The organism is Actinoallomurus spadix (assembly GCF_024055725.1).
GTDB lineage: Bacteria > Actinomycetota > Actinomycetes > Streptosporangiales > Streptosporangiaceae > Actinoallomurus > Actinoallomurus spadix.
Map to the genome: position 1 here is coordinate 57,672 of NZ_JAMXMX010000022.1, position 57,671 is coordinate 115,342.

Genomic DNA, 57,671 nt, shown 5'->3' on the forward strand with positions numbered 1-57,671 from the left:
CTCGGAGGTCTCCGGCTGGCCGGTGACCGTGGCGGACCCGCCGAAGCCGGCGTCCGGGCTGACCGCGATCGACGACGCCAAGCTCGACGCCACCCCCGCCGTCGCCGACCTCGACGGCGACCACCGGCCGGAGATCGTGGTGCGCTCCCAGCACTCCGAGAGCCACGGCGCGGGCATCCAGGCGCTCGGCGCGAACTACGTGTACGCGTACCACGCCGACGGCTCGCCGGTGCAGGGCTGGCCGGTGCGGGTGCCGTCGATCGTCACGTACTACGGCAGCGCGCAGGAGTTCATCACCGAGGCTGCGAACAGCCCGGCGGTCGCCGACGTGGACGGTGACGGCAAGGACGAGGTCGCCACCGGGCCGTCGTTCTCCGCGACGTTCCTCATCAACGGCAACGGGTCGACCCGGGGCGCGTACGGGCCGCTCAACAATCCGGCGTCCGCGCTGCTGAGCCACGACGCGGCGGCCGTACGGGCGCTGCTGACCGGTTCGTCGCCGGCCCCGGCGGTGGACCTGCCCGCGTCGTTCACGACGAGCGGGGCGTTCGGGCGGTTCGGCGACGCCGGGCGGCTCGGGTACGCCGAGTCCGGGTCGGGCGCGGTGTCGCTGATCGCCGCGCTGCTGTACCCCGGCAGCGGCACCGCCATCGCCAACTACGAGCGCGGTTACGACGCCGCGACCACGCTGCCGGTCGCGGGGTACCCGCACGCGCGCGCGGGTCTGGACTTCCTCGGCGCGCCGCTGATCACGGACGTCACCGGGGACGGCAGGGCGGAGGTCGTCGACGGCGGGGACACCTCGACGGTGCACGCGTTCACGCCGTCCGGCCAGGCCGCCGGCTTCCCGAAGTTCACCGGCGGGTGGACGTTGTTCTCCCCGTCCGCCGGCGACCTGGACGGCGACGGCCGCACGGACCTGGTGACGACCACGCGCGAGGGCTATCTGTTCGCCTGGAGGACCGAGGGGAGGCCGGACGCCGAGTCGTGGACCTACCACCACGACCAGTGGCGCACCGGGAGGTACGGGACGGACACCCGCCCGCCCGGCGCACCACGCGACCTGCGGCGTGACGGCACGACGGTGAGCTTCGCCGCGCCGGGCGACGATGGGTACGCCGGCCGCGCCGCGACCTACCGCGTCGACGCCGACGGCAGGGTCTCGGCCGTCACGGCGACCGCGGACGCGGGCGGCCGGCAGAGTCTCACCGTCCCGGCGGGCGCGCGGACGGTCGCGGTGCGAGCCGTCGACGACGCCGGGAACCTCGGCCCGTCGGCGACCCTCTGAGGGACGACTCGCGGGAGGTGGCCCTCGAGAAGCGCCGGCGGTCCCGACCGGGCCGCCGGCGCGGGGTCACTCCTCCGGCCTGGCGTCCGGGTGGGCGGCGACGAACTTCTCATAGACCTCGTCGGCGATCTTCCCGCGCTCGCTCACCTCGATGCCCTCGGCGACGGCCCACTCGCGCACGTCGCTGTTGGAGTAGCCGCGCAGGCGCGGCGCCGTGTCCGACGCGCTCTTGCGGGCCCGGCCCGCCTGGCGGACCTTGGCCGCCTTCTCGATATACGGCGCGAGCTCTCCGAGGAGCTCTTCGAGACGCTTGAAGTTCTCATCGCCGAGATCGATGGTGTACGTTACGCCAGAAACCTCGAAATCCCGCTTGGCGACGTCTTCACCGTCATGCCCATCCAAATCATCCACCATTACGACTTTCGTCGCCACGAGGTGTTCCTCTCTCAGCTTACTTTGTCGGGGGTTAGGATAATACGAGCGTACGACAGTCGGTGACGCGCGCCCGCAGAGCCGACCGTAGGACGGTCATCCTCCCAGGTCGGCAGGCCTTCCCGGCGGCGAGCCGGAAAGCGGCCCCGGATCCCATTCGGTTCGCGCATTGTTCAGCGCCCGACATTCACCGATTTTCCCCCTTTGAGACGTTATCCGATAATAACGCAGGCGACATCCGTACGCGACGTCACCGGCACGGCGTGGCGACATTTCCAGCACCGCGGCCGCCATGCCGGAAAGTGCCGGAGCCGACCGCTCGGCGGCGCTATTCTCCCTGCGAATGCAACTCGATCGGCTGGGGGTGCGCCATAAGCGAGACACCGCGTTCGAGACCCGGCCCGCTGCTGCGGAGTCTGCCGTTCGGCATGCTCGCGCTCGTCGCCGTGATCGACTTCTTGGCCAGCCCGGACATCATAATCCGGCCCATGCTCGTCCTCGGCCCCGCCTTCGCGAGTCTGTGGTGCGGCATCCGGCGCACCGCGCTGGTGGGCCTCACCGCCCTGGCGCTGTCCGCCGCCCTCAGCTACCACCACCACACGCTCGGCCGCAGGCACAACACCCTCACACTCCTGGCCATGGCCGGCGTCGCGGCGGCGAGCGTCGCGGCCAGCGCCGACCGGAAGAAGCGCGAGCGCATCCTCGCCGACGTCCGGTCCGTGGCCGAGGTGGCGCAGCGCGTGCTGCTCCGCCCGGTCCCCCGCCTCGTCGGCCCCATGCACATCGCCGTCGGCTACACCTCCGCCACCGCGGAGGCCAGCATCGGCGGCGACCTGTACGAGGTCACGCTCACCCCGTACGGCGTCCGGGTCATCGTCGGGGACGTCCAGGGCAAGGGCCTGGAGGCGGTCGAGACGGCGGCGGACGTCCTCGGCGCCTTCCGCGAGGCCGCCTACGACGAGCCCGACCTGACCGGGGTCGCGGCGCGCATCGAGACCGCGCTGCGCCGGCGGCTGGACGCCGAGCCCGACGGGCGAACGCCCCAGGAAGGCCACGGCCGTTCGCCCGCGACGGGTCCCGGGCGAACGGCCGAGAGCACCGGCGAGAAGTTCGTCACGGCCGTCCTGGCCGAGTTCGGCGAAGGTGAGATCGTCACGCTGCTCAACTACGGTCACCCGCCGCCGTTCGTGCTGCGCGGCGGCGAAGGCGGGTTCGCCGAACCCGACGACGTCGCCCCGCCGTTCGGCCTGTCCGACCTCGGCGCCGCCGCCCCGCGCCCGCACACCGTCAAGTTCGCGCCGGCCGACCAGATGCTGCTGTACACCGACGGGGTCGTCGAGGCCCGCGACGGCGAGGGCCGCTTCTACCCGCTGGCCGAACGCGCGCACCTGCTCGCGGCCGGAGATCCCGAACAGGCGCTGAGCGACCTGCGCGCCGACGTCCTGCGGCACGTCGGCGGCCGCATCGCCGACGACGCGGCCATGCTCCTCATCCGGCGCAGGTGAGCCGGTGCGCGGCCGCGGCCGCACCCATGGCAGGGTGGTCCGCCATGACGGCGACCGGGTCCCGAGCGGCCCTTCCCCCCAGCACCGTCCGGCCCGCGGCCCGGCTGGCCGACGTACGGATGCGGGGCGTGGAGATCACCATGGCCTACGTTCCCGACGAGGCGGAGCGGCGACGGCGGGCGGCCGCCGGTCTGGCCGGCGTGACCCGCGTCGATCTCCTGGACGTCCTGCTGGGGCTCCCGGCCGGGGCGGTCGTCCCCTGGACGACGCTGTCGGCCAGGGAGCGGCGGGCCGTCCGCGAGCTCCCGCCCGGCTGCGCCGACCTCACGCCGGCGGGCGTCGTACGGCTGCTGCGGCGGCCCCTGCGTCCGGAACTCGCCATCGTACGGGCGTCGTCCTGGCGGACCGGCCTCGACCGGGCCGGGCGGTTCGGCGCGTACTGCGCGCGCCTGGTCGTCCTGCCGGGCCCGCCCGCGGACCTCGGCGAGGCGCGGGCGGAGGCCGCCTACTGGGGGGTCGGACTCGCCGCCGGCAGCGCGGTCATCGTGCCCCCCGAGTCGTTCGGGAACCGCGCGCACACCCCCGCCGGATGGGCGTTCGCCGAGGAGCTCCACCTGCGCACGCTCAACACCACCCCGTCGTGCGGCGGGGGCCATCGTCCAGGACCGCGCCCTCGTAACGGCCCCGCCGTCCTCCGGCGCCGCGCCGCCTGAGGCCCATCCGTCGCTTAAGGCCGTGCCGGCGTGACGACCCCCGCCGTCGCCGTGGCGGTGTCCTCGCCGGCCCAGACCCACAGCGACTCCGGCGGCACGAACACCGGTTCCCGCGCCCGTACGGAGGTGTTGTAGCGGGCGTGCGCGGCGATCGCGTCCCGGCAGAGCCGCCGCCAGTAGCGCCGGCGGCCCTCCGGCGAGTCGGGGTACAGGAGGTTGCGCGCCCACTCGGTCCAGACCGCGACACCGTGCAGGCGCGCGTCCTTCCAGTCCTCCTGCCGGAGGAAGCCCGCGATGCTCCGGCCGCCGCAGCGGGCGCAGCGGCACGGCGGCGCCGCCCGGTCGCCGAACCGGTCCGCGAGCACGCTGCCCCGCACGTACGTGAGGAGGTCGGGAACCAGGACGCCGGGCGACCGGTCGCCCCCGTCCGCCGATCCGTACCCCGCCGTTTCGCCCGGCGGCACGAGCCGCCGCAACGCGTCGCTGGTGCCGATCGAGGCGGCCAGGCAGCCCTGTGCCACCGCGTCGAGCCCCGTCAGGTCCGTACGGAACAGGGCGACGTCCGGCACCTCGGTGACGAGGCGGCGCAGGCCGAGCACGCCGTCCAGCATCCGCCGCGGCGCGGCGGCCCGGCCACCCGGCATCACCGCCTTCGCGACGGGCGCCCGGGCGAGCACGCCGATCAGCTTGTCGATCAGGCCGGGCGCCAGCCATCCGGCGTCCAGGGGGAGCGACAGGATGACGTCGTCGCGGGCCAGACCGACCGCGCCCTCGACCGCCGCGTCGAGGGCGCCGAAGTCCGCCGCCCGCAGGTACCCGGTGGGAGTGAGGGCCGCGTCCGCGCCCGCGTCGATCTGCCCTTGGACGCGTTGTTCCAGGGTGATCTCCAGCAGGCCGTCGCCGCCCTCGTCGAAGGGCCGTTCGCGGGTCGCGACCCTCGCCTCCGCCGCCGCGGAGTCGAACAGGATCGGGCCCTCGAACGCCTGCTCCTCCCGGCACCGCCGGGCCGCCCGTACCGGATTGGCGCCGGTCAGCACGAGGCCCCCGCCCGCACCGACGATCGCCGCGACGTGGGAGGCGTCCGACGGGCGGGCATGCGCGAACACCCGGTCGGCCAGCACCGCGACGGCGCCACCGCAGGCTCTCTCTCCCGCCCTCGTCGCCTCGCCGGACGCTCGGGCTCGCCGGACCGGCGGGACCGGACGACGCATCGTGCGGATTCACCTCGGGAAGTGACGGCTCAACTCCACTTCCGACGGTGCGCGCAGACAACCGCACAGTCAATGCCCAGGTCGGCCCGGCTTCGGTAAAGCGACGGCCGGGAACCCTCGGGCCGGACCGGCGCGGTCCGGTCTCCGGGCCGTGGCGTGGGCGCGGGAGCCCGCGTCGGCGGTCCGAGCGACGAGAGCGGCCCCTACTCCGCGTCCCGGCTCTCCTCCCGGTGCGTGAACAGGGCGAGCAGACCCTCGATACGGTGATCGGCCTCGGCCGGATGCCGGAAGCGACGGCTCGGATCGATCGTGTAGTGGTTCCGCCGGCCGACGCGGGTCCGGGTGAGGTAACCCGCGGCCTCCAGGTCGGTCACGATCGTCTGGGCGGCCCGCTCGGTGATGCCCGCGACGGCGGCCATGTCCCGCAGCCTCGCCTGGGGGTTCCGGGCGATCTCTAGGAGGACGCGCGCGTGGTTCGTCAGAAAGGTCCAGTGCCGGACGGGTTCACCATCCGCGGGCGTGCCCATGGGGCTCCTCATCCGATCTGCGTTCGGGCCGGTCACCGCGCTGCTCGGGCGCATATATCATGAAGTCGATTTCTGGTATCGGTTGACGTGGTTCTCTCCTCCAGGCATGCTCGGGACATGCGGATTGATAGGCGGCCCGTACGAGCGCACCCTCGTGATGTTAGTGGCCGCCATGGCAGAACGTAACGGACACACGGCGCAAGCGATCTTGCCGGACGCGGGCCTGGTCCTCTACGAGGACCGCCAGCTCAGGATCATCCAGGCGACCCCACCCGACAAGGTGCTGCTCCGGGGCGACGTCGACATCACCAACAGCCCCGCCCTCGCCGACGCGCTCGCCGGCGTCACGGCCGAATGGGGCCGGGTCACGGTCGACACCGAGGGTCTCCGCTTCATCGACGTCTCCGGCTGGCGCATCCTCGTCGGCCCCCATCCCCGCCGCGGGCCCCGGCCCCGGCTGCTGAACATCGCCCCCTGCGTGCACCGCCTGAACCAGCGCATGCACGCCCTCTGACCGGGCACGATCGAGCCCGCGTTCCGCGTCGCCCGCCCGATACGGCGGCCGGCGACCCGCACGGGGGTCACGCCGATGACGGCGGCACCGTACGAAACGCCCTGAGGCGGAGTCCGCCGGGCGAGCGGGAGAGCCACGAGATCCGCGAACGGCCGCAGGAGCGCCCGTAAGACGGGCGCGATCGGAACCCCGCGGCCCTCCCGAGACCCGATCAAACGATCAACGTCGTGCCCCGACGAACTGCAGCGAGGGACGGCGGGTGCCGGTCTCGGTGATGCCGAACCCGGCCTGCGTGACCAGCCCGGTCAGTTCGTCGGCGGGGGTGTGCTCGTGCGCGTGGTTCGCGGCGGCGCCGACCAGCCGGGCGGCGGCCAGGTGGCGCGGCCGGCGGCGGTAGTCGGCGAGCAGCAGCCGCCCACCGGGGCGCAGGACCCGGTGGAATTCCGCCAGGGCGGCGGGCCGGTCGGCGGCGGGGATGTGATGGACGGCCAGACTGGAGATGACCACGTCGAAGGAGCCGTCGGGATACGGGATGGCCTGGGCCGCAGCGGTCTGGAATGTGCAGCCGGCCGGGGCGCGGCGAGTCGCGTAGGCGATGACCTGGGCGGAGGGGTCGATCCCGGTGGCGTGTCCGCCGGGGAGGACGGCGCGGGCGGCGCGGCGGGTGAGGTAGCCGGTGCCGCAGCCGACGTCCAGGATCCGATCTCCGGGGCGGGCGCCACTGAGGGTGACCAGGTCGTCGTAGACGCGGCGTCGGCGGCCGAGGAACCCGACCACCGCGCCGAGCTCGTACAGGCGCGCGCCGCGGATGAGCGCGCCGGGCTCGTCGGCGTTCTGGTGTCGGTGCGGCTGGTGACTCATGGAGACCCCTTCGCTTCGGTGCCGATTTTTCGATACATCATGTCTCCAACACGGTCAGTTTGTCGACATCTCGTCGGATCGTATGATCGGCTGTGTGCCGAAGCTGTGGGACGAGACGATCGAGGCGCACCGCCGCACGGTGCACGACGCGGTGCTGGACGCCGCCGCGACACTGGTCGCCGAGCGCGGGCCGCTGGCGGTGACGATGTCGCAGATCGCCGCCGCGGCCGGCATCGGGCGGGCGACGCTGTACAAGTACTTCCCCGACGTCCAGGCGGTCCTGGTGGCCTGGCACGACCGTGAGGTCGCCGGCCATCTCCACCGGCTCGCCGCCGCACGCGACGAGGCCGAAGACCCCGGACAGCGCCTGGAGGCCGTCCTGTACGCCTATGGCCTGATCCACCATGACCGGGCGCGGCGCCACCGGCACGTCCCCGCCGAACCGGGCATCTTGGTGCCCGGGGACGAGCACGTCGCCCGTACGCAGCGTCACATCGGCGACCTGCTTCGCGACCTGCTGACCGACGCGTCCCAGGCGGGACAGGTCCGAGACGACATCGCCCCGGGCGAACTCGCCGACTACTGCCGGTACTCCCTGCAGGCCGCCGCCGACCTGCCGTCCGAGGACGCCGTCCGGCGGCTCGTCACCCTCATCCTGGCCGGGCTGCGCCCCGAGCCCCGCGCCTGACCCCCGGCCCGGCGCGACGGCAGCCATCGACTCGCGCCGTCGCCGTTGCCACCTCGCCGCCGCCGTTGCCACAGCACCGTCGCCGTTGACACATCGCCGCCGCCGTTGCCGGCCGAATAACCTGAATGGCCGGATTCACCGGGTCAAGAACAGCGGCAAGGCGCTGTCAGGCTCGGTGGACACGCTCGACCGCGACCGCTGCGAAGGACCGCCTTTTCCGGCCGGACACCCTACAATCACGGCAAGCAGAGGAACGGCGGCGGCAATGACCGAAGATATCCGGATATGCATGCCCGCGTGCGCGGCAGCTCCCGGCTTCGCGCGCACGTTGCTGGTCCGGCGCCTCAGAAAGTGGGGCTATTCCCATATTTCAGATGACGCTACTCTCATAGCCTCCGAATTAGTGACAAATGCCGTGAAGGCGACTCCCGGCCAGATCATCCGTTTCGTATGCCGCTGGGAGGACGGCGGGATATACCTCGCCGTGTGGGATCGCAGTCCAGGCCGTCCCGCGCCGTTCCCCGCGGCCGGGCCGGCTTCGGCCGACCCGGCCGGTCTGGCCGACCTCGACGTCGACGCGAACGGGCATCGAGGGCTGCGGGTCGTCGACGCACTCGCCCTGGAGTGGGGCTACCGCCCCGATCCCGTCGGCCCGGGCACCGGCCCCTCCTGCCGCGGCAAATGGGTCTGGGCGCGCGCCGTCGCCGATCCCTCATCGGAGGGCCTGTAGCCCTACCGCGGCCTCAGGAATGGGGAGCCCTACCCCCGGCCCTCGGGAATGGCCGCAGCCCTCCCCCGTGCCCTCACGAATGGCTGCAGCCCTACTCCGGGTCTTCAGGAATGGGCGGTCACGGCGATGTACTTCTCCTCGAGGAACTCGAGGATGCCGTCGGAGCCGCCCTCCCGGCCGAGGCCGCTCTGCTTGACGCCGCCGAAGGGAGCCGCCGGATCGCTCACGACCCCGCGGTTGACCGCGACCATCCCGGCCTCCAGCCGGCCGGCGACCGCCATCGCCTCGCGTTCCTCGCCGAACACGTACGCCATCAGACCGTAGATGGTGTCGTTGGCCATCCGTACCGCCTCATCGACGTCGTCGTACCGCACGACCGTCAGGACGGGACCGAAGATCTCGGTCGAGGTGATGGGCGATCCGTGCCGCACGCCGGTCAGCAGGGTCGTGTCGTAGAAGGCGCCCTGCTCGGAGGACTTGCCGCCGTGGACGAGCGTGGCGCCTTCGGAGACGGCGTCCTCCACGAGCGCGGCGACCTTGTCGCGCTCGGCGGTCGAGACGAGCGCTCCGACCTGGTTGGAGCGGTCGAGGCCGGGGCCGACGGACAGCGCGGCCAGCTCCGCGGTCATCCTCTCGACGAACTCGTCGTGCCGTGAGGCGTGGACGTAGACGCGGTTGGCGGCCGTGCAGGCGGCTCCACCGTTGCGCATCTTCGCCAGCAGCGTGCCCTCGACGGTGACGTCCATGTCCGCGCCGGGGAGCACGATGAGCGGGGCGTTCCCGCCGAGCTCCATCGACGCGCTCACCACGCTGTCGGCGCAGACGTGCAGCAGGTCGCGCCCGACCTCGGTGGATCCGGTGAACGACAGCTTCCGCACCTCCGGCCTGTTGATCATCTTGGCCACGAGGGGGCCCGTCGGCATCGGCGTCACCAGGTTCACGACGCCGGCGGGCACTCCGACGCGCCGCAGCACCTCGACCATGTACGCCGCGGTCAGCGGGGTCTCCCGGGCCGGTTTGAGGATCGTCGTGCAGCCGGCCGCCAGCGCGGGGGCGAGCTTTCGCGTCGCCATGGCCGCGGGGAAGTTCCACGGGGTGATCAGCAACGCGACCCCGATGGGCTGCCGGTCGACGATGATGCGCTTGTCCCCCGCGGGCGAGAGCCGGTAGTCGCCGGGAACGCGCACGGCCTCCTCGGCGAACCAGCGGAAGAACTCCTTGGCGTAGTTCGCCTCCCCGATCGCGTCGGACCAGGACTTGCCGTTCTCGCGCACGATGATCTCGGCGAACCGCTCGACCTCCGCGGTGAGGACCTCGTACGCGGCTCGCAACAGTTCGCCGCGTTCACGCGGCGCGGTGGCCGCCCAGCCCTCCTGCGCGTTCGCGGCCGCGTCGACGGCGGCCATGCAGTCACCCTCGGTGGCGGTGGCGAAGCGCGCGATGACGGACAGGTCGGAAGGGTCGATCACGTCGAAGCGCTCGCCGGCGCCGCCCGGGCGCCACACGCCGTCGATGAAGAGATCGGCGAGGTAGGTCATGAGTCGCTTCCTTCCGTGAGACGGCCGGTGTGGGCGTGCTGGAGAATGTCGAGCAGCACGGCCGGGGGTGCGGGGATCGGCGCGATCGCGATGAGTCGTACCGAGTTCGATGCCAGCTCGGCGAGCTGCGGCAGTTGCTCGCGGGTGATCCCGATCTCCTGAAGGGACGCCGGCACTCCGATCGCGCGGCCGAGCGCGGCGATCGAGGAGATGGCGTCGCGGGCCCTGGCGTCGGCGGTGGCCGCGGCGGACCCCAGTGCGCGCCCGACCGCGGCGATCCGTTCGACGACCTCGGTGTCGGCGAGGCACGCCTGCAGCACGTACGGCAGGAGGAGCCCGGTGCCCAGCCCGTGCGGCGTCTTGGTGGCCGCGCCGATCGGGTACTGGAGGGCGTGTGAGAGATGGGTGCCGGTGGCGCCGAAGGAGACGCCGGCGAGGAGGCTGCCGAAGGCGACCTCCTCTCGCGCGCGGCGGTTCCCCGGGTCGTCGACCGCCGTCGGCAGCCAGGTGCCCAGGTGCTCCACCGCGCGCAGCGCGATGGCCTCGGAGAAGGCGTTCCTGCCCGTGAACACGGGAAGCTCGGCGTCCCACGGCCCTTCGAGCCGGGCGGCGGTGAACGACTCCACCGCGTGGACCAGGGCGTCGATGCCGGCGAAGGCGGTGACGCTCCGGGGAGCGCCCAGGGTGAACTCCGGGTCGACGACCGCGGCGGTGGGGATGAGGTACGGGCTGGAGATCCCCACCTTCATCTCGCGCTCCGGGTCGGAGACCACGGCGACCGGGGTCACCTCCGACCCGGTTCCGGCGGTCGTGGGGACGGCGACGAGGGGCAGCGATGGTCCGGGGACGAGGTTCTCCCCGTAGTACCGGCTCAGCGGTCCGCCGTGCGTGACGAGCAGCCCGATCAGCTTCGCGGCGTCCAGCGCGCTTCCGCCGCCGACGGCGAGGATGACATCGGGCTCGTAGTCCCGCGCGAACGCCGCCGCGGCGTCCAGCGACGCGATCGGCAGCTCCGGCCGGACGTCGCTGTAGACCGCGACGTCCAGCCCGCCGGCCCGTAGTCCGGCGACCGTCTCGCCGAAGATCGGCGACTCGGTCAGGAACGGGTCGATGATCGCGAGCACCCGGCGGCCGCCGAGGTGCAGCAGCCGGCCCAGTTGCGCGCGTGACCCATAGCCGAAATGGACGCGTGCCGGGAGCCGGAGCGTCCCGGCCGTGAGGTACTCCATGGTTCTCCTGCGAACGTGTGGGGGGATGCCGAGCCCGGTGCGGCGGGGCTCGGGCGCCGCTCACTTGAAGGCGAGCGCGTTCGGCGGCGAGCCGACTCCGCCGATGAGGTGCAGCGGCTTACAGGTCAGGAAGAACTCGTAGACGCCGTCGGCGGCGCAGTCGGCGGCGAGGTCGTCGAGCTTCCACAGCTCCCCCATCGCCATGCCGAGCAGCGCGATGAGCGGGCGGTGCAGCATGCCGCTGTGGTCCACGCCCTGCTCCGGAGGCCGGTCGGCGGTCAGCCGGAAGTCGGAGTCGAGCACCGGGTCGGCCTCGACCGCCGGGTTGTCGCCCGCGACGAGCGCGATCTCGTGGTCCCAGAGCCAGCGCAGGACCGACTCCCGCTGGGCCAGCCCGGGAGACTTGTTGCGCTTGTTGAACTCGATGCGTTCCTCGGTCGACTTGGCGACGTAGTTCTCGGCCCACCCGGTGCGCAGCAGCAGCAGGTCGCCTCCCTGCCAGGTGACCCCCTGGGACTCCGCGATGGCGTCGAGCGTCACGTCGTCGAGGGGGATCGTCTGCTCGCAGTCGTACGGCCGGCCCTCCCGCGCGAAGAAGCGGGGGACGTCGAGCAGGACGCCGCGGCCGGCGATGCCCGGCCGCGCCCAGTTGTGGATGCCGAGCGACGTCGATTCGTCGTTGTTGTACTCGGCCGGGAGTCCTCCGTAGAAGCCGTGCTCGGGGTGCCCGATGTGGCGGAGGGAGTCGAGTTGCGAGGTGGACTGCAGGTAGAACGAGTCGAGCCAGTCGTCGCGATGGAACTCGTTGGTCGCGAAGATGTGGTGCTCGGCCGGGTGCCTGGTCCCGGTGGGGTACGGCTCGAAGGCGTTGATCGGGTAGTCGAGGCCGAACCGGCGCCCGGTGCGGATGAGGCGGGCCGCCGCGGCCACACGCTCGGGGGTGAGGAGGTTGATGGTGCCGAGTTGATCGCCGCGTCCGAAGACGTCCCAGCTCGAACCGGCGATCTCGGCGTTGGCGAGCTCGTCATAGGTCGCCAATGCGTTTCCTTTCTTCGCTGCCGCCCAGTTCGTCACTGAGCCTGGCGGCGGTGTCGACGAGTCCGGTGAGGGCCGGCGATCCGATGGAGAGGTCGGCCATCTGGTCGGATCCGAGCAGCGCGACGGTGGCGCAGATCCCGTATTCGTCGAAGACGGGTGCGGCCGCGGCGAAGAGGCCGTCCGGGTGGCTGACGATGCTGTAGCCGTTTCGCCGGGCCATGTAGATTCCCCCTTCGAGTTCCGCCCGCTTGGCGTCCGAGACGCCTTCGGTGGCGCGTTCGAAGGCCTGCTCGTCCTTGAAGGCGAGGAAGACCCGGAGTTGTGCCGAGTCCAGGTCGAGGAGGGTGCCGGGGTGGACGGTGATGACGAGTGCGCGGCTGAGGTCCTCGTTGACGTGCGCCACGACGGGTCCGCGGGCGCCCCAGAGGGCGAGCACGGTCGTCGTGCGGACGGCGGAGCTGAGCTTCGCCAGGTACGGCGGCGCGATCTCGACGACGCGCCGCCGTCCCAGGGCGTGGATTCCGAGCTGCACCATGAGGCCGCCCAGGAGGAAGGTGCCGCGGCGGTGCCCACGCTCGAGGATGCCGGCGGTGACGAGGGAGGCGCAGTAGCGGTACGCCGTCGTCCGGTTCAGCCCCAGACGCTCCGCCACGTCGGCGGCCGTCAGCTCGGTGGTCTGCGGACCGAAGAGCGCGCAGATCTGCCCCACCCGCTGGACTGCCTGGATGTCGGAACCGGAAGCCTCGTTACCCGAATCAATGTTCGCCATGGCTGAACTGTAGTTCACATTGAGAACGGAGGAAGGCCGTCGCTCGAGCGTGAGAGCCAAATCTCAGCCCACCAGCCAGTTGTTGAGTTTGGTGGTGACCTCGTCCCAGTGCGCGGCGTACCAGTCGACGTCCTGCACCACCGGTTTCGCGGCGGCGCCCTGCCCTTCGACGCTCACGAGTTTGGCGTTTCCGGCCAATTGCGGCTTGGCGTTGTGGTTGACCGGCTGGACGCCCATGATCTCGGCGACCTTGGCCGCCTGCTCGGGCTGCGCCAGGAACTGCAGGAAGTCCTGCGCGGTCGCCTTGTGCTTCGTTCCCTTCGGCACCGCGAGCGCGTTGATCGACACCACCGTCTGGCCCCAGACGATCTTGATGTTCTTCTTGTCGTTGAGCAGCGGGTACAGGCGCGAGTCCGGAAGGAGGAACATGTCGACCTGGCCGGATCCGACCGCCTGCTCCAGCGCGCCCACGTTCGGCGCGAAGAGGGTGTCCTTCCGGATCGTGGCCCACTTGCGCAGGGAATGGTCGACGTCGAGCGGGTAGAGCTTGTCCGGCGTCACCCCGTCGGCGAGGAGCGGGTACTCCAGGATGCCGTTCTGCAGGTTCGTGATGACGCCCCGCTTGCCGGGGAACTTGGTCGTGTCGAAGAAGTCCTGGATCGTCTTCGGCGCCTTGGAAGGGTCCGGATACTTGTCGGCGTTGTACGCGAAGGGGGTCGCGTTCGCGAAGTTCCCGACGTAGCACTCGCCGACTCCCTTGGACGCGAAGTCCTGGGGGTTGAGCTTGGGCAGGCTCAGCTTCTCGAAGAGCCGCCCGCAGTGCTGCTTCGCCGCGGCCGGCGCCACCGCGACGACGTCCCACTGGACGTTCCAGGACAGCACCTGGGCCTTGACCTGGGCGATGTCCGCGGGCGAGGTGTTGTTGAAGGTCACGTTGGAATGGGCGGCGGTGTAGGGCTTCTGGAACGCGTTGGCCTGCGCGTCCTGGCCGGAACCTCCGTAGGCGACGTAGGTGAGCTTCTCCGGGCCGCCGGACGGATTCGCGCTCGCGCCGCCATCGGAGCCGCAGCCGGCGAGGGCGATCGCCGAGGCGAAGCCGACTCCCGCGAGGGTGGTTCGTGACAGAGAGACCATCGTCCTACCTCTCGTTAAGGGTCCGCCAGGCCGGATGGAGGTTTGTTCACTATGCGACCTTCGAACCCCGTGATGTGAACACGGTACCGAAATAGCACGAGAACGTACAGGTCCGGCCTTACATCGTTTCGAGTTTGTTTCCAACTGTGCACATGACGCGCGATACGTTCGCGATGTGTGTAAGGGCGGCAGGGTCGCGCCCATGGCGCGGCGACGGATGTCCCGCACGAAAGGCGGGTGTCCTGCAGGAAGGGCGGGTGTCCTGCACGAAAGGCGCCCGGAGGCAGGCCACCGGGCGCCATCGGCACCCCGTGGCCACCTCCGGGCGGTAGGGGAAGTGGATCGGCGCCGGATCAGGCCGCGACGATCCGCTGCGCTCGCGGCCGCCACCAGGCCACGAGGTCGTCGCCGACGGCGTGGTCGCCGTGGAGCGCGCTGACGCGGGCACGGCCGGGAAGCCGGCGTTCGCCCATGGTGAGCAGCAGCGTGCGGTACGCGCCCATGTACTCGACATCGCGGACGGTCGCCCGTACGGCGTTGGCGCCCGCGGGCACCTCGTCGAGCCGGTTGACCACCTCGACGTCCTCCGGCCGTACGACGATCGCGCTGCGCGTGCGCACGCCGGGATGCGCGGCGACGGTGCCGGGATCGATGCCCCAGGTCTCGCCGTCCCAGGTGAGGTTCTCATCCAGGGCGGCCTGTCCGAGCTCGAAGACGTTCGAGTCGCCGAGGAACCTGGCCGTGAAGAGGGTCTCGGGCTCGGCGTACAGCTGCTGCGGCGTGCCGACCTGCTCGATGTGCCCGCTGTTGAACAGCGCGATGCGGTCGGAGAGGTTCAGGGCCTCCTCCTGGTCGTGCGTCACGAAGACGAACGTGGAGCCCACCTCGCGGTGGATCCGCCGGATCTCCACCTGCAGGGCCGACCGCAGGTTACGGTCGAGCGCGCCCAGCGGCTCGTCCAGCAGGAGCGCCCTGGGCTCGAAGACGATCGCGCGGGCCAGCGCGACGCGTTGCTGCTGCCCTCCGGACAGCTGCGCGGGATGGTGATCGTCGCGGCCGGTGAGCTGAACGAGCTCGAGCACCTCGGCGACCTTCCGGGCGATCTCCCGCTTGTCGGCCCTGCGCTCGCGCAGCGGATACGCGACGTTCTGCGCGACCGTCATGTGCGGGAAGAGCGCGTAGTGCTGGAACAGCATGCCGAGGTTGCGGCGGTGCGGCGGCACGTTGCTCACGTCGGCCCCGTTGAGCACGATGGTGCCCGCGGTGAGCGTCTCGAAGCCGGCGATGAGGTTCAGGGTGGTCGTCTTGCCCGAGCCGCTCGGCCCGAGCAAGGTCATGAACTCCCCGGGTTCGATCGTGAGCGAGATGTCGTCGACGGCGGGAGCCTCGAGCCCGTAGTCCTTGGTCACGTGGTCCAGGCGGATCTCGGTGCCGCTCCTGGTCCCGGGCGACGATCCGGTGGCCTTCACCGTGGTGTCATGTGTCATCGTCATTGGCTCTCTTATCGGCGGCGGGCCCTGCCGCGAAGCAGCTGGGGCACGAGGAAGATGATGGTCACGGCGACGACCATGAGGCTCGACGCGGCGGAGATCGTCGGGTCGATCTCCACGGTGACGCTGTTGTACATCTGCACCGGCATGGTCTGGAACTGCGGCGATCGCAGGAACAGCGCGATGACGACCTCGTCGAACGAGACGATGAACGCGAAGATCGCGCCTGTCAGGATGCCCCGGCTGATCAGCGGCATCGTCACGCGGACGAACGAACGCCAGGGCGAGGCTCCGAGCGACGCCGAGGCCTTCAGCAGCCGCTGGTCGAAGCCGCCGAGCGCGCCGGTGACGGAGACGAGGACGTACGGGACGGCGATCGCGGTGTGGGCGAGCACGTACCCGGGCACCGTGCCGGTGAGGCGCCAGCCGAGGAAGGAGATGTAGACCGCGACCGCCACGACGATGGCGGGGGCCACGATCGGCACCATCAGCAGGGTGCGCACGAACCGGGCGAGCCGTCCGTGCAGCCGGGACAGCGCCACGGCCGCCGCGGTGCCGACCGTCGTGGCCAGCAGCGCCGTGAGCAGCGCGACCAGCAGCGAGTTGCGCAGGGAGTCCAGCCAGACGGGGCTGGTGAAGAAGTTGTGGTACAGCCGCCACGAGAATCCCCGAGGCGGCCACTGGAACGTCGGCGCGCCGCTGAAGCTCATCGGGATGACGAACAGCGTCGGCAGGATGAGGAAGACGGCGACGAGCCCGCCGGTGACCTTGAGCCACCAGGGGACGGGGTCGACCTTCGTGTACCGCCGGCGGGTGCGGGACGGGTGGTCCCAGGGCCGGAGCCGGTGGCCGCCGGTCCGGAACGGGTGGTCGCTGGGCTGGTCATCAGCGGTCCTTCGTTCGACTGGTCGCGACCACGCCGATCGCGGACATGGTGCCGCCCATCCGGTTCGCCCAGGCGACGAGGACGAGCGTGACGATCAGCACGACCATGCCGAGCGCCCCCGCGGCGGCGAAGTCGAGCAGCTGGGTGGTCCGCTGGGCGAGCAGCTGGGCGACGAGCGACTGCTGCGGTGATCCGAGCAGCGCCGGAGTCACGTAGAACCCGAGGCTGAGCGTGAACACCAGGATGACGCCGGCCACCACCCCGCCGCGGGACAGCGGGAAGAAGACCTTCCAGAACGCCGCGGTCGGGGACGAGCCGAGCCCGCGCGCGGCGAGCAGCAGTCTCCGGTCGATCGATCCGAGGGTGCTGAACAGCGGCAGCACCATGAAGGGGAGCATCACCTGGGTCATGGCGATCGTCACGCCGGCGGAGGTGCCGTAGAGGACGACGTGATCGGCCCCGAGGAGCGCGAACACCTTCTGCACCGGCCCGCCGTTCTGCAGGATGATGATCCACGCGAAGTTGCGCGCCATCACGGACGTCCAGAAGGGGATCAGCACGATCACCAGGAGGATGCCGCGCGCGCGTGGGCTCACGCGGGTCATCAGGTACGCGTACGGGTACCCGATCAGCAGGGCGGCGGCGGTCACCGCCGCGGCGATCATCACGGTCCGGCCGAGCACCGTCAGGGTGACGCCGTCGGTGAAGATGTTCTCGTAGTTCTTCAGCGTCCAGGTCGGCTCGGAGACGCTGTCGAGGAGGGTCCTGCCGAGCGGTACCAGCAGGATGCCGGCCAGCAGGGCCAGCGCGGGTAGCAGCAGAGGCCAGCCCGACAGTCTCATCTTGTTCGAGGACATACTCGTCCCCTTCCAGCTTGTTCGGCTCAACCGGTCAGGAGTACCGGATCGTGACGGTGGCGGAAGCGCTGCTCAGGCGCGCCCGCCACCTGCCGAGACGTCGGCGGCGTCTCGGAACGGAGGCCTGGGGGTCGCCAGTATTCCAAGCCAATGTTCGTATAGCAATAGTCATGTGCGTATCGTGAACGTCGGCCCGCATCCGCCGGTCCCACACCGGCCGGTCGCGCGTCAGGCGCTGTAACCGCCGTCGACGGGCAGGACGACGCCGCTGATCTGGCTCGCACGATCGCTCAGCAGCCACGCCGCGGCGTCGGCCACCTCGGTCGTCGTGCCGGCCTTCCGCAACGGGACCGCGGAGATCCGGCGCTCCACCGCTGCCGGATCGTCGTGCCGCCACTTGACGAACATCGGGGTCTCGGTGGGGCCGGGGGCGACGGCGTTGACGCGGATGCCGAGCGGCCCGTTGTCATGCGCCGCCGTACGGGTGAAGCCGATGACCGCGTGTTTCGTCGCCTGGTAGGCGCCGAGGCCCGTGTTGCCGCGGAAGCCGCCGACGCTGCTCGTATTGACGATCGACCCGCCCGACTCCCGCATCGCGCGGATCTCCTCGCGCAGGCACAGCCACATGCCCTTGACGTTCACCGCCATGATCCGGTCGAAGTCTTCCTCCGGCACCTCGTCGAGGCGGCCGTACTGGTTGATCCCCGCGTTGTTGAACGCGCCGTCGAGCCGGCCGAACCGGGTGATCGTGTCGTCGACGAACCGCGCGACGTCCGCTCCGACGCTCACGTCCCCCACGGTGCAGGCGACGTCGTGACCGGCCGCGGTGAGCTCCTCGGTGAGCTCCTCGAGCGTGTCCCGCGACCGCGCGGTGACCATGACGGAGGCGCCCTCCTCGGCGAAGAGCCGCACGGAGTCGGCCCCGATGCCGGTGCTCCCGCCGACCACCAGAACGACCTTCTCGGCGAGCAGCCCGGTCCCGGACGCCGTCCGGTTTCCTGCGTTTTCCGACAAGATGTCTCCTTCTCTAGTCCTCGGAACCTACTGCACGGCCCAGCCGTACGGCAGCGGCGGCGGCGGATCCCAGCAGGCCGGCGTCGTTGCCGAGCAGCGTGAAGGCGTACCCCGCGTCGACGGCGGCCCGCACCGACCGCTCCGTCGCCGCCCCGGCGTTGCCGATCGGCCTCCCGGCGGCGATGCAGGCCGCGATGGCGGAGGTGATCAGCTCGACCACCCGCGGGTCGTCCTCCGTCGTGCCCTCGGAGGTGGACAGGTCCGCGGCCCCGACCAGCAGCGCGTCCACTCCCTCCACCGCGGCGATCTCCCCCGCCGACCGGGCCGCCCCGGCGCTCTCGATCTGCGCGATGAACACCACCTCCTCCTGCCCGAAGCGCAGGTACTCGGCGCGATCGATCGCGCCCCAGGCACCGGCGCGGCTCGTCGCGCCGACGCCCCTGGTGCCCCGAGGCGGGAAGCGGACGGCGCGGGCGCCGGCCTCCGCCTGCTCGACCGTGTCGACGTGCGGCAGCATGATCCCCTCGGCGCCGGCGTCCAGGACGCGCTGGGCGATGCCGCCGTCCAGCGTGGGGACCCGGACGATCGGCGCCATGCCCAGCTGGTCCGCGGCGCCGATCAGCCGGTACGTCGTCTCGAGGTTCAGCGCGGAGTGCTCGAGGTCGATGACCACGAAGTCGAAGCCGGCCAGGGCGAGCAGTTCGACACTCTCCGTCGCCGGCAGCTTCACCCACGTGCCGAGCGCCGGCCCGCCGGGCCGGGCCAGCGCGGCCCGGAAACGGCTCTTACGCGGCGCGCTCATGGGGCTGGGTACTCGTCTGCGTTGAGAACCCAGCCGGGACGGGCGGAGAAGTCCCGGCGCGGCGGGGAGAACAGGTCGATCAGCTGCTGGTGCGGCCCGACGCCCTGGGTCGTGTGGACGGTCGGCGGGGGGATCACGGTCATCGACGGCGACCCGACGCGGGTGTGCTCCGCGGACCGCCACCGGGTCGAGTCGGGCCCCCAGGGGTACTGGATGTGGTGGACGAACTCGCCCTTGACCGCCAGCGAGAGCTGTTCGAAGTCGTCGTGGGAGTGCGGGGAGAGCTTGAGCGGGTCGCGCGGGGTCGGCTCCTCGGCGAGGAAGTTCACCATCAGGTTGGTGGTGCGGAAGATCCGGCCGAACCGTCCCTCGGTGATCGGCGTGTCCGCGAGCCGGTGGACGCGCAGCCGGAAGCCGCCCACCGGGTCCGGCCACGGCACGAGCGGGGCGCAGCGGGGGTCCGGCTCGGCGTACGCGCCGGCGTTCAGCGCCGCGTCCCGCAGGTCCCCGGCGACGGAGGAGAACACCCGGATGACGGGCCCGTCGGTCAGCGCCTCGACGACGCTGTCCCCCGGCGGCACGATGACGAAGGCCTCCTCGTCCACCTCCTGCTCCTCGTCCCCGGCGGTGACCCGGACCGCGGCGCTGCCGGAGTAGAGCAGCACGCAGTACTCATCGGGCTGCCCGTCGCGGGTGAAGCGGTCGCCGGCGACGGCCTCGGTCCAGGCCAGCACGGCGTTCTGGCCGCGCACGAACCACGTACGGCTGCCGGCCGGGCCGACCGCGGCGGGCGGGAGCTTCGAGAACTCCAGATACTGGGCCGCGGAGACGGGGGTGGACGGATCGACCGGGGCCGACGCGGACGGGACGCTCGCCAGCTGCGAGCGCAGGTCGTCCTTGGCGTACATCGACATGTCTCGGTGCCTCTTCCTAAAGCGTGATGTTCTGCGCGCCCTTGAGGGCCAGCATCGTGCGGACGTCGGCGGGCGTCGCGATCGGCCGGTCCAGGTCGGTGAGGACCTCCCGGACCTTGTTCACCTGCTGCGCGTTGCCGGTCGCCTGCTCGCCCTTGCCGATGTAGAGGTTGTCCTCCAGGCCGACGCGCACGTGCCCGCCGAGCCACGCGCTGTGGGTGCAGAACCGCATCTGGTTACGCCCGGCGGCGAAGGCGGAGAAGTGGTAGTCGTCGCCGAAGAGCCTGTCGGCGATGGCGACCATGTGGGTGAGGTTGGCGTGGTCGGCCCCGATGCCGCCGAGGATCCCGAAGACCCCCTGGATGAGGAACGGCGGCTTCGCCAGCCCGCGGTCGGCGAAGTGGGCGAGGGTGTACAGGTGCCCGATGTCGTAGCACTCGTACTCGAACCGGGTCCCCCCCGCTCCCCCAGCTCCCGCAGCGCGTACTCGATCTGCTCGAACGAGTTGACGAACGGGTGCCGGTAGGTGTTCTCCACGTAGGGCTTCTCCCACGCGTGCTTCCAGTGGGTCACCCGGTCGGCGATGCCGGAGTAGACGAAGTTCATCGACCCCATGTTCAGCGAGGCGAGTTCGGGGCTGAACCGGGTCGCCGCGGCGAGCCGCTCCTCGATCGTCATCGAGGACGCCCCGCCGGTCGAGATGTTGATGACCGCGTCGCACCGCTCGGCGATCGGCGGGATGATCTGCTCGAAGACGCTGGGCTCGAAGGCCGGCCGGCCGTCCCGGTGCCTGGCGTGCAGGTGGATGACGGCCGCCCCGGCCTCCGCCGCGGCGAGGGACTCGGCGACGATCTCCTCCGGCGTGATCGGGAGATGGTCGCTCTGCGACGGCACGTGGACCGAGCCCGTCACCGCGGCACTGATGATCACACGATCCGCGGCGATCACGACGCCGTGTCCTCCAGCCCCAGCAGGAACGCGGGGTTCACGGCGATCATCGTGCGGATGTCCTTCTCGGCCACACCGTGCTCGAGCAGCGCCCCGACGAGGTGGATGTAGCCGTCGACCGGCAGCGGGTTGCCCTTCTGGCCCAGGTCCGACGAGATGACCGTCCGCTCCGGGCCGACCCGCTCGATCCAGTCCACGAGCTTCTGGACAGGCCAGCGGGGACCGGCCGCCTCGGGGTGGTACATCGCGATCTCGTGCTCGATGTAGGCGCCGGAGCGCAGCAGGTCCTCGACGTCGGCCTCCGACGCGCCGACGACGAAGTCGGGGTGCTGGACGAGCAGCCGACGCACGCCCTTGCGTGCGGCGCCCTCGAACAGGATCTTCATCGACTCGGTGTCCAGGTGCCCGCCGGCGAGCAGCGCGTCGGTCTCGGCGACGAGGTCGAGGATCTGCTCCGTGTCCGCCGACAGGTCTCCCGACTCGTCGAGGATCGACACCTCCTTCTCGAGCAGGTCGATGGCGGCGCTGGGGAAGCCGCCGGCGGCGGCATGACTGTGATGGTCCCGGTGCTGCCGGGCGCAGGTCGTCGGCGCCCAGACGCAGCGCCCGCCCATCCGCAGGCTCATCGCCACGGCCGACGACGGGTTGACGCCGCCGACCTCGGTGTTGAGGGCGACCCCTCCGTACACCGGCGTGGGAGCGTCCGCGAGCCAGGGGCCCATGGCGAGCAGATCCATCACCGTGTTGTGGTGATGGGACTTCACGAGGATGGCCCGCATGCCGATGCGCGCCCCATCGTGGGCGGCCTCGACGTGGTTCAACCGTCGCGGGAACGGGCTGGGGCCGGAGTGGCAGTGCAGATCCACGGCACCGGACAGAACCTTCAGGACGGCCGGCGAGACGGGCTGGGAATCCTCCACCGAAAGCATGCAGTGCTCCAAAGTGCGGAATGTGAACTGGATGTTCATACTATGGAACACGGCAATCCCTGTCTACGGCGATCGCGGAACCGAACCGGCCCATCCACCGGACCCCCGGCGATCCACGCAGGTCAGCGCGCTCCAGGCGGCCTACGCGAGCACGGCGCGGCACGCCGCTCACACCGGATCCCGACCGGGACGACCCCCGATCCCGGTCACGCCTCAGGCGCCTGACACCCACAGGAGGCGACAGCTGTTTCAGGATGCGAAGCGAGAGAATGCGATGCGAACTCGACGCCCGGACGCCCCGGATCCCGGAGCGACGCCTCGTCCCAGGCGAGGGCTCAAAGGTCCGGCCGCTGCGCGTTCGGTGGGCCGAGGCGAGGCCGGCCGCCGGGAAGCCGGACGGCTCGCCGGTCCGCTCCACGTAGGGAAGGCCGTAGGCGGGCGTACCCGGCCCGAACAGCCTGCCCTGCGCGAGCGGTCCCGCGTCGACGGCGTCGTACCCGAGGAGGTCCAGGAGCTCGGTCGCGTACCGCTTCGCCGCCGCGTCGTCTCCGGCGATGGGGAGCGCGGTACAGTCCTCGGCCCCGGTCGGCCGGTTCAGTACGGCGAGGATCGAACACGGAGGGGTTCGCGCCGGTTCCGCCCGTACTCCAGGACGTGACCGGCACGAATCTGCGGTGACTGCCCTCCCATGGCTGAGGGCGCGGCCCGGCCCCCGCCCTTACCCGCAGGTCAGGCTCTGGGAGGTGGCCCCGGCATGCCGTCCCTTCGCCCGGGAACGGAGGAGACGTCAGCGGACCCAGACGTAGGAGTACACGTGGTACGCCACCGGCTTGCGGTGCGGGTCACGGCCGATCACGAGGTAGCCGAGTTCACCCTCGGCGGTCTTGACGCAGGCGATGATGGTGTCCGCTGCCAGGTCGTTTCCGGTGAAGCGCTGCCGCCACTGGTCGGCCGGTGTCCGGAGGCACTCGTTCTCCCCGGGCACCTTGTCGCCCAGGCTGATTCCCGTGCTGAACCAGTGCTTCTTCTCCCGGTACCGCGTGAGGCGGGCGAAGCGGGCGCCGTTGGCGGGCTGGAGGTCACCCGTGACGTGATCGTAGGACAGGTCGTCGGTGTTGCCACCCTGGTCACGGTCCAGGTCGACGTTGGTCGCCTGGCCGGTCTCGTTGAAGTCGAATTCCGCGATGGCGATGCGAGCGGGACCACGCGCACCGACCGGCGCGGGAGGGCCGCTGTCGGAGACGGTGATCCTGGACCCCGGCTCGGCGCGGATGACGATGCGCTTGCGTTCGACATCGGCCGTGAAGTGACCGTCCATCTCGATGTGCAGTCGGCGTCCCGTACCGATCTGGTAGCCCTGACACTGGCCGGCCGAGCCGCTCCGGCAGATGATGAGCTGCGTGACGTCGCCCGGCTGAGCGGGGAGTGGCTTGTTGTTCTGATCCGTGAGATCGCCCTCCGCGCCGAGGTGGAACGTGCCCAGGGGCGTTACCAGTCGCCCGGAGGTCTCGACGCTGATGTGAAATCCATCGTCGATCGACAACATGATCGGCAAGAACGGCAGATCGTACCCGACGTATCCCTTGACGCCCTTCGAGCGGGGTCGGGCGCCTTTCTTGGCGTGGGCAGGGAGCCCTCGCTTACCTGCCCTGGGCGGGACGTACGTGCCGGAATCGGGTCTGCCGTTGCCGGCGCACGCCGCGAGAAGGGACGTGCAGCAAAGGAGCGCGGCCAGGGCACCGATGAGGCGGATTCGCACATGCACTCCTCTCAGACGACTCGAGTGTCGGCACAGTTCCGATGAGAGTCCAGTCGATCAAGTCGCCTAAATGATCAAACGGTCCTTATCTACGGTCAGCAAGATATGCCATGGGCTCGACATCCACCGACCCACCGCTCTCGTTATACGTGCCTTACGCCACATATCGGGGAAAAATGAGCTGGTCAGGTCATGCGCCATGGCCCGCACCGAGGGGCGGCCATAGCCCTACGGGACCATCACGCGTCTGCGCCCTCGACGACCGGATCTCCGCACCCGTCCACGTCGGCCATCACGGAAGCCGATCGGCGCGATCCACTCCATAAGTGGAAAGGCTCGCCATCGGTCGCCGTACGATCGGCCGATCCCCGCAGCGACATATCGCCACGAGGCCGTCCGCCGGGCCGGTCAGGTCATGGCCCTACAGTGAAGCGGCCCGCGAGGCGCTGGCCGCCTATGTCGAACGACGCGCGGAAGATGAGAACGCGACCCTGACCGGCGCGCATCTCGACTTCCGCGGCGCGGATCTGCGTGGCATGGACCTCTCCCGCGCGGACTTCACCGAAGCGACCCTCGACGGAGTATCCTTCGCCGGCTGTACGCTCAATCGCGCCGATTTCACGGACTCCTCCATCGTCGGAGCCACGTTCGTCAACGTCGAGATGATAGGCGCCGATCTCTTCCAGGTTTCAGGGAGAGGTGCGTGTTTCGCCGACGCGTGGCTCTCGGGCACCGAGGCTGAATTCGCCGATCTGCGGGCCGGGGATTTCCGCAACGCCTTCCTCGGCGGGGTGAGTTTCGTGAAGTCCGACCTGACCGGCGCCGACCTGCGGCACGCGAAGGCCGAGCGCACCTTGTTCATCGGCTGCAGAGTCGCCGATATGCGGTTGACCGGGTTCTCGGGATCCATCGTCGGTCCGAGCGTGGCCGGGAACGACACCGAGCTCCATGACGGCCTGCTCCAGGGGTGGTTCCAGGAGCGGGATGCGGATGTCACCGTGGTGTCGGTCTAGAAGCGGGCGGCCAAGGCGGTGTGGTTCCCCTCGAGGAACGCGCCGCACACGTGTCAGTGAGGCGACGTCGTACCTCCGGCGCCCTCCGTTGTCTCCGCTCCTCAGTCCCGCGTGATGCGGCGGATCGTCGCGTGGAGTTCGCGTACGGCGGGCGCGGCCGGACCGTGCCGGCGCTCGAGGTCCGCGGCCAGTTCCCCGAGCACCTTCACGGCTTCATCGTTTCGGCCGATCCCGTGCAGGAGCAGACCGATCTGCTCGCGCAGGGCCGTGACCCGGTCGTCGTCCCTGCCGCGCACGCGCATCTGGTCGGTGAGCAGTCCCCGGAGCCGGTCCAGGGCGAGGTCGCTCTCGCCGAGCGCGGCGTGGCAGGTGGCCTCTTGCCGCCGGAATTCGAAGACCAGGTCGGTGTCGGGGCCGTCGCGGCGCGCCAGGTCCTCGGCGAGGCGATGGAAGGCGGCCGCCGCCCTGGCGTAGTTCCCGCCGGTCAGCAGAATGTTCGCGAGGTCGATCCGGACCCCGATGACGTCCGAGTGTCCGTCGCCGAGGTGGGTTCCGGCCTCCTCGGCGACGCGGGTGAGCATTCCGGCGGCCTCGCCGTACCGGGATTCGCGGGCGAGGCGTTCGGCCTGCCGCCGGGCGCGCACGAGGTCGCCGGCGCTGATCTCCTCCCGCGCTCCGGCGCCGATCCCGTCGTGTCCTCCGGCGCCGTCCGCGCCGGTGCGGGAGGCGGGCGGCGCGTCATCGCGTGGGACGTCCGGCGGCACGGCCGGGATCCGGCCGACGACCTGGGCGTACATGTGCCAGGGGGTGGGACCCTGGTCGATCGCCCCCGGCAGCTCGGGCAGTGCGGTGACGTAGGGTTCGAGCAGCCGGTAGGCTTCCGCCGCCGAGGCCGGCCGGTCCTGCGGCTGCTTGGCGAGCAGTCTTAAGGCGACGGCTTCGAGCCCCGCGGGCACGTCCGGGCGCAGGTCGCGGATCGGGGCCGGCTTCTCGTACAGCTGGCCGTGCATCACGGACGCCTCGGTCGGGCCGTCGAACGGCAGTTCCCCGGTCAGCATGCGGTAGAGCACGCAGCCGAGCGCGTACAGGTCGCTGCGGGCCTCGACCTCGCCGCGGAACTGTTCCGGGGCCATGTAGGCGAGCGTCCCCACGGTCTGGTTCGTCCGGGTGATCCGCGACCGTTCGCTCGCGTCGAGCGCGACGGCGAGGCCGAAGTCCAGGACCTTTACGCCGCCGTCCCGGGCGAGCATGAGGTTGCTGGGCTTGAGATCGCGGTGGATCAGCTTGCGGCCGTGGGCGTAGGCCAGGACGGCGCAGGTCTGCGCGGCGATCGCGGCGGCCCAGCCGATCGGCAGTGGATCGTGTTCGGCCACCAGGTCGTCCACGCTGATGCCGTCGATCAGCTGCATCACGAGGTACAGCCGCCCTTGGAAGGGCCCGTCGCCGACCTGGGCGGCGTCATGGATTACCGGCACACCGGGGTGGTCCATCCGTGCGGTGAGCTGGGACTCGCGGACGAACCTGCGGACGAGATCCGGGTCGGGCTCGTCGTCGGGGAAGCGGATGAACTTCACGGCGACGCGGCGGCGCAGCCGGCGATCCGTGGCGCCCCAGACCTCCCCCATCCCGCCCTTGCCGATGTGGACGGGGTCGAGGGTATAGCGATCGGCGATGACGATGGCCAACGTTCAGCTCCCCGGTTTCATCGCTCCGGCGGCGAGCCCCTCGAACCCGAGCGTGATGAGGGACTCTCCCACGTCGCCCAGGTTCCGCAGCGCCGCGGAGAGTGCCTGCAACCGCTGGAACGCCGCGCCGTACGGTCGCTGCCGTTCGAGCGGGAGCCGGGGAATGGGGACCCGCCGGGCGTCGGTACGGGACGCGGTCGTGCCGGCGCGGGAAAGGCCGGCGGCGCGGAGGAAGCAGGCGAGGAAGTACGGGTCGCAGCGTTCGGGGTCGGTCCGGAACACCTGGAGGTGCGGGCCGGCCGCGGCGCCGTCCGCCTGGACGACCGCGACCTCGATCCGCCCGGTGGCCGGCGGCACGACGACGTCTCCGCGGCGCAGGATCACCACGCCGGGGCCGTCCGTCGTACGGCCCGACGGCGGACGGTCGACGAGCACGTCCTTGACCGTCAGCATCGGCAGGTCGCCGGCGTCGGTCGCCATCTTGACGGGTGACTGCCGGACCGAGACGGCGCCGCTCTGGATGAGCTCGCTGACGGTCGTCATGGGCACCTCTTCCGGCTCGGTCAGGAGGGGGATCAGCGCGGAGGCGGCGTCGTTCGCCGCCGTGAGGGACGCTTGAAGGCGTTCCCTGGCGTTCGCGTAATCGGCCTCGCCCGCGGCGGGAGGTGTCAGGTGCCGGGTCGAGGTGAGATCGACCACGTCGTCGAGCAGGTCGACGACGGGCACCGCCTGGCTGAGCTCGGACATCTGGGGGTCGTCCGGTCGTTCCAGGAACGCCCGCCAGCGGGTCACGACCGCCGGGCGGACCTCGCGGGGGTCCAGGGAGGCGGCGTTCATCTTGAGGATGTGACCGGGCAGTGGATCGTCCGGGGCGGGACGTCGCAACAGCCACAGGTGCGGGGGCGCCGCCGACGCCGAGGCGAATCCGGCCGGGAGCTCGATGACGGCGCGCAGGACCCCGGCGCGCAGGAGCTGCGCACGGATCCGGCGGCCGGACCGGCGGTCCGCGGCGGCCGACGGCATGAGGACGACCGCGCGCCCGCCGGGGTTGAGCTGCCAGAGCGCGTGCTCGACCCAGGCCAGCTCGGACTCTCCCCGTGGCGGCAGGCCGTAGGTCCAGCGCGGGTCGCTGGTCAGCTCGTCGTATCCCCACGCGCGGTCGCCGAACGGCGGGTCGCAGAGGACGACGTCGACCCGTTCCCCGGGGAAGCCGTTCGCCCGCAGGGCGTCCCCGACGGCGAGGGCTGCGGGGGTTCCCCGCATCGCCAGCCGGATCCTTGTGATCACCGCGGTGGCCTCGTCCCGGTCCTGGGCGAGGATCCGGGCGGGCCGGTGCTCCAGGGCGGCCAGGAGGAGCGTCCCGATGCCGCAGGCGGGGTCGAGGACCGATCCGCCGTCGATTTCCGCGAGCTCGGCCATGAGCGCGGCCGTCTCGGCCGGGGTGTTCAGCACCCGGCGGGAGTGCGCTTCGACGTAGCGGTCGACCAGGAACTCGAAGGTGTCCGCGGGTCCGAGGCGCTCCGCCACCGCCGCGGTCTCCTCACGCAGGGCCGCGAGCGCCTTGTCGTGGGCGCGGGCCTCGCCGGTCAGGCCGGTCCCCAGGTCGGCGATGACCGCCGCGAGCTGAAGGTCGTCGGCGACGGTCCGGATCAGCTGCCAGAGATGCTCCTCGGGCGAGACCTCCATGGCCTTCCCCTGGGCGGCCAGCCATTTCTCGACCTCGGCCAAGGCGAACAGCGGGCTGTTGGCCGTCCCGCCGACCGGCTGCGGGAAGTCATCGTGGCGGCGCCGCCAGTTGCTGACGGCCGCGCGGCCGTATCCGGTCAGCCGCGCGATGTCGGCCGCCGTGACCGTGATCGGCTCACGCATCGATGTTCGTCCTATCTCTGGGTTCTACAGCCGTTCCAGCATGCCCGCGGAGCGCAGTGCCGCGATGTGCTCGGCGGCGCGCCGGGGCGCCGAGCCGCCTCGGATCACCAGGCCCGCCTCGATGTTGTGGTCGACGCCCGACTGGGTCAGGTTGGCGCTGGACACCAACAGCTCCCGCCGGTCGGCTACGGCGATCTTGGCATGCATCTTGGCACCTCGCTCGGTTCGGCGGCCGGCGGGCCAGTGCCACAGGTGAACGCCGAGCCCGTGGAACGCCGCGGCGGGCTCATCCCCGGACATGGCGCTGCCCGCGCCCTGCAGGGTCTCCACGATCGCGGTGACCTCGACGCCGCGCCGGATCGCGGCGGCCAGGGCCTGGCGCAGCGGCTCGTACGGCTTGGCGGAGTAGGTCATCAGTAGCAGTTCGGCGGTCGCCCTCTGCACCAGGTGTACCAGGACCTGGGCGGTCGAGCGTACCGGGATGCCGTGGACGCGCGGGCCGCTCCACACGGACTCGATGGTGACGGCCGCCGCGTGGCGGGCGTGACCGTCCGCGACGCCGTACAGGTAGGCGGCCGTCTCCGCGTCGCGTACGCCGTCGATCTCCTGGGCGGCCAGGACGGCCGCCGCCGCGTCGGAGAAGCCGGGAACGGGGACGGCCTCGGTGATCGCCGCGCGCGGCCGGCCCTCGGCGAGGCGGTCGGCGAGGGCGCGCAGGTGCACGGGGCCGACGGCGTCGACGGCCGCGGCGGCGGCCGCCTGCAGCGCCGGGCGCCAGGTCATGGCCACCCCCGTCACGGCGATTCGGGGAACAGCGCCAGGTCGGTGTCGTCGATCGGCACGACGAACCGGCGGTCGAGGAACTTGTTGCCCCGCTCGCAGGTCGTCTCCGACACGAACAGGCAGACGTGGCACGCCGCGCCGTGCAGGAAGTCGGCCGGGTTCTGCGGGAGGCGTTCGGCGCACAGCGGGTCGGAGGAGCAGTGCCGCGCGTCGGCGAGGGCCCGGCGGGTGATGCGGACGAGCCGGTCGGGCTCGGCGAGGGAGACGAGGCCGCCGAGCGTTCCCTCGGCGTCCGGGACCGCCGTGTAGATGAGGATGCCGGCGCGGTGCGGGTCGTCCTCGGTTCCGGAGTAGATCCGCTCGGACAGGCTCGCGGAGTTGTAGCCGCACTCCAGCGCGATCGTCCGGATCAGCAGATGCGAGAGCGTGTGCAGCGCGATGAAGCGCGCCCCCGGCCACAGCGCCATCGCGTCGAAGTCGGCGGCGTTCTTGATGCGGTCGGAGTAGCGATTCTTCCGGTGCCGGGCGTAGGCGTCCTTGTGCGCGCGGAGGGCGGCCGAGTCGGCGACGCGTTTCTCCCAGTCCTGCAGCAGGTCCTCGGGCAGGCGAAGGAAGATGCCCTCGCCGCGGACCTCGCTGGCCGGGACCCAGCTCGGCCGGGACCGGGCGAGACGGACCCGCGTCACCAGACCGGGGTCCTCGGGGTCCGGGGCGTCCAGCCGGGTGAAGCCGATCAGGGCGCGGACCTCGCGGAGGCGTTCGGCCTGGATGACGTCGGCGTAGACGCCTTTCAGCGCCTCCGGCACTCCGTCGACGTCCCGGTAGAGAGCGAAGTCCAGGTTGGGCTCCGGGAGCCGGTCGGCGGCGAACACCTCCCACTCGGCCGTGCGCAGGTCCGGGTACCTGTCACCGGCGTCCTGGGACTCCGTCGCACCGGAGACCTTGGCCCGGTGGCGTTCGACCGCCTCGGCGATCTCCTCGTCGCTCCACTGGGACATGTCGCGCAGCGCGGGCAGGCCGCTGGCGCGCATGCTCGGGTACAGCGCCGGGGGCAGCTGTTCGAGTGCCCCCCAGTACTGCTCGACCTTGGCGTCCAGGGCGCTCGCCCCCGACTGGGGCACGGCGAGCGCCGGCAGTGTCTCGGCGAACCACTGGTTCGACGCGCCGACGACCAGGACCTTCGGTGGTTCCTTGCAGCCCTGCGGGTCGAACGTCGCCAGGTGCGGGTGCCGGCCGCGGCAGCGCGGGAGGTTCTCCTCGCCGCGCTTGCCCATCGCGTCGCGGATGTTCCGGCGTTCGCGGCAGTTGACGCAGCGGATTTCGACGTTCGCGCTGATGTTCCCGCCACGGTCCTCCATCTGCAGCCGGGGGTGGGTGGCGTTGGGGCACTCCCCTCCGCGGTGCACGAAGTGCGCGTACGGGAACTCGTCCAGGTGCCCGGCGGTGCAGCTGAGGATGAACCGGGCGGCGACCGCCAGCGGTTTCTTCTTCTTGCACTTCGCGTGGAAGAAGTGTGCCTCGTGTGGCTTGCGCGGCTTGGAATTCTCGAAGCCGAAGATCCCGGAGTCGAGCGCGCCGAGTTCGTTGCAGGCCGTGCACCTCAGCCAGCTCGGGAACGGCACGACCGGGACGCCGACTCGGGAGGCGGGGCCGTTCGGGTCGCGGTCCAGGCCCTCGTGCCACGGCGCCGGTTTGAGTTCGACGACGCCCTTGCCGAGGACCTTTTGCACGGCCTTCAGCAGACGGGGTTCGACGATCGGGGCCTGCTGCGACCCGGAGTCGTTCCAGTCGTCCAGGCCTTTGATCAGCACGGAGAACTTCGGCAGGTCGACGAGCGCGCCGACGCCGCTGGTGAACATCAGGTGGCTGGGGCGGACGCTGCCGACCCGGCGCTTGAAGGGGGTCGTCTCGCTCATCGGCCATTCTTTCCGGTCAGTTCGGAGTCGCCGAGCTCGTCGCCGTCGGGCAGGTCGCCGTCCTCACCGGATGATTCGAAACTCCAGGCGGGCTCGCCGTAGGTCGGGGTGAAAATGGCGTCTCCGCCGGGGAACAGGAGGTTGATCTCGTTCTCGGTCTCGCGCATCGACATCCCGGCGGTCATCGTCTGCCAGCGCCCGTTGCCCGCGGGTTGCAGCAGCCCGCGCAGTTGCTGCTTGTTCCAGGTGCCGTCCTGGTAGCCGAGCCGTACGCTGCCGGCGTCGCGCTCCCGCGCCCAGGTGTCCTTGATCACCTTGATGGAGTCGGCGAGGTGGTCCCGGCCGCGTTCGGCGGCGACGGCCTCGGCCCGGTCCAGGAGCCGCTCGGTCAGCTCGGTGACGAGCGGGCCGTCCAGGTCGACGTCGTACGCGTCGTGGTTGTGCGAGGCGTCCTCGGCGATCTGCCGGACCGCCGCGACGAACGTGGCGGCGGCTCCCCGGTCGATCGCCCGGCGGGTGTACGGGGTGACCGACAGCGCCTCGACCTGCCGGTAGAAGGTGGCGTGGTAGTACGCGAAGTCCTCGTAGTGCGCGAGGTCGCGCGGACGGGACCAGTTGTAGAGGGTGACGACCAGGCCGGGCCGCTCGGCGTCGCGGCCGACGCGCGAGGACGCCTGGATGTACTCCGCGGTGTTCTTCGGCTGGCCGACCAGCACCATCAGCCCGAACCGTGAGACGTCGACGCCCACCTGCAGCATCGAGGTGGCGAGCACTGCGTCCACGGGTTCCAGTTCGTCGCGCCGCCGGTCGCCGTACCGCTGCGCGACCGGATGCGGTGGCCGCACCTTCTCGTTGGAGCGGGCGGTCCGCCGGTCCCGGCTCACCCGCGCCAGCTCGGCCTGGCAGGCGTAGCGCCGCCGCGCGGTGTCCAGCTCGGGGTCGAAGCCGTGCTCCAGGCGCTTGAGGACGTCGCTGATGTCGCCAGAGGAGATCCGGGACGTCAGCTCCTGAACGGTCAGCATGCCGGAGCGGGTGACGATCCGGTCCGACAGGCCCTTGGCGCGGCCGTGCCGGCGGACGCGGGTGGTGACGTCGTCGTCGAGATAACGGCGCATGCCCGCCAGCTCGCGGGTGGCGTTGAAATAGCCGACCATCGTCATGTACGGGTCGGCGGCCGCGCCGTACCGGTCGAAGAGCGTCTGGCCGGCCAGCAGCAGGATCTCCGCCAGCCGGATCTCCGCGGACTTGAGGCGGACGCCGTGTGCGCAGACGCCGAGGTACCGGCGGCCCGGGGTTTCCGGGGTGACGGTCACCTGCCGGGAGAAGAACGTGTCGGCGACGTCGCTGACCTGCGGCGGGAAGATCGCCAGGTCGCGTCCGAAGACCCCGAGCACCTGTTGACGCGCGCGCTTGGTCGTCGCCGTGGACGCGACGATCTTCGGGCCGGTGCGCCCCGGGCCGTACGGCCAGGACGTCAGCTCCGCGACGGCCGACTCGAACAGGCCGACCGTCGTGCCGAGCGCGCCGGAGATCAGGTGCAGCTCGTCCTGGATGATCAGGTCCGGCGGCCGGAGCCGTACGACCGGCTGGGTGGTGACGGCGGGCAGGCCGTCCTTCGCCTGGTGCCTGCTCGCGCAGCCGGTCTTGTCGTCCATGTCGTCGTGCCGGTAGCCGTGCCGCGGGCAGCGCCGGCTCACGCGGCCGAAGAGCATGCCGGCGTATCCCTTCCAAGGGAGCTGGGCGAGCTTGTCCACGGTCGCGATGACGAGACTCGGGGCGTACCGGTAAATCTCCTCGTCGACCGTGAGGATGGGCAGCCCCTCCCGCGGCGACATCCGGCGCGAGAACGGGCAGGCGTCGATGCCCTCGCCGCGCGGGCAGTACAGCAGGATGCGGCGCCGTGGCTCGTCGATGTCGAGGTCGCGTTCGGCGCGCAGCTCCTCGCCGCACCAGGGGCAGGACAAGGTCTGCAGGACGTTCGCGCGGTTGCCCTGCCCGGCGTCGCGCGCGTCGATGACCTGGTCCTTTCCTTCGTCGAACCAGTTCGGCGACACGCCGGCGCCGACCCAAAGGCCGATGCGGAAGGGTTCGTCACCCCAGGTGGCGGGGTCGTCGCGGCGCAGCACCTCGGCCGCGCAGATGAGCGCCGCGGCGCGCTGGAACTGCTGCGCGGTGAGCAGCCGCAGGGTGTACCGCATGAGGACGGCGACGCCCGCCTCACCGCTGCGGGCGTCCTCCCCCGCGCCGAGGATCCCCTGGAGCCGCCGGATCGCGAAGGTGTAGGCGGTGAGCCCGAGGTACGCCTCGGTCTTGCCGCCGCCGGTCGGGAAGAACAGCAGGTCGACCAGGGCGGTGTGGTCGGCGGCGCGCTCGGGGTGGCCGGGGTCGGTGAGGGAGGGCAGGTTCAGCAGGATGAACGCGAGCTGGAACGGCCGCCAGCTCGCCGCCGACGCGCCCCGCGCCTCGATCCTCGTCCGGGCCTGCTCATAGGTGAGCCCCTCGTCGTCGCGCAGTTTGGCGAGCGCGGTGTGGCGCCGCTGCCGCGCCATGGTCTCGTTGGCGAAGTGGAAGGCCGTCAGCGCGTCGCCGTGGTACGGGTCGGCGGGGTCGGTCAGCAGCGTCACCCCGGCTTCGATCCGCCGCGCCGCCTGCCGCGCGTCGTACACCGCTCGCGTCGCCGCCGGACGCAGCGGCTCGGGCAGGCTGGGGATCTCGGCCTCCCGCGCGTCGAGCCAGGCGGTGTAGCCGTCGATCAGCGGTCGCAGACCCGCCTCCAGCGCGTCCGGGCCCGCCGTGGCGAGGGCGTCCATGGACAGCTCGACGTGCTCCAGCGGTGTCCCCGGACCGTTCGGCGCGATCGTCGCGGGCACGTCGTACGTCGGCAGCCACGTCGTCGTCAGCCGGCGCGCGACGCGCTCGCCGTCGCCGGCGTCCGCGTAGACGGCGACGTTACGGCCCGCCGCGTACCGGCGCTGGTTGCGGTAGAGCAGCCGCAGGTGCAGCTCCTCGGCGTCGTCGCCGACGGTGTCCAGGTCGTCGGCGGGGTCGTCGATCGGCAGGAAGACCGGGGCCGCGCCGTCCAGCGCGGTCACCGTGAGCCGCGGCTGGAACAGCCAGGCGGTGTCGCCGGCGCGGCCGGTGAGCTCCCGCTGCCCGTTGATCAGTGAGATCTCCACGACCTGCCGCTCGTCACGGGACCGTACGGTGACCGCGAGCAGCACGCCGGGGGCGTCCTCGCGCTGGGCCGTCAGCGGAATCCGGTACGACGGCTCGGCGTCGAGGCGCACCTCTCTCTCGTACGCGACGGGCTCGCGGGACCACGCCCGGACCTTCTTGCCCTCCTCGGTCTCCTCCTCGGTCTCGGCGTACCGGCCCCACTCGGCCGTGACGCTCAGCACATCGACGTCGGCGGGCACGCAGAACGACAGCCCCATCGAGGACGCCCAGATGCGCCCGAGTGCCTGCGGGCTGGTGACCTCCGGCAGCTCGGCCTCCGACCCGTCCCCGGCCACGCCGGTCTCGGTGTCGGGAACCTCGTCGGCCTGGTCCCGTGTCGAGACGGCCTCGTGTTTAGGCCCGAGCATGCCGACGAGGTAGCGTTCGCGCGGTCCCATCGCCTTGGGCGAGAACCGCTCCAGCGGCCCGTTCCACGGCCCGAGCAGGTCCCGTTCGATCAGCGCCTGCAGTTCGTCGCGGACCTCGAAGGAGCTCGCCTCCTCGAACCGCTGCGGCAGGTCGAGCGGCTCGGCGGGCGCGGGATCCTCGCCGCTCAGGTCGAGGCGCTGCTGCTTCGGCAACCCGCTGTCGAACAGCTCGTTCTGCTCCATGGCATCCTCGGGCTCGGGGGAAGGCACTGGCGGGGGGACCGCCCTAGAGCGATCCATCACTAGGCACCGTAGTACACATGATCTCTATGCACCAGAGATTCACCCGTGCACTGAATACACAAGGCTACTTCTATCCGCGATTTCCCTTGAGGTGCTCTCGGCAGCAGTCGACGGCGTCCGCGTGAAGTTGCACCCAGGACCGGTTGGTCCCGACCGGGGTGGTGTGACATCCCAGCTCAACGGCCTTAACCAGCACGTCGGGTGCGTCCGACTCTCGGTAGCGGCGAGAGCCCGATCCGACCTCCCGCATCAGGATGCGCTTCGGGTCGGACAGTTTGCCGGTATCTCGGTGCAGGTACTTCTTCGGCACCGACCAAGAGGACACCAGACCGGCCAACGCCTCCGGGAAGAGCAGCAGCCAGGCCTCGATCTCCGCGACGGCCAGTACGTAGTGAGCAGTACCGAGCTCCGCTTCTAAGGCCTTCTGAACTCGCTTTCGGGTCTGCAGGTACTCGTCGCCATCGGCCGCGTCCAGATCTTCGTGGACGAAGACGCAGGCGAGGTCGGCGTTCTCCCGTGCCGCCCGAGCGCGCGCCAGCCTCGCCAGCCTGCCGACCCGGTCGCTCAGGTTGGCACCCGATGCCTGCCGCAGTGGCATCGGATCGTTGATCTCAACGATCCGGCCCCGCATGTCAGGGCAGGCCGCCTCAAGGAGGACACGAAGGCTTCTTCTGTCATTGCGGTCCTCCCCTGCCAGCACGACGACCGGCTTCTTGCGCGCCCTGAGCCGAGTGCCGCCTCGTGGACTCACAGGTCGCCGCCCAGCGCACCGGAGAACCAGAGATCACCGAGAGGGAGCCCTTCGCTCGCCTCGACGATCCGATTGACCTCATCGGTGGACACTGCTGGGATCGCCGACGATCCATCGTCGCGTCGCTCGCACACGATCAGCTCCTCGGGTTTGAGCCGATCCGCGAACGCCGGTGAATGCGTAGCGATGAGGAACTGCGTCCGCTCACTCGCCTCGCGGAGCCTTTCGATGAGCAGCGCCAGTGCCTGGGGATGCAAGCCGTGATCGATCTCTTCGACACAGGTCAAGGCCGGCGGCCGCGGATCGTAGAGGAGCGCGAGTAGGCCGAGGAGCCTGATCGTCCCGTACGAGGCGTCGGCAAGCGGCGTGGGCTGCCGCAGTCCTCTCTCCTGGAGAGTAACGATGACCTCATGGTCGGAGCCGGACAGGGCGGCGAAGTCGATGCCCTCCAGCTGCGGGAGCACCTCAATCGCGTCTTGTTGCAGTCGCAGCCAGGCCTGCACATCGTTCCTTCTCAGTTCTAGGAGGAACACCGCAAGGTTGCCGGCCTGTTCGTCAAGCGTCGGGAGCGCAGCCAGCTTGGCCGGTCGCCGTGCGGCCGTCACGTCGACATCGAAGACCCGGAATGACTGCAACCTATCCGCGATGGTCGCGACCTCGGCGACTCCCTCCTCGTCGGACAAACGCGGAAGGGTCGACAGACCACTGCTCAGCCGCCGAATCCCGATGGAACGCTCGGGAGACTCGCCGTCGTCCTTACCGATGCCGATGACGTTGACCTTCTGGCCGGAGACCGTAATCCTTCGTCCACGTCCTCTTGTGCGCTTGAACTGGAACGATTCTCTACGAGAGAGAGACGTCTCACCTGACTTCAACGCGCGTCGTTCGATCCGTAGGTCATATTCGTCCGGAGCGCCGCGGCTGCTATGAGTGGTCCACGTGGCCTTCAGGCTGATCTCCATCGAGGCGGCCGGCCTCCTCCCACCCCAGAAGACCACCTGCTCGAACCCCCCTCGCAAATCGAGAGCGGGCACCAGGTCGGTGCGGATGACGTCCGCGAGGAAACGGAACACCTCCAAGACGTTGGTCTTACCCGCTCCGTTCGGTCCGACGAGAACGTTCAGCGGTCTCAACGGCAAGGTGACGTTACGCAAGCTCCGGAAGTTCTCCACATGCAACTCGATCAGTCGCTTGTCCATCGCCTCACCCTTGAGCCACCTCCACAGTTCCAACCTTCCGCTTGAAGATCAGCGTCAGCAGCACCGTATTACAGGAACCAGGAACGTTATCGTTCCTGGAGCACTTGGTGTACGTACACCGCGCGGAATCAGCCGATGCCTCCCGTTAAGAGAAATGTGACGCTGAGTGGTACACAGCATCAGGCGCCGTAACCGATGAACGGAGACTCCCGCGCCGACCCGTAGTCACGCGACGAGGCGTGCGACCGGTGACGCTCAGCGCTTTCGCACCAAGGTCCCCCAGGACGACTGGTCCGCCCTGGGAGATGGCCGTACCGGAGTGACGGCCCTTCATCCGGAATCTCGTGCTTGTCGACGCTTCGCCGCCGTCGTGCACTGGTTGCCGTCGCCGCCACCTTGTCGCCATCGTGGCCGCCTAAACGCCCGAAGAGTCCGATTTGACGCGTCAACCGCGACGGCGAGGACAGACACCGGTGACCCAGCTCGTTGAACCGGCCGACGCGCGGTAGGCGTCAGCTCTGCGCTTTCTCCAGCAGCGCTCGTATCTCGGCGGCCGGAGCGGGACGCGCCGGGCGGGAGGCGAAATCGGCCGACGCGGGCCCGGCCGCCGGGTATCCGGACGATTCGCCGGCCCGCTCGGCGTACGGAAGGCCATAGGCGGGCGTCCCCGGCCCGAACAGCCTGCCCTGCGCGAGCGGTCCCGCGTCGACGGCGTCGTACCCGAGAAGGTCCAGAAGCTCGGTCGCGTACCGCTTCGCCGCCGCGTCGTCCCCGGCGATGGGGAGGGCGGTACGGTCCTGGGCGCCGGTCGGCCGGTTCAGCAGGGCGAGGTGCTTGAAGTAGATGTTGTTGAACGCCTTGACGACCTGCGCCGACTCACCGAGGTAGTTCTGGAACAGCTCGGTGTTCGTCGTCGAGCCGTTCTCCAGGGCCTCGATCGTGCCGTCGCGCTGCGGGTAGTAGTTGCCGGTGTCGATGACCGTCTTGCCGGCGAATGCCTCGCGCGGCAGGGACTCGTACGCCTTGACGGGCACGGACACGAGCACCCAGTCCCCCGCCGCCGCGGCCTCCGCCGGGGTCGCCGCCCTGGCCCGCGGGCCGAGGTCCGCGACCAGGTCGGCCAGCGTCTCCGGGCCACGAGAGTTGCTGAGCACGACGTCGAGACCGCCGTTCACGGCCAGGCGCGCGACGGTGCCACCGATCGACCCACTGCCGATGATCCCCAAAGTAGCCATGCCCGACCGAACACCGAGGGGCCCGCGCCGATTCCGGTCCCTACGTCATTCCGCCACATCGACCGTCGGCGCCAGCGCGGGGAACGATTTCCTCGCCAGACGCCCGACGATCCGCGTGAACGTTGCGTCGACCGCGCCCCCGATGACGCCGCCGACACCCGGCACGAGCTTCGACAGTGTGACGACCGATCGTTTCGTCCCGTACTTCGCGACCAGCATGAATCCGACGCGCTTGTTGATCTCGCGGATGATGGTGACCGGCAGCTTCTTGATCGCGGCCTCGGCGCTCTTCCGCGCGACCGCCACGCCGAACTCGGCGAGCACGGCGTTGGGCGTGCCGCCCGCAATGGTGATCAGGACGCTGTTGCGGACGATCTCATCCTCCAGGTCCCAGCCACGGAGGTGCGCGATCGCGCCGACCATCCGGGCGTTCAGGATCGCCTGGCCGGTGATGTTCGCAGGCAGGGTCACGGGCAACGTGATGAGGCCACCTACACCGGTCACGAACCCGGCCACCGCTGACTGTGCCGTCGTCTCGGCGATGATCCGCTTGATCGCCTTCTCCGGATCACCGAACTGGGCCAGCCTGGCCTCGGCGTAGTCGCGCGATCCTGTGACCGGGCCGACGCCATCGTCGACGACCTTCATCAGCTGTCTCGTCAAGGCCGACCCGAGTTTGTCGAGCGGCGACAGTTGCTTGGCCACCGCCGTCGTCGTGTCGTCGGCGTCCACGTCCGACTCCTCAGCTTCGCCTGCGTCCACGTTCAACTCGTCAGCGTTCACGCGCGCAAAGGGTGACAGATCATTCATTAGCACCGCTACCGGTTCAGGCCCTGAGTTAGCGCCGTACGCCCCTGCCCCGACCGGCAGCCCCGGTCTCTCCTCCCGCATGGCCTTCATGAGTGCAGGGATGTCCTGCCCATCACGCTCGGCTCCGCCTGTTGTAAACCCCCGCCGTTCAGCACCTTCGACCAGCCATTCTCCGTCTGGCGACATACCGCCACGAGTTGATCAGCGCCGCAGGTCACGCCGGTCCGCGACACCCTCTCCGACGATGTAGGCGAGACCTGTCCAAGGGGTTTGGCCTTTGCAAAGGCTCCGGGATTATGGCGGCCGCCTACGCGCGGGATCAGTCTTTCGGCAGGCCAGACCGAAGGACGTGACGAGCATGGACATCACCCGGCTGTACGAGATCCCCCGCAGGTTCGATCTGAAGATTTCCGCGTACGCGGAGAACGTCTATCTCGTCCGCAATCTGGTTGATCAAGCCGTTGACACCTGGGGCCTGTCCGAGGACGCCAGATTCGCCGGGCAGCTCGTCCTCACCGAGCTGACCACCAACGCCGTGCGCCTGTACGAGGGCAGGGAGATCCACGTGTGGGTCTCCAACGCGGCCCGGCCCGACCTGCTGGAGCTGGCCGTCTGGGACCCCGACCCCGACAACCTCCCCCGGGTCCTGCCGCCGACCGAGTACGGCGAGTCCGGCCGTGGCCTCGCGCTGGCGTGGGAGCTGTCCGGCCAGCGACTCGGCTGGTACCGGTCGGCGACGGCCCGCGGGAAGGTCGTCTGGGCGCGTGTCGGACCGTAGACGAGGAGAGATCACGATGACCGTTCCGGCACTGCCCGGGTGGATCAGCGCGGGCACGATCGACGGCGTGCCGCTGTGGCGGCGCGCCGGCGAGCCGGTGTACGTCGCGGCCACCGACACCGACCAGCTCGCCTTCCTCGACGCCGCGCTGGAGTGGTTCGACGAGGCGGGACCGCAGGAGTTCGCCGCGTTCGTCGAGCGAAGGGGCTTCCGGCCCGTCAGCGCGCGCCGGTGAGCGCGTCGTCCGCCGTACGGCCGTCGTCACCGGCCTCCTGAGGCCGGTGCCGCGGACCGCGCAGGAGAACGTAGACGAGAAGCACCGCCATGACCGCCGCACCGGCCCACATGGCCTGCTGCCAGCCGTCGACGAAGGACTCCCTGGCGGCCCGGGTCAGCGCCCGCGCCTGGGGACCGGCCTGGCCGGCGACCGCGAGGGCCTTGACGACGCCTTCGCGGGCGGTGGCGGCGGTGTCGTCCGGCACTCCGTGCAGCCGGGGGTCGATGGCGCCGCGGTACCCGGCGGTCAGGACCGCGCCGAGCAGCGCGACGCCGAGCGCGGTGCCGAATTCCCGGGTGACGTCGTTGAGCGCGGACGCGACGCCTTGCCGTTCACGTGGCAGGGCGCTGGTGATGGCCTCGGTGGAGGGCGTCATCGTCAGGCCCATGCCGAGTCCCATGGCGAGCATGCCCGGCAGGATCGACAGGTAGCCGCCGTCGGCGGAGACGAAGGCCGCCATGAGGACCAGCCCCGCGCCGCTCAGGAGGATCCCGGCGGCCATGGTCGTACGGCTGCCGGCGCGCGCCGCCACCTGCGGGGCGAGCCCGGAGGCGGCCATCATCAGCACCGCCATCGGCATCAGCGCCAGGGTGGAGCGCAAGCCGGACCAGCCGAGCACCGCCTGGAAGTACGGGAACAGGACCACGAAGATCCCCGCCTGCACGCCGAAGACCGTCAGGAGCGCCACGGACCCGCTCGCGAGTCCGCGCTCGCGGAACAGCCGGACGTCGAGGAGCGGTGCCGCCCGGCGCAGTTCCCACGCCACGAACCCGGCGGCGGCGATCACGCCGACGAGGAGGCTCAGCAGCGTCACGGGCTCGGTCCAGCCGCGTTCGGGACCTTCGTGGAGGAAGGAGACGAGCCCCACGACCGCGACGACGGACGCCAGCGACCCGACCGTGTCGAACCCGTGCTTCGACGCCTCGCGGGAGTTCGGGACGGAGCGCAGGGTCATGACGATCGCGACGGCGACGAGCACGACCGGCAGGACGAACAGCCACCGCCAGCTGGCCAGGTCGACCAGGACGGCCGACAGGTACATCCCGAGGATGCCTCCCCCGCCGGCGACGCCGGTCCACACGCCGATCGCCTTGGAGCGCTCCTCGTCCGGGAAGGTGGAGGTGATGACGGCGAGGGTGACCGGCATGATCATCGCCGCGCCCACGCCGCTCAGGAATCGCGCGGCGAGCATGACCCCGGACGACGTGGCGAGGCCGGCCGCCGCACTCGCCGTACCGAAGACGACCAGGCCCGCGAGCAGCACCGGCCTGCGGCCCCATCGGTCGCCCAGCGCGCCGAGCGGCAGGAGCAGCGCGCCCAGACTGATGGCGTAGATGTTGATGAACCACAGAACCTCGGACTGGGAGGCGTCGAACGCGGTGGTGAGCTCCGGCTGTGCGACGCTCAGCCCGGTCACCGAGGCGATGACCGCCATCAGCGCGATACAGACCGTGACCAGGACCGTACGCCGTCGTCGCGGGTCCTCGATGATCGTGCCGGGGGCTCTCGCGTCCGTGGACGGACTCGTACTCATGGCGTTCCTCTCATGCGGGCAGGGGGTGGCGGCGCCGGAGCAACGGACCCCGGCACCGTCGGATCGTGGGGTCAGCGGCGCCGGGTGGCGCGTACGACGACGTCGTGCAGGTCGACCGGGCGGCCCTCGGGGCCGGTGACCGTGCGGGAGGGCTCCTCGGCGGTGACGATCTCCCACGTCTCGCCGTCCAGGCGCGCGGTGACGGCCGCCGCGGTGACCGACGCCTCGGCGGGCGGATGGTGCCCGTGGCCGGTGGAGCCCGGGGCGTGCCGGTGCCCGACGATGAGCAGCATGCCGCCGGGCGCCACCCACCCGGCGATGCGCTCGTAGAACTCAAGCTGCGGCATCGCGGGGTGGGCGTAGTGGGTCGTGACCAGGTCGTACGGCGCGTCCGGGCGCCAGACGCTCAGATCCGCCTCGACCCACCGCAGGCGCTCCGGGGCCGCGCTCGCCGCCGCGCGTTCGGCCGCGCGGGCGAGGGCCTCGGACGCGATGTCGGCCGCGGTGACGTGCCAGCCGTGCGAGGCGAGCCAGATCGCCTCGGCGCCGCCGCCACAGCCCGCGTCCAGTGCCGTGCCCGGTGTCAGGCCGGCGGTCTCACGCGCGAGGTACGGGTTCGGCGGGTTGCCGCCCACGGCCCGCGGTCCCTCGACGCGTCCCTCCTTCCAGTGCCGCTCCCAGAAGTCCTTGTCGAAGTCGTACGTCACAGGTGGTTCCTCCTCGTTCACGCTGGTCATCGTGCCGACGAGTGAGACGAAGCGGCAAACCTTGTTGCCGAATGGCAAAATGGAGGGATGGACGAAGCCTTCGAGCGCACTCTCGACGCCGTCGGACCGAGGCTGAAGCGCCTCCGGCTGCAGCGGGACGTCACGCTCGCCGACCTCGCGGCGGAGACCGGCATCTCCACCAGCACCCTGTCCCGGCTGGAGGCCGGCCTGCGACGCCCCACACTCGAGCAACTACTGCCGCTCGCCCGCGCGTACGGGGTCACGCTGGACGAACTCGTCGACGCGCCGCCGACCGGCGATCCCCGCATCAACCTGCGCCCCATCGCCTGCGGCGACGGCCTGGTCGTCCTGCCGCTGACCCGAAGGCCCGGCGGGATCCAGGCGTACAAGTTCGTCCTCCCGGCCGGACGCGACGACGCCGAGCCCGAGCTGCGCACCCACGAGGGCTACGACTGGGCGTACGTCCTCAACGGAACGCTCCGGCTCGTCCTCGGGGAGCACGACATGCGCCTCAAGCCCGGGGAGGCAGCGGAGTTCGACACGCGCATCCCGCACTGGTTCGGGGCCACCAGCGCCGGCCCGGTCGAGTTCCTGAGCCTCATCGGGAAACAGGGCGAACGCGCACACGTCCGCGCGGCCCCGAAACGCGGCACGGCCGAGTGAGAAGCCGCCGGGACGGCCGGCGAGTGGTCCGGGTGACCGTCTAGAGCGGTCTAGAGCGCTCGCCGTATGGGGCCGGAGTGCCCGTCTGGGCGAGTTTTCGGGATTCTGCTGCGCTGAGTGTTCGAAGGATCTACTCTCCGTAATAGCCATTCACGCTGGATTCAACGGGAGAGTCAATGACCGCCGTACGCGCACCGCTCAACCCGAGGACGTCTCTCTGGCACATGCTGGCCTACCTGCTCCGATGGGAGCGCGAGAAGAACGGCCTCTCACTGACCCAGTGGGGCAAGATCGCCACCGCCGCCCCCTCGACGGTCTCCAACGTCGAAGCCGGCCGCCGAAAGATCGACGAGAGGCAGGCCAAGATCATCGACCGCCACTTCCAGACCGGCGGCCTCTTCGAACTGCTCCTCTGGTACGCCCAGAGGGGCCACAACCCCGACTGGGCCCAGTCGGTCATCGGGTACGAGGCCATCGCCGGGATGATCCGGATCTACCAAGGTCAGATCATCCCTGCCCCGTTCCAGACCGAGGACTACGCGCGCGCCCTGCTGCTGGCCAGCAGTGACGTCAAGGACATCGACGAGACCCTCAAGGCCAGGATGGAGTGGCAGAGCTCCATCCTGGAGCGGCCGGATCCGCCCTACGTCTGGGCGCTGCTGGACGAGGACGTCCTGGACGACTGCATCGGCGGGCCTGAGGTCATGCAGGCACAACTCCGGTACCTGCTCGAACTGATAAAGCGGCCGAACCTCTCCGTCCGCATCATCCCGCGCTCGGCAGGAGCACATATCGGAAAAGATGGACCTTTCCGCCTTATCAGTGTCGAAGGACGGGACATTGCCTACGCTGGAGCGGCGAGAGGCGGTCGGCTGATCGAGATGTGCGGCGAGGTCGACCAGTTCAGGCTGGACTTCGATCTGATCGGACAGAAGGCAGCCTCCGACGACGCCTCACGCGTCCTGATCGAACGGCGATTGGAGACCACCGAGTGGCGATGCAGTGGCGCAAAAGCTCAGTTAGCAGCGCGGTCAACGACGAAGCGTGCGTCGAGGTGGCGCCGCTGACCTCACAGGAGGCTGCCAGCCTGCTGGCACGAATCACAACTAACGACACCGGCTGCTGACTAACACAACACCGCTTGCGCGGGCGACACGCGGGGTATCCGAGGATGCTCCGCGTGTCGTGAATCCACGGGAATCAGGGGCCAACGGCAAGTGATGAGCGGCACCTACAACTAAGTCAGCCCTCAGAACGAGGCGTCTCTGCAGGCGGTCCCGCCGCTGGCCTGCTGACGCACGATCGACGACACCGAGGTCATCGCGCACGAGCACCATCAGCGCCTGCCAGTATCTTTAGAGCTATCGCAGCTACGAAATCCTTAGCATCTGACGATCGAGGAAGGTTCCTTTCGAGGACAGTACGCAACCAGACCGCCTTATTATCTGCGGAAACATCTCGATGGAATCGCTCCAACTCGCCGACCTCGACTACAAAAATACCGATCTTCCTGAGCTCTTCACAGAGGATATCGAAAGAGATAAGAGCCTGGCCGGAGAACAAGCTACGACCGTACAACTTCGCCTCCCTCCACCCGCTCGATACCCGCAAAGACTTCGATATTTCTCTAAGCTCTTTCGAACTGAGTTCGCTAGCGCTGCCAGCCTTCAGCACCATGTTGATTTCGGATTCCGCCACGGCGCGACGGACCTTCCTGGCATGGTTCCGTACCGCACTTAGAACATCGTTGCGCCGCGGTGTAAGCGCTTCGACGTCCCCACCACATGAATCGACCAGCGCATTGAAGTCCTTATCCTCTTGCAAGAAGTCAATATCGACAACACAGCACACTGGGACCTCTGCAGCACGAAGCGCTTTCACTGCTTTAGGAAGCCTATCCTTGCCTCCACAGTGCGTGAAATGAAGACTAAGAACGGACGTTGACATACCGTTCGGCAACTGCTCTAGCGAGTCAAGGACCGCTCGGTAGTACGTACAATCAGAATCCGCCTCACAGAGGACAGTACCTTGATAGAATAGGCCACCAAGAATCCCGTAATACTTCACCAAAGGATCTTCATAAAGGTCGCGAATCGTTTGCGATGCCACCTGATAGGCGCGATTCGAGGCGGGGCCGTCGCGCACGAGGCGCACAATTGAAACGTCACGCCCCTTGGACATTCCAGAGGTCAGACCCTGAAGGATTTCCTGACTATGGGTCGCCACGATAATCTGAACTTCATCACCACATTTTTCGCTCAACATTTTTCCGAGCAGGTAAGCCTGCGGTGGATGCAAAAACGCCTCTGGCTCATCTATGATTAGCAGCGGAAAATGTGCGGTCTCAATTGCAAGTAGTATCCCCACGAACGCCCGTATCCCATCACCTTGATCCTTCAACTCGGGCAAAGCGTTAAGCTGCTGAAGGTACTCATGCGAAGGCGGAATTGCCTCCTCCGCTGACACAGAGCCCACATGCAGGGTTATCACCGAGCCTGCATACCTGTTTACGGTAAGCGATTCACCAAATGCGCGGGTCATTAGCTCACTGATTCGCTGTTCCAGATCTCGATCTTTGTAGAGATGCTGAGCAGGAACCACCGGCCGATCGTGGAGGAGATCAAAACTACTGGTTTGGCCTGCCGTCATACCCAAGCGGCCTTCAGCGTTGAGATGAAGCGCGTACGCCCCTACCAGCTGACCCAGAGTTTGCGACTGTAGGAGGGCCCCGAGTTGAGGCTCCGCCACAATTTGGCCATCTATATGGTAAGCAGGCTCGAAGATTTGCCCGAATCGGGTGAGTCCTGGCTGGAGTCGTTCATACCGCTGGTGCAGCCAGTTGATCGCCTCTTCAACTGATGTCCGCGGCTCAAGCTCAATGCTTCCTATGAGCGAGGTAGGCTGCTGGCGGCCTGGCACAAAGCCGATATAGCCTTGGATTTCGCGTAGGAATAGGCTCTTCCCTGCATTATTCGGCCCTACGATCGCCGTAACGCCACTGGAAACTTCGATGACGTCGCCTGACAGAAGCGTGATCGTCTTCAATTTTGGAAGCATAGCCTAAGAATATTACAAAACCCGCTCTGGTGATACAGAATCGCGGAGCGATCCGTTAGCGAGACAGCAGAACCTCAACCACACCTGACCCTTAGCGCCAAGGCACGGTTGGCACACGGGCCTGTTCGGTGAGGACGCCCTCTTGGGCAGCGATCACCACTGCGATAGTCGTCCCGGCAAGCCGGGCACTCTACCGGCAGTACTCATGTACATGCTTCCTATAGCGCTACCCGTACGCACAGCGTACGGTAACTCGCGAGCTGGCTGCGATACTGCCTCAACAGTGGATCGTCCTGCCCATCGGACCTCCTTTGTGGAGCTAGCTTCCTGATTCTGAGCTTCCTCAAAAAATGGTGTCTTGTTCAGCTGAAGCTAGACGACCTCTTGAGGACGGAGCATTCCTTTTATCGTGGAGGCCGGCGGCGACCTCGGCGGCGTAGCGCTCGTGGTTCAGTTCGAGCAGACGATCAACGATCTCGCGCTGCACGGCCGGACCGACCGTGAAGCGAACTTCTCGGCCGACAGGATGCATACCGTGATTCAACTGCGGGATTAGGTCTTCCCAGCCGTAGGCCCAGCAGACCGCCTCATCGATCGCTTTGTGAACACTTCGCAGTTGTTCGATGCCCGCATCGTGGCACTCCTTATTGTTTACTGAGTTATACATATCCGTCAACCCAATGCCACTCCCATTATTGCAGGACAACGCCACCTCCTGCCGGATCACATCGAGGCGTTCTCCCAATTCTCGCATCTCCTGAGTGAGCCCAGGCAGCGGCATTGTTTCGAAGACGTCCGATGGCGTATAACGAAGCCTAGTCTCTAGCGTCGATGCCCGCCCGATTGCCCACCAATAGTGCGGTGCGCTGCTGAGCAGCGCCAACATCGCCATATCATCCGTTGCGAATACGACAATTGAATCGCTGATTACCTGATCTTTCCGTATCCTTACAGGCATGACCACCTTACTTACGCGAGTGAGGGCGATCACGTGGTCCAGGTCAGCGGAGGCTTGTCGCATTTCGGGCCGCTGCCGGAAGAACTGCCACCAATAGCGGCGCCCGAATTCATCCTTCTGACGAAGTCGCTCCGACTTTACAGTGCGAACGACGTGCTCAAAACACAAAGAGTAGCTCTGCGATTTCTCAAGGGACCAATCTCGGAAGTTTATAACGTAACGACTAGCCGAGCAGTCTGGACGGGAATTCAAATCCTGTCCACTAAGATAGGGTTCCAATACCTCCTTGTTGCGAGGATCTTTAGCGATCAATTCAGCTGCGACTGCGGGATCCAGAACGAATCCGGATCCCATAACATACTGCCCAATGAAGGAAATATTTGCATTTGCAAGAAGGCGCTCCGGGTTCCCGCTTACCCTGGAAACAGGATCCAGGGACGGCGTTATTCCGGGAACCTGCGCACCATCTGCAATGAACTCGGCCTCGGGACCGACAGGCGCCCCACTTGTCCAGACAGCACAGTATTCCAACACTGCGGACTTTGAAGGCCAGGGACGACTTTTGATAGACCTCCGTATAGTGGTTCCCCTTTCGACGAGCTGATCCAGCCCAACTTCGCGGGTATCACCCTGCGCAAGACTATTCGTTGCGAGCAAGCCGACCTGGCCATTCGCGCCAAGTACCTCATGAGCCCGCAAGACAAAGTAGGCGACCAAGTCAGCGTGTCCTCTTTCACCTCTTCCGACGACCTCGACCAGCCACTCCCGGTATGCCGCTCCTGTTGCGCCGCTGATCTTCTTCCCACCAAGGAATGGTGGATTGCCGACAACAGCGTCGAAGCCAGGACCGCGCGGGTTACGGTAATCGAAGACCTCCGGAAAGAGCAACGGCCAGTGGAACGGATCACGTTCGAAGCCACCTGCGGGGAGATCCGTCTGCAGCAACATTCGAGCCTGATCCCAAGCCGCCAATTCTGCAATCCATCTACTTCCGCCACCGCCCTGCATGCTCCTGCGGTCGCTGAGAAGCTTCGCGGCGGCCCTCAGAGCTTGGCCTGATGCGTTATCGAGGGCGTTGCCACCTTTGCGTATGTAAGCAAGGGCGGTGCCGACACAGAGGTCGGCGATGACACGAGTCGATTCGGACTTTCTTTCGACCTCGGCGAGGACTTTGCGCTTCTTGGCAAGGCCTTCCAACGTTGTGCCGTCGATCTCCGTTAGGCGGCGGCGGTCTTCGGCCAGTTCGGCGACCAGCTCGCGGAGGCCGGCGGTGAGGTCGAAGAGCTTGTCGTCGCCCTTGTGCAGCTCCCGGCCGCGCACGGGGTCCATGTGGAGGACTTCGAGCTGCTCCAAGGACGTGATGCCGAGCAGGGAGTCGCCGGCGATGAGGCGGTCGTCGAGGAACGTGAACGGGCGCTGCGGGTCCATGGACACCAGCCACAGCGAGAGCTTGGCCATCTCGACGGCCATCGGGTTGATGTCGACGCCGTACAGGCAGTGCTCGATGATCTGCCGGCGCGCCTTGATGATGAGCGGGTCGTCCTCAGCGTCCAGGGCGGCGTCGGTGCGCTTGGACGTGTAGGCGAGGGCCTCTTCGTCGCCCTCGCGGGACCAGGCCTCCACGAGGTGGCCGGCGAGGTAGCGGCAGGCGGCGACGAGGAACGCCGCCGAACCCATCGCGATGTCGGCGACCTTCAGCGACAGAATCTCCTGCGACGACTTGGGCTTCCACTCGTCCTTGTTCGCGGTCTGCAGCGGCCCCGGCTCGTACACGAGAGGTTCGAGGGCGCCTTCGACGACCTGTTCGGCGAGGAAGCGCGGCGTGTAGTGGGTGCCGGTGTTCTTGCGGAGCGAGGACTCGGTGACGTACAGCGCGTCGGTGAGGATGACGACGGGCAGGTCCCGCAGGTCCGTGCGGATGATGCCGTAGAACGGCAGCAGCCGCCGGGTCAGCGGGTAGTCGCCGCCGGTGACGGCGAGGAGCTTGCGTTCGGCCTCCTGCTCGTCGACGCCGGCCGGCGGGGCGAGGCGCTTGGTGAGGGCGGCGGCCGATCCGATCTTGGAGTCCTTGTACGCGGCGGCGAGGCGGGCGGCGAGGGCCTCGGTGGAGCCGGCGGCCTCGGCGTGCTCTTCGAGCTCCCGCAGCGGCACCTCCTCCTCGTACCCCTCCTTGCCGATGAGGCCGACGACGGTCTCCTGGGCGTGGAAGCCCTCGAAGGACAGCAGGCCCTCGTAGACGTACCCGATCTCCTCGACGTCGAGGGTGCGGAAGGACAGCTTGCGGCGTTCGCGGTTGCGGCCGGTGCCGATCTGGACGTACTGCACGGCGCGGAGCATGTGCAGGACGGTGCGGTCGTCGATGTTCAGCGGCAGCCACGCGAAGCGGTCCGGGTCGAAGATCGAGCCGTCGTGGGCGTGCATCGTCAGGTCGGGATGGTCGACGCCGTAGTAGACGGCGTTGAACGTCGCGAGCAGGCGGTGCCAGGCGCCCGTGCTGTGCTCCAGGTCCTCCTCGGTGCCCTCGACGGCGCGGGCCTCCAGCTCGGCGCAGAGCAGGCCGACGGAGTACGACGTGCGGTACAGCTCCTTGTCGCTGGGCAGCAGGCCGCGTTCCTCGGCGAACAGCAGGAACACGACGCGCATCATCACCGCGACCGCGCCGCGGTAGACCTCCTGGGCGGAGACGTCGCCGATGCCGGGGCCGCCGGCGGCGAGGTCGTGGGTGTGGGCGCGGCCGATCGCGGCGACGAGGAGCTCGACGGCCTGGCGGACCTGGACGCCGAGGGCCTCGGTGATGTCCTCCTGGTTGCCCTTGCTGTCCTCCAGCAGCTTCGGCAGCGTCTCGGTCTCGGGGACGCCGAAGAAGCGGGTGCGGTTCAGGAGGGAGACGAACGCGCGGACGACGTCGCGTTCGGCGGCGGTGGCCCAGTCGACGGAGTCGAACACCGCGGTGGTGGTGACGCCGCCGCGCGGCGCCCAGACCAGGGTCCACCAGCGGCCGTCGGTGGCCAGGCCGAGCGGCACGTCGTGGTGGCGGCACAGCTGGGCGAGCCGGCCGGCGGGGCTCGCGGACCACCCCTCCCCCGCGACGCGCCGGGTCGGCGGGCCGGAGGTGACCAGCCCAAGGAGGCGTACGTTCCCGGGCTTGAGGTCCGCGCCGGGCTCGAGCAGGGCGAACGACGGGGTGACCGTCGTGTCGTACTCGGCGACCTCCAGGGCGAGCGCGTCCAGGCCGGTGGTGACGAGGGCGTCGCCCCAGCCGAGCAGCTCGGCCAGGACGTACTCGATCCACTCCGGGCCGGTGCCGTGCATGAGGCGGAGGCGTTCGCGGGCGGCCTTGTCGAGCGTGTCGAGCGTCGGCCAGACCCTGCGCAGCACGGGCAGGGACAGGAACGGGCCGGAGACCTCGATCAGGCCGAGCCACCGGTTGTGGTCGTAGCTGTCACGGTGCCGGGGGTACCGGGCCATCTCTACTGTGCCTCTCGCTCTGGTACGACGAAGATGATCGCCACGGGGAAGGAGTGCGACCGGGGGTCGGCGTATCGCGCGTCGATCTGCTCCAGCTCCCGGTCGCGGTCGCTCTGCAGCCGTCGCAGGCGCTCCTCCCAGGACCTGCGGTCCCGATGGTATTGCGCGATCTCGTCCTTGCTGCGCGCCTCGATGGCGGAGAACAGGGTGTCCTCCTCCTCATCGCCCCGGGCGATCTGGGCGCTCAGGCTCGCGGCGAACTGCTCCAGGTTCGCGGTGATGCGCTCCCGCTCGGCCGTACGGCGCTGGTCGAGCTTGCGTTGCAGCGACTCGCGGCGGGCGGCCGTACGCCACTCGATCGCGCCGGTGAGGCCGTCGCGGACGCGGGCGGACTCCCAGCGGTCGGCGAGGATGCCCTGGATGCGGGGCGTGGCCTCGCGGCCGTTGGTCAGGGCGCGGTCGAGGAGGTCGCCGAGGCGGCCGACGCTCTCCCAGCGGCGGAACCGGCCGGTCGGCGGCGCCCAGCCGCCCGCGTGCAGGACCTCTTCGTGCAGGCGTACGCCGTCGGCGCCGACCAGCACGAATCGGGAGTACGCGCCGACGAGCACGGTCTCCAGCTCCGGGTCGTCGCTGATCACGGCGGCGACGCGGTGCAGGCCGATCTCGTCGTTGGAGACGGCGGCGCGCAGCAGGCGGGTGGACATCGCGACGAGCGGGTGGCCGAGGTGGGCGAGGACGACATCGTCGCGGCCCCGGGCGACCCGCTGGTCGAACGTCACCGGCCGCTGCTTCGGCTGCTCGCCGGGGGCGGGCAGCTTCTCCCACAGCCCGGCGGACGCGCGCTCCCACGAGCCGGTGAGGGTCGGCACCTCGTACAGCGGGTCGACGTCGACCGCGGGTTTCAGCGGCTGCTGACGGGCCAGGTCGAGCGCGGTGTCGACGACGCGCTTGACGGCCGGGGGCGTGATGCGCAGCTCGGCGACGGTCTTGTCCAGCTCGGCGCGGAGCCTGCGGACCTGCTCGCCGACGTCGGATTCGGCGGGAACGTTCCCGCCGCGCGTACGGCCACGGCCGGCGTTCTCCACGTCGAAGTCGTCGATCTGGCCGGTGAGCCGGCGCTGCACGGCGTCGGCGAGGACGGCGTTGACCGCGCCGAGGTCCTCCTCCATCTGCGCGACCTTGCGGGCCACCCGCGACAGGAACTCCAGGTCCGCCTCGTACGAGTCGACGGCCTCGCCCCAGCCCGTACCGACGAAGTGCCGGATCTGCGGGGTCTCGCGCTGGCCGTACCGGTCGATGCGGCCGATCCGCTGCTCCAGCTTGTTCGGATTGAACGGAATGTCGTAGTTGACCAGCCGGTGGCAGTGGTTCTGCAGGTCGATGCCCTCGCTGGCCGCGTCGGTGGCCAGCAGGATGCGGACCGGGTGCTCGCCCGGGTCCTTCTGGAACGCCAGCCGCAGGCGCTCGCGGGCCTCGGCGGTCATGCCGCCGTCGAGCTCGGCGACGCGGTCGCCGCCCATACCCTCGCTGCGCAGCAGCTCGCGCAGCCAGTCCTTGGTGTCGCGGTACTCGGTGAAGACGATGACGCGCTCGTTCGTCCAGTGCCTCCCGTCGGGGATGCAGACGGACCGCAGGTAGGAGATGAGCTCCCTGGCCTTGGCGTCCGGCTGCGCCTCGTGGGCGTCGGCCCAGTCCTTCATCCGCTGGAGCAGGCTCAGCTCGTCGGCCTCCTCCTCAACGAGCGGGCGCGTACGGGCGAGGGCGTCGTGCTCGGCCTCCTCCAGGGCCTCGTCGTCGAGAGTGGCGGTCTCGTCGAAGAAGTCGTCGAGCCAGTCGTCGTCCGCGGGCGCGACGGCCTTCCCCTTCGCGGTGAGGGTGTCGGCGTAGACGGCGATGGTCTGGCCGAAGGCGTACGGGCTGGAGAACAGGCGCTTCTTCAGCAGCAGCGTCACCAGGTCGGCGGCCTTGCGGCCCCGCGTCTGGTTCAGCCGCCGGCGGCGCGCGTCGGCGAAGTCCTTGAGCAGCCCGTGGATCTCGCGCTCGTCCTCCGGGTACGCGACGGGGATCGCCTTCGCGTCGCGCTGCGGGAACAGCGGCCGGCCGCCGGCGTCCTTGATCTGCCGCTTCAGCCGGCGTACGACGACGTCCTCGACCGCGCTCCGGTCCGGCTCGACGCCGCGCGCGAACCGCTGGTCGTCGAGGATCTCCAGCAGTGCGGTGAACGACGCCTGATAGCCGTTGTGCGGGGTCGCCGACAGGAACAGGCGGTGCGTGAAGTGCGGGGCGAGGCGCCGGATCAGCTTCGTCTGCTGGGAGTCGACGGCGTACACCTGCTTCGGCGCGGCCGGGGCGACGTGATGCGCCTCGTCGAGGATCAGCAGGTCGAACGTGCGGGGGTACGTCGGGCCGTCCGGCGGCAGCACCTCATCGAGCAGGCGCTGCGCCTTGGGCCCGCGCAGCCACGGCAGCGACACGATCGCCAAGGGGTAGACCTCGAACGGGTTGGCCGCCGAACCGTGCGTACGGCGCACCTCCGCGCAGCGCTCCGAATCGATGATCGTGAAGTCCAGGCCGAACTTGTCGGCCATCTCGTCGCGCCACTTCACGGTCAGGCCCGCCGGACAGACGATCAACACCTTGCGGCCCCGGTGCCGCAGCAGGAGCTCCTGGGCGACGAGACCCGCCTCGACGGTCTTGCCGAGACCGACGTCGTCGGCGAGCAGCAGGTTCACGCGGGGCGCGTCGACGGCGCGGGCGACCGGCTCGAGCTGGTAGTCCTCGATCGCGACGCCGGACCGGAACGGCGCCTGCAGCGTCTTCACGTCGGCGGACGTCACCGCCGACCAGCGGATCGCGTCCAGGAACGCGGCCAGCCGCTCCGGTGAGTCGAAACCGTCCCGGGTGATCTGAGGCAGGGAGCCGCTCGGGAGCGTACGGCGGCCGGGCTCGACCTCCCAGATGACCGACAGCGTCTCGCCGTACCGGCCGTCCTCGACGCTCTGCAGCGTGATTCGGGTGCTGCGCGCGGCGGGTTCGACGTCGCTTACGACCCAGCGCTGACCGCGCACTTGCACGAGAGAGCCTTCGGCGGGCAGTTCGGCGGTCGGCGTCGGCACGTCTCTCCTCGGGTCCGGGGGATCGGACATTCCTAGCGCATGTGCATCGCGCCGCCCAGCAGGCGGCCGGTGCCGGACACGCCCGGGCGCGCGCCCGTCGCACACCGTAGACCACTGGGGCTTGTGCGTCCACGGTCGTCTTATTCGTGAGTACGGCTACTTGGACTTCTCTTGTGTACCGGATACACATCTGATCTACTGACGGTGGTCGATCGGTTCGCCAAGGCAACCGTTAGCGTTGCTCACGCGTCCCATGAACACCAGCCCTCCGGCATCTTCCCCCGTCGCCCCCTGGGCGCTGTTCCGATGAGGATGTGACGTGTCCGCACCCACCTGGGCCCTGACCGTTCCCCAGCCCGCCGCATGGGCGATCGCCCACGGGTACCAGGACGTCTACAACCGCCCCTTCTCGACCGACGTCCGCGGATGGATCGCGATCTGCGCGGGCGCGGCGGTGGACACCGAACTCATGCACCTGACGTCCCGGTTGACCGGACGGACACCGGAAGAGATCGCCGAGGCATCCCCCGAACGCTCCATGGTCGTCGCGGTCGCGAGGCTGGTCGACGTCTGCGACGACGAGGCGTGCGAGTGCGGGCCCTGGGCCAACAAGCGGTTCATTCACTGGCGAATCGCGGACGCCATCCTCCTCCCCGAACCCGTACCGGCACCGCACATCTTCGGAATCTGGAAGATGTCCGACGAACTCGCGGCGCGGGTGACACACCAATGGGAACTCGCCGCGGCGCGCGCGGCCGAGCAGCCTGCCGCGGAAGAGCGGAAGGACTCCCTCGCCCTTCGCGACCGGCTCCTGCCGCTGCCGGGACCGGCGGAGAGCTACCGCCACGTCCTGCTGCTTGGAACGACGGGGGCAGGGAAGACCACGGTCATCCGCCAGTTGCTCGGCACCGACCCCGAGACCGAGCGGTTCCCCTCCACGTCCTCGGCGAAGACCACCGTCGCCGACACCGAACTCATCCTGACCGGTGACCGGCGCTTCCAAGCCGCAGTGACCTTCGCCGACCGGGACGAGATCGCCGACCACCTCCGGGACAACGTCTGGGAGGCGGCGAAGGCGGTGTTCGAAGGGCGACCGGAGCCGACCGTCTACGACAAGCTCCTCGACCACATCAGCCAGCGGTTCCGGTTCAGCTACATACTCGGCCGCCCGTCGCCCCCGAGGGCGGCCGGTGATCTCGACGACCTCGACGACCTCGAGGCCTTGGACGATGACGAGCTTCTGGAGACCGCTTCCGGCGACGCCCCTGGAGAAAACGGGACGCCGGCGGACACGACCACGGCAGAGATGATCCAGGAGGTCGTCGAGGCCATCCAACACCTGGTGAACACCCAGGTGAGCGTGGTCCAGACCGAGATCACGGCAAGCGACAAGGAACGGCCCCGCGAGGAGGTCATCGAGGACGAGCTGGAGAACCGCGTCCGACGTTCGGTGATCTGCGAGAAGGTCGTCGAGGCTCTGCTCGGCGCCATCGAGAAGCGCTTCTCCCTCCTCACCGCGGGTGAGCTGCAGCGCGACTCGAACGGCTGGCCCGTGAGCTGGACCTGGGGAACGGACGACCGCGCCGAGTTCCTGAACGTCATCACCAGATTCTCCAGCAACCAGGCCGCCTTCTTCGGCACCCTACTGACCCCCCTCGTGAACGGCATCCGGGTGTCCGGACCGTTCCGGCCACTGTGGCGGGACTCCGACGCGCGCCTGGTACTCATCGACGGCGAGGGCATGGGACACGTCCAGGAGTCCGCGACCGAGGTCTCCACCCGTGTCCGCAAGCGCCTGGACGACGTCGACGCGATCGTCCTCGTCGACAACGCCGCCCAGCCGATGCAGGCCGCCCCGGTCGCGATCATGCGGACGGCGGCCGCGACCGGCAACGGGGACAAGCTGCACTTCCTGTTCACCCACCTCGATCTGGTCAAGGGCGACAACATCCGGACGGTCACCGACCAGAAACGCCATGTCCTCGAGTCCGCCGAGAACGTCTTGAACGCGGTCCGCGCGGACCTCGGGGTCGCCGAGCGGGTCCTACGCCGTCAGCTGTACGACGCCTCCTACTTCGTCGGCGGCATCCAGGGGCGGATCGACCTGCGACGGCTCGATCCGACCCGCCCCAGGGACAAGGCCCCTCTGCGCACCTCCAGAGAACTCGTCGCGCTGATGGACGCGCTGACCGCCGACACGGTCGAGATGGAGGTCGGGCCCGCGCGTCCCGTCTACAAAAGTGCGGACCTGACCCGGACCGTCGCCGAGGCCGCAGGCGTCTTCCACCGCCTCTGGGACGGCATGCTCGGACTGTCGTACGACCCTGAGGTCAAGAAACAGCATTGGGCGACCATCAAGGCGCTCACCCGTCGCCTGTCGGAGGGCCGTACGGACGAGTACCGGGACCTACGGCCTGCGGCGAGCCTGCGCACCTATCTGGAGACCAGGCTCTACCTGCTGATCCAGAAGCCGGTGCGCTGGACCGGGGCTCAGCCGGAGCCCGAGGAACAACAGGTCGTCTTCGACCGGATCTCGCAGGCCGTCACCAAGCGGCTGGTCAAACTCATCGATCGGATGATCACCGAGGAGCCGCACGCGGACTGGCTACGCGCCTACGAGGAGTACGGAAAGGGCTCGACGATTCGCAGAGCGCAGATCCTGGCCACGGACATCTACACCCACGCCGTCCCCCGTCCGGGTCTCTCCGACGCCTACGACAACCCATTCGCCCAGGCGGTGTACGCGGCGTTCGCGGAGGTCGCCGCGGAGCAGGACCTTCTACTCGAGTGAGCAAACGAAGAGAAGGCCACGGCATGTTCCACTTCCTCGATGGTGAGGAGGAGAGCCGGTGGGGCGCCGACCCGGTGCTGGACGCCGGATCGGGAGAGAAGGCATTCCGGCGCTGGGCGGAAGGCGTCGTCGCGGCCGACCCGGCGAGCCTGCTGGCCACGCTCCGGGCCGACCGCCCGATACCGGGCTGGGCCAAGGTCATGTTCCTGGACGCCGAACCCGCCCACGCGGGATTCCTCGACGCCGCCTACCGCCGCCGGCTGGAACGACGCGCAAGTCCGACGCGACCGTCCGCACCCGAGGCCGTCCAGGCCGACAGGCCCGAGCCCACGCGCAGCGGCCCGGGGCCGGTTCGCACCCGTCAGGACGAGCGGGAGACAGTGGCCGCGCCGGCGAGCGGCTGGTACACGCTCGAACGCCCGGGGCCGCTTCCGGACGAAGCCATGTTCGACGGATTGCCGGGCCGGGTCGTACGCGAGATCCACCCGTACACCGAAGGTGATCCCGTCGGCGTCCTGGCGACCCTCCTGTCGGCGTTCTCGGCCGCCGCCGGGCGCGGCCCGCACGTCGCCATCGGCTCGACCCGCCATCCCCTGCTGGTCTGGACGATGCTCATCGGGCGGACGGCGCTGGGCCGCAAGGGGACGGCCACGAACGCCGCGATGGAGATCTTCGAGCGGGTCTCCCCGGAGTTCACCGAACGCCATCTGCTGTACGGATCGCCCTCCTCCGGCGCCGGGCTGGTCGGCAAGCTGGAGGCCATGGCCCGGGAGGCGGGCTGGTACGAGGACGGCGACCCGCTCGACGACGAGCCGGAGGTGCGCCCGGGCTTCCCCGCTCTGATGATCGAGGAAGAGTGGGCGAAGGTGATGCGGCGCTCGCGCATCGACGACGCGCTCGGCCAGAACCTGCGCACCGCGTGGCAGGGCAACACGCTGTCGGTGATCGTGAAGCGGAAGGCCGACTGCGCCACCGTGAAGAAGGCCCACGTCGCGATCGTCGGCCACATCACCCCAGACGAGTTCCGCGGCAACCTGTCGGCGGCGGACGTCGCCGGCGGCACCTTCAACCGCTTCCTGCCGGTCTTCGTTCAGCGCTGCCAGTCGCTGCCACTCGCCGACGAGATGCCCGAGGCCACCGCCGACCGGCTCGCGGGCGAACTACGGGCCGCCGTCACCCGCGCCCGGTCCGTCGGCCGGATCGGCTTCGACGACGCGGCACGTGCCTACTGGACGGACCACCTCTACGACCGGCTCACCGGCCTGTCGACCGGCTCCGAGCTCATCGAGTCGTTCGCGGGCCGCGCGGTGCCCTACGCCAAGCGCATCGCCGCCCTGTACGCCCTCGCCGACGAGGAGTCCTCGATCTCGCGGAGCC

Annotated in this window: 45 protein-coding genes and 2 pseudogenes (2 of these 47 cut by a window edge); 14 read left to right on the forward strand and 33 right to left on the reverse strand. The window is 69.5% G+C overall.

Features of this window, described 5'->3' with window-relative positions:
* Positions 1 to 1,288 carry the 3' portion of an FG-GAP-like repeat-containing protein gene (locus NE235_RS27690; protein WP_252808150.1) on the forward strand. The gene continues 2,255 nt to the left of window position 1, outside the view, so only the last 1,288 of its 3,543 coding nucleotides appear in the window; its start codon lies off the left edge, out of view; the stop codon is at positions 1,286 to 1,288.
* Positions 1,289 to 1,354: 66 nt separating this feature from the next.
* On the opposite strand, the gene NE235_RS27695 is transcribed toward NE235_RS27690, so the two are convergent.
* Positions 1,355 to 1,720: a histone-like nucleoid-structuring protein Lsr2 gene (locus NE235_RS27695; protein WP_252808152.1), complete on the reverse strand. Its 366-nt coding sequence runs from the start codon at positions 1,718 to 1,720 to the stop codon at positions 1,355 to 1,357.
* 428 nt (positions 1,721 to 2,148) lie between these two features.
* Here NE235_RS27695 and NE235_RS27700 point away from each other — a divergent pair, with 428 nt between their 5' ends.
* Together NE235_RS27700 and NE235_RS27705 are read left to right on the forward strand one after the other, a co-directional pair.
* A complete protein-coding gene (locus tag NE235_RS27700) occupies positions 2,149 to 3,225 on the forward strand; it encodes a PP2C family protein-serine/threonine phosphatase (RefSeq protein WP_252808154.1) in 1,077 nt (358 codons plus the stop codon).
* Between the two features lie 44 nt (positions 3,226 to 3,269).
* Complete coding sequence (locus tag NE235_RS27705; protein ID WP_252808155.1) at positions 3,270 to 3,938, forward strand: hypothetical protein; 669 nt, start codon at positions 3,270 to 3,272, stop codon at positions 3,936 to 3,938.
* A gap of 14 nt (positions 3,939 to 3,952) precedes the next feature.
* Here NE235_RS27705 and NE235_RS27710 read toward each other — a convergent pair whose 3' ends face one another.
* Positions 3,953 to 5,149, reverse strand: a complete 1,197-nt coding sequence (locus NE235_RS27710) for a hypothetical protein (protein WP_252808157.1) — start codon at positions 5,147 to 5,149, stop codon at positions 3,953 to 3,955.
* A 203-nt stretch (positions 5,150 to 5,352) separates the two neighbouring features.
* Complete coding sequence (locus tag NE235_RS27715) at positions 5,353 to 5,676, reverse strand: helix-turn-helix transcriptional regulator (RefSeq protein ID WP_252808159.1); 324 nt, start codon at positions 5,674 to 5,676, stop codon at positions 5,353 to 5,355.
* Between the two features lie 172 nt (positions 5,677 to 5,848).
* Between NE235_RS27715 and NE235_RS27720 the strand changes: the two genes are divergently transcribed.
* The gene (locus NE235_RS27720; protein WP_252808161.1) at positions 5,849 to 6,190 is read left to right on the forward strand and encodes an STAS domain-containing protein; all 342 of its coding nucleotides are present in this window, start codon (positions 5,849 to 5,851) and stop codon (positions 6,188 to 6,190) included.
* 219 nt (positions 6,191 to 6,409) lie between these two features.
* Here the strand turns inward: NE235_RS27720 and NE235_RS27725 are convergent, their stop codons facing one another.
* Positions 6,410 to 7,051, reverse strand: coding sequence for a class I SAM-dependent methyltransferase (locus NE235_RS27725; protein WP_252808163.1), 642 nt, complete (start codon positions 7,049 to 7,051; stop codon positions 6,410 to 6,412).
* A gap of 94 nt (positions 7,052 to 7,145) precedes the next feature.
* Here NE235_RS27725 and NE235_RS27730 point away from each other — a divergent pair, with 94 nt between their 5' ends.
* Positions 7,146 to 7,739 (forward strand): TetR/AcrR family transcriptional regulator, encoded by a 594-nt coding sequence (locus NE235_RS27730; RefSeq protein WP_252808165.1) that lies wholly within the window; start codon positions 7,146 to 7,148, stop codon positions 7,737 to 7,739.
* A 403-nt stretch (positions 7,740 to 8,142) separates the two neighbouring features.
* Positions 8,143 to 8,469, forward strand: coding sequence for an ATP-binding protein (locus NE235_RS27735; protein WP_252808167.1), 327 nt, complete (start codon positions 8,143 to 8,145; stop codon positions 8,467 to 8,469).
* A gap of 104 nt (positions 8,470 to 8,573) precedes the next feature.
* Here the strand turns inward: NE235_RS27735 and NE235_RS27740 are convergent, their stop codons facing one another.
* The 15 genes and pseudogenes from NE235_RS27740 to NE235_RS27805 all read right to left on the reverse strand — a co-directional run bounded on the left by NE235_RS27740 (position 8,574) and on the right by NE235_RS27805 (position 23,572).
* On the reverse strand, positions 8,574 to 10,007 hold the full coding sequence (locus NE235_RS27740; protein ID WP_252808169.1) for an NAD-dependent succinate-semialdehyde dehydrogenase: 1,434 nt from the start codon (positions 10,005 to 10,007) through the stop codon (positions 8,574 to 8,576).
* Positions 10,004 to 11,236, reverse strand: a complete 1,233-nt coding sequence (locus NE235_RS27745; RefSeq protein ID WP_252808176.1) for an iron-containing alcohol dehydrogenase — start codon at positions 11,234 to 11,236, stop codon at positions 10,004 to 10,006. The genes NE235_RS27740 and NE235_RS27745 overlap by 4 nt, the downstream gene beginning before the upstream one ends.
* A 60-nt stretch (positions 11,237 to 11,296) precedes the next feature.
* Positions 11,297 to 12,274, reverse strand: coding sequence for a cyclase family protein (locus tag NE235_RS27750; protein ID WP_252808178.1), 978 nt, complete (start codon positions 12,272 to 12,274; stop codon positions 11,297 to 11,299).
* Complete coding sequence (locus NE235_RS27755) at positions 12,261 to 13,043, reverse strand: IclR family transcriptional regulator (RefSeq protein ID WP_252808181.1); 783 nt, start codon at positions 13,041 to 13,043, stop codon at positions 12,261 to 12,263. The genes NE235_RS27750 and NE235_RS27755 overlap by 14 nt, the downstream gene beginning before the upstream one ends.
* A gap of 63 nt (positions 13,044 to 13,106) precedes the next feature.
* Positions 13,107 to 14,177, reverse strand: a complete 1,071-nt coding sequence (locus tag NE235_RS27760) for an extracellular solute-binding protein (protein WP_252808183.1) — start codon at positions 14,175 to 14,177, stop codon at positions 13,107 to 13,109.
* 353 nt (positions 14,178 to 14,530) lie between these two features.
* Positions 14,531 to 15,670: an ABC transporter ATP-binding protein gene (locus tag NE235_RS27765; protein WP_252808185.1), complete on the reverse strand. Its 1,140-nt coding sequence runs from the start codon at positions 15,668 to 15,670 to the stop codon at positions 14,531 to 14,533.
* An 8-nt stretch (positions 15,671 to 15,678) separates the two neighbouring features.
* Positions 15,679 to 16,377 (reverse strand): ABC transporter permease, encoded by a 699-nt coding sequence (locus NE235_RS27770; protein ID WP_252808187.1) that lies wholly within the window; start codon positions 16,375 to 16,377, stop codon positions 15,679 to 15,681.
* Between the two features lie 175 nt (positions 16,378 to 16,552).
* A complete protein-coding gene (locus tag NE235_RS27775) occupies positions 16,553 to 17,410 on the reverse strand; it encodes an ABC transporter permease (protein WP_252808189.1) in 858 nt (285 codons plus the stop codon).
* 228 nt (positions 17,411 to 17,638) lie between these two features.
* Positions 17,639 to 18,424 (reverse strand): SDR family NAD(P)-dependent oxidoreductase, encoded by a 786-nt coding sequence (locus NE235_RS27780; RefSeq protein ID WP_252808191.1) that lies wholly within the window; start codon positions 18,422 to 18,424, stop codon positions 17,639 to 17,641.
* Positions 18,425 to 18,437: 13 nt separating this feature from the next.
* Positions 18,438 to 19,226, reverse strand: coding sequence for an HpcH/HpaI aldolase family protein (locus NE235_RS27785; RefSeq protein WP_252808193.1), 789 nt, complete (start codon positions 19,224 to 19,226; stop codon positions 18,438 to 18,440).
* Positions 19,223 to 20,140 carry a cupin domain-containing protein gene (locus tag NE235_RS27790; protein WP_252808195.1) on the reverse strand — a complete coding sequence of 306 codons (918 nt, stop codon included), beginning with the start codon at positions 20,138 to 20,140 and terminating at the stop codon, positions 19,223 to 19,225. Before NE235_RS27790 ends, NE235_RS27785 begins: the two co-directional genes overlap by 4 nt.
* A gap of 16 nt (positions 20,141 to 20,156) precedes the next feature.
* Positions 20,157 to 20,693, reverse strand: coding sequence for a BKACE family enzyme (locus tag NE235_RS27795; RefSeq protein WP_252808196.1), 537 nt, complete (start codon positions 20,691 to 20,693; stop codon positions 20,157 to 20,159).
* Positions 20,657 to 21,088: pseudogene (locus tag NE235_RS38775) on the reverse strand (3-keto-5-aminohexanoate cleavage protein); the annotation flags it as partial. The pseudogene NE235_RS38775 and the gene NE235_RS27795, both read right to left, overlap by 37 nt.
* Positions 21,085 to 22,017 (reverse strand): DUF6282 family protein, encoded by a 933-nt coding sequence (locus NE235_RS27800; RefSeq protein ID WP_252808198.1) that lies wholly within the window; start codon positions 22,015 to 22,017, stop codon positions 21,085 to 21,087. The pseudogene NE235_RS38775 and the gene NE235_RS27800, both read right to left, overlap by 4 nt.
* A 787-nt stretch (positions 22,018 to 22,804) precedes the next feature.
* Positions 22,805 to 23,572: a hypothetical protein gene (locus NE235_RS27805; RefSeq protein WP_252808200.1), complete on the reverse strand. Its 768-nt coding sequence runs from the start codon at positions 23,570 to 23,572 to the stop codon at positions 22,805 to 22,807.
* A 530-nt stretch (positions 23,573 to 24,102) separates the two neighbouring features.
* Here NE235_RS27805 and NE235_RS27810 point away from each other — a divergent pair.
* Positions 24,103 to 24,789 (forward strand): pentapeptide repeat-containing protein, encoded by a 687-nt coding sequence (locus NE235_RS27810; protein ID WP_252808202.1) that lies wholly within the window; start codon positions 24,103 to 24,105, stop codon positions 24,787 to 24,789.
* 101 nt (positions 24,790 to 24,890) lie between these two features.
* On the opposite strand, the gene NE235_RS27815 is transcribed toward NE235_RS27810, so the two are convergent.
* From NE235_RS27815 to NE235_RS27855, 9 genes are all read right to left on the reverse strand, one after another.
* On the reverse strand, positions 24,891 to 26,474 hold the full coding sequence (locus tag NE235_RS27815; RefSeq protein ID WP_252808204.1) for a serine/threonine-protein kinase: 1,584 nt from the start codon (positions 26,472 to 26,474) through the stop codon (positions 24,891 to 24,893).
* A gap of 3 nt (positions 26,475 to 26,477) precedes the next feature.
* On the reverse strand, positions 26,478 to 28,343 hold the full coding sequence (locus tag NE235_RS27820; RefSeq protein ID WP_252808206.1) for an N-6 DNA methylase: 1,866 nt from the start codon (positions 28,341 to 28,343) through the stop codon (positions 26,478 to 26,480).
* Positions 28,344 to 28,367: 24 nt separating this feature from the next.
* On the reverse strand, positions 28,368 to 29,126 hold the full coding sequence (drmC, locus tag NE235_RS27825) for a DISARM system phospholipase D-like protein DrmC (protein ID WP_252808208.1): 759 nt from the start codon (positions 29,124 to 29,126) through the stop codon (positions 28,368 to 28,370).
* Positions 29,127 to 29,137: 11 nt separating this feature from the next.
* A complete protein-coding gene (drmB, locus tag NE235_RS27830; RefSeq protein ID WP_252808210.1) occupies positions 29,138 to 31,042 on the reverse strand; it encodes a DUF1998 domain-containing protein in 1,905 nt (634 codons plus the stop codon).
* Complete coding sequence (drmA, locus tag NE235_RS27835) at positions 31,039 to 34,869, reverse strand: DISARM system helicase DrmA (protein WP_252808211.1); 3,831 nt, start codon at positions 34,867 to 34,869, stop codon at positions 31,039 to 31,041. The genes drmB and drmA overlap by 4 nt, the downstream gene beginning before the upstream one ends.
* A 130-nt stretch (positions 34,870 to 34,999) precedes the next feature.
* A complete protein-coding gene (locus NE235_RS27840) occupies positions 35,000 to 35,629 on the reverse strand; it encodes a hypothetical protein (RefSeq protein WP_252808213.1) in 630 nt (209 codons plus the stop codon).
* Positions 35,630 to 35,676: 47 nt separating this feature from the next.
* The gene (locus NE235_RS27845) at positions 35,677 to 36,879 is read right to left on the reverse strand and encodes an AAA family ATPase (RefSeq protein ID WP_252808215.1); all 1,203 of its coding nucleotides are present in this window, start codon (positions 36,877 to 36,879) and stop codon (positions 35,677 to 35,679) included.
* A 512-nt stretch (positions 36,880 to 37,391) separates the two neighbouring features.
* Entirely contained in the window at positions 37,392 to 38,114 is a 723-nt protein-coding gene (locus NE235_RS27850; protein WP_252808217.1) for an NADPH-dependent F420 reductase, read from the reverse strand.
* A gap of 45 nt (positions 38,115 to 38,159) precedes the next feature.
* Positions 38,160 to 38,846 (reverse strand): EcsC family protein, encoded by a 687-nt coding sequence (locus NE235_RS27855; protein ID WP_252808219.1) that lies wholly within the window; start codon positions 38,844 to 38,846, stop codon positions 38,160 to 38,162.
* Between the two features lie 436 nt (positions 38,847 to 39,282).
* Between NE235_RS27855 and NE235_RS27860 the strand changes: the two genes are divergently transcribed.
* Positions 39,283 to 39,702 carry an ATP-binding protein gene (locus NE235_RS27860; RefSeq protein ID WP_252808221.1) on the forward strand — a complete coding sequence of 140 codons (420 nt, stop codon included), beginning with the start codon at positions 39,283 to 39,285 and terminating at the stop codon, positions 39,700 to 39,702.
* Between the two features lie 16 nt (positions 39,703 to 39,718).
* Complete coding sequence (locus NE235_RS27865) at positions 39,719 to 39,937, forward strand: hypothetical protein (protein WP_252808223.1); 219 nt, start codon at positions 39,719 to 39,721, stop codon at positions 39,935 to 39,937.
* On the opposite strand, the gene NE235_RS27870 is transcribed toward NE235_RS27865, so the two are convergent.
* Positions 39,921 to 41,513: an MFS transporter gene (locus tag NE235_RS27870; protein WP_252808225.1), complete on the reverse strand. Its 1,593-nt coding sequence runs from the start codon at positions 41,511 to 41,513 to the stop codon at positions 39,921 to 39,923. The two genes, NE235_RS27865 and NE235_RS27870, sit on opposite strands and share 17 nt — an antisense overlap.
* Before the next feature lie 71 nt (positions 41,514 to 41,584).
* A complete protein-coding gene (locus tag NE235_RS27875; protein WP_252808227.1) occupies positions 41,585 to 42,241 on the reverse strand; it encodes a class I SAM-dependent methyltransferase in 657 nt (218 codons plus the stop codon).
* A gap of 66 nt (positions 42,242 to 42,307) precedes the next feature.
* Here NE235_RS27875 and NE235_RS27880 point away from each other — a divergent pair, with 66 nt between their 5' ends.
* From NE235_RS27880 to NE235_RS38780, 3 genes and pseudogenes are all read left to right on the forward strand, one after another.
* Positions 42,308 to 42,904 carry a helix-turn-helix domain-containing protein gene (locus NE235_RS27880; RefSeq protein WP_252808229.1) on the forward strand — a complete coding sequence of 199 codons (597 nt, stop codon included), beginning with the start codon at positions 42,308 to 42,310 and terminating at the stop codon, positions 42,902 to 42,904.
* Positions 42,905 to 43,128: 224 nt separating this feature from the next.
* Positions 43,129 to 43,866: pseudogene (locus NE235_RS27885) on the forward strand (helix-turn-helix domain-containing protein); the annotation flags it as partial.
* Positions 43,867 to 43,901: 35 nt separating this feature from the next.
* A complete protein-coding gene (locus NE235_RS38780; protein WP_406567648.1) occupies positions 43,902 to 44,030 on the forward strand; it encodes a DUF397 domain-containing protein in 129 nt (42 codons plus the stop codon).
* Positions 44,031 to 44,221: 191 nt separating this feature from the next.
* Here the strand turns inward: NE235_RS38780 and NE235_RS27890 are convergent, their stop codons facing one another.
* The 3 genes from NE235_RS27890 to drmD all read right to left on the reverse strand — a co-directional run bounded on the left by NE235_RS27890 (position 44,222) and on the right by drmD (position 53,503).
* Positions 44,222 to 45,949 carry an ATP-dependent nuclease gene (locus NE235_RS27890; protein ID WP_252808233.1) on the reverse strand — a complete coding sequence of 576 codons (1,728 nt, stop codon included), beginning with the start codon at positions 45,947 to 45,949 and terminating at the stop codon, positions 44,222 to 44,224.
* Between the two features lie 355 nt (positions 45,950 to 46,304).
* Positions 46,305 to 50,297: an Eco57I restriction-modification methylase domain-containing protein gene (locus NE235_RS27895; protein WP_252808234.1), complete on the reverse strand. Its 3,993-nt coding sequence runs from the start codon at positions 50,295 to 50,297 to the stop codon at positions 46,305 to 46,307.
* A gap of 92 nt (positions 50,298 to 50,389) precedes the next feature.
* On the reverse strand, positions 50,390 to 53,503 hold the full coding sequence (drmD, locus tag NE235_RS27900; protein WP_252808236.1) for a DISARM system SNF2-like helicase DrmD: 3,114 nt from the start codon (positions 53,501 to 53,503) through the stop codon (positions 50,390 to 50,392).
* A gap of 319 nt (positions 53,504 to 53,822) precedes the next feature.
* Between drmD and NE235_RS27905 the strand changes: the two genes are divergently transcribed.
* Positions 53,823 to 56,294 (forward strand): hypothetical protein, encoded by a 2,472-nt coding sequence (locus tag NE235_RS27905; RefSeq protein WP_252808237.1) that lies wholly within the window; start codon positions 53,823 to 53,825, stop codon positions 56,292 to 56,294.
* Positions 56,291 to 57,671 carry the 5' portion of a DUF3987 domain-containing protein gene (locus NE235_RS38360; RefSeq protein ID WP_252808238.1) on the forward strand. Its footprint extends 380 nt past the window's final position, so only the first 1,381 of its 1,761 coding nucleotides appear in the window; it begins with the start codon at positions 56,291 to 56,293; its stop codon lies off the right edge, out of view. The genes NE235_RS27905 and NE235_RS38360 overlap by 4 nt, the downstream gene beginning before the upstream one ends.

Coding starts and splice junctions, on each gene's coding strand:
- NE235_RS27700 (WP_252808154.1), top strand. CDS start 2,149: ATGCTCGCGCTCGTCGCCGTGATCGACTTCTTGGCCAGCCCGGACATC.
- NE235_RS27705 (WP_252808155.1), top strand. CDS start 3,270: ATGACGGCGACCGGGTCCCGAGCGGCCCTTCCCCCCAGCACCGTCCGG.
- NE235_RS27710 (WP_252808157.1), bottom strand. CDS start 5,149: ATGCGTCGTCCGGTCCCGCCGGTCCGGCGAGCCCGAGCGTCCGGCGAG.
- NE235_RS27715 (WP_252808159.1), bottom strand. CDS start 5,676: ATGGGCACGCCCGCGGATGGTGAACCCGTCCGGCACTGGACCTTTCTG.
- NE235_RS27720 (WP_252808161.1), top strand. CDS start 5,849: ATGGCAGAACGTAACGGACACACGGCGCAAGCGATCTTGCCGGACGCG.
- NE235_RS27725 (WP_252808163.1), bottom strand. CDS start 7,051: ATGAGTCACCAGCCGCACCGACACCAGAACGCCGACGAGCCCGGCGCG.
- NE235_RS27740 (WP_252808169.1), bottom strand. CDS start 10,007: ATGACCTACCTCGCCGATCTCTTCATCGACGGCGTGTGGCGCCCGGGC.
- NE235_RS27745 (WP_252808176.1), bottom strand. CDS start 11,236: ATGGAGTACCTCACGGCCGGGACGCTCCGGCTCCCGGCACGCGTCCAT.
- NE235_RS27755 (WP_252808181.1), bottom strand. CDS start 13,043: ATGGCGAACATTGATTCGGGTAACGAGGCTTCCGGTTCCGACATCCAG.
- NE235_RS27760 (WP_252808183.1), bottom strand. CDS start 14,177: ATGGTCTCTCTGTCACGAACCACCCTCGCGGGAGTCGGCTTCGCCTCG.
- NE235_RS27765 (WP_252808185.1), bottom strand. CDS start 15,670: ATGACGATGACACATGACACCACGGTGAAGGCCACCGGATCGTCGCCC.
- NE235_RS27770 (WP_252808187.1), bottom strand. CDS start 16,377: ATGAGCTTCAGCGGCGCGCCGACGTTCCAGTGGCCGCCTCGGGGATTC.
- NE235_RS27775 (WP_252808189.1), bottom strand. CDS start 17,410: ATGTCCTCGAACAAGATGAGACTGTCGGGCTGGCCTCTGCTGCTACCC.
- NE235_RS27785 (WP_252808193.1), bottom strand. CDS start 19,226: ATGAGCGCGCCGCGTAAGAGCCGTTTCCGGGCCGCGCTGGCCCGGCCC.
- NE235_RS27790 (WP_252808195.1), bottom strand. CDS start 20,140: ATGTCGATGTACGCCAAGGACGACCTGCGCTCGCAGCTGGCGAGCGTC.
- NE235_RS27800 (WP_252808198.1), bottom strand. CDS start 22,017: ATGCTTTCGGTGGAGGATTCCCAGCCCGTCTCGCCGGCCGTCCTGAAG.
- NE235_RS27820 (WP_252808206.1), bottom strand. CDS start 28,343: ATGCGTGAGCCGATCACGGTCACGGCGGCCGACATCGCGCGGCTGACC.
- drmC (WP_252808208.1), bottom strand. CDS start 29,126: ATGACCTGGCGCCCGGCGCTGCAGGCGGCCGCCGCCGCGGCCGTCGAC.
- drmB (WP_252808210.1), bottom strand. CDS start 31,042: ATGAGCGAGACGACCCCCTTCAAGCGCCGGGTCGGCAGCGTCCGCCCC.
- drmA (WP_252808211.1), bottom strand. CDS start 34,869: ATGGAGCAGAACGAGCTGTTCGACAGCGGGTTGCCGAAGCAGCAGCGC.
- NE235_RS27845 (WP_252808215.1), bottom strand. CDS start 36,879: ATGGACAAGCGACTGATCGAGTTGCATGTGGAGAACTTCCGGAGCTTG.
- NE235_RS27850 (WP_252808217.1), bottom strand. CDS start 38,114: ATGGCTACTTTGGGGATCATCGGCAGTGGGTCGATCGGTGGCACCGTC.
- NE235_RS27860 (WP_252808221.1), top strand. CDS start 39,283: ATGGACATCACCCGGCTGTACGAGATCCCCCGCAGGTTCGATCTGAAG.
- NE235_RS27865 (WP_252808223.1), top strand. CDS start 39,719: ATGACCGTTCCGGCACTGCCCGGGTGGATCAGCGCGGGCACGATCGAC.
- NE235_RS27870 (WP_252808225.1), bottom strand. CDS start 41,513: ATGAGTACGAGTCCGTCCACGGACGCGAGAGCCCCCGGCACGATCATC.
- NE235_RS27880 (WP_252808229.1), top strand. CDS start 42,308: ATGGACGAAGCCTTCGAGCGCACTCTCGACGCCGTCGGACCGAGGCTG.
- NE235_RS38780 (WP_406567648.1), top strand. CDS start 43,902: ATGCAGTGGCGCAAAAGCTCAGTTAGCAGCGCGGTCAACGACGAAGCG.